A 57,671-nucleotide genomic window follows, 5' to 3' on the forward strand; every position below is an offset into this window, starting at 1 on the left:
GATTCTCAAGTTAATGATTATGAGTTGCGCGTTTTGCTGCTGCTTTTTTTTTTAGTAATTTATTTTTATTCTCTGAAAACTACGTGTCACGGCGCTTTAAGCCCGATTAGTCCATTTTGGAAATTTATTATGAGACAAAATCAAACAAGAATGAGAAGTTTTAGCTAATCAACATGTTTATAAAACAACGTTCTTTGGTATAAGGAATCTAGCCAAATTCTGAAACTAAATACAAATTAGACCAAACAACGTAATTATGAGAAGAAGATTACTTCATTTTAACGGAAGTGTGTTTGGGCGTGAGCCAAAAGTTTTCCATCCTTCTTGGATAAGCAAATGCGCTTTCATGCTATTATGCTTCTGTCTGCTATCGCTCGGTGCGATGGCACAAAACAAGGTAACTGGTAAAGTTACCGATTCAAAAGGTGAAACCTTAGTTGGTGTTACCATTGCCGTTAAGGGCACAAAAACAGGAACCAGTACGGATGCAAACGGAAATTACAGCATTGAGGCTCCCTCAAATGCTACGCTCTTATTTGCTTACGTGGGCTATGTTGCCCAAAACATCCCTTTAAACGGGCGAACTACAATTAATGTTCAACTGAAAGACGATCAGCAAGCTTTGGATGAGGTAGTAGTTACCGGTTATGGAACTCAGAAAAAGGAATCCATTACAGGGGCTATTTCTGGCGTTACTTCTAAGGATATAGATAGGGTACATGCCGGGGCGAATGTAAGCACTGCACTTGCAGGCAAAATTCCTGGTGTAACCTTCCGTCAATCAGACGGTAGACCAGGTTCTAGTGCTAGCATCCAAATACGTAATATGGGTGATCCATTGTACGTAATAGATGGGATACAGCAAGATGCCGGACAGTTTAACAATTTAAACCCCAACGACATTGAAAGTATCAACGTATTAAAAGATGCCTCTGCAGCTATTTACGGAGTACGTGCAGCTAACGGCGTTGTGGTGGTAACCACTAAAAAGGGTACAGGCGAAACCAGAATTAACATAGATGGCTATCTAGGTTTCCAAAGCTTTACCCGTTTTCCACATGTTACCAGTAATTCTTACGATTATGCAAGATATTTAGCCGAAGCACAAGTGAATCAGGGCAACACGCCATCGTATTCTCCAGATGATTTAACCAAATTTCAGGCAGGTACAGATCCTGCATATCGCAGCTTCGATTGGAGATCTTATGTTTTGAGTAACGATGGCGCACCACAAAATTTTGTGAATGTTAACTTTACAGGAGGATCAGAAAAAGTTAAATACTACATTTCTGCCGCAAACGTTTATCAAAATTCCCAGTTGGGTAAAGAGTTTTTCTTTAATAGGTCTAACATACAATCTAACGTTCAGGCGCAAGTTGCCAACGGTTTAAAGGTTAGTTTAGATTTAAATGGCCGTGTAGAGAGTGTAGAAAATCCTGGCGTACCGGGTGGCGATGATTATTTCTTAGCGAGATTTGCCGTATTGCGTAACTTGCCGACAGAAAGGCCTTACGCAAATGACAACCCTTTGTATTTAAATAAGATTAGCAATACAGAATCTAATTACGCATTTTTAAACGATAAACTTGCCGGAAAATTTAGGAGTGATTGGCGCGTATTACAGACCAATTTCAATGCAGAGTATGATGTTCCATGGGTAAAGGGCCTAACAGCAAAAGGAACTTATTCCTATTATGTTGCAGATAGACTGTTGAACAACCAAGAATATACGTATAAGGCATACACCTATCGCCCAGCAACCGATACTTATGATGTTACTGGAGGAAGTACCAACCCTTGGAGAGAACGCGAACAACGTAAGGAATTTGCAACTACTTCTCAATTTCAGCTTACCTACAAAAATACCTTTGGGTTACATAGCATTAATGCAACCGCTGTTGCAGAACGTTTAACCAATAGGCATTTAAGAAACTGGGTGCATGCAAATCCTATTTCAAATAGCCTGCCTTTAATTTACTATCCAATTATAGATCAGTATCAAGACAGTGATACCAAAGAGGCTCGCGTTGGCTACGTTGGAAAGATCGATTATAGCTATGCAGGCAAATATTATGTTTCTGGCTATTTCCGTAGAGATGCCAACTACCTTTTCCGTCCAGATAGTAGGGTAGGATTTTTCCCAGGGTTTTCTGCAGGTTGGAGAATTACCGAAGAAAAGTTTATGAAAAACCTTTTGGGGGAAAACTCTGTGTTGAACGATTTGAAGTTTAGAGGTTCTTACGGATTATTGGGAGATGATAGAAATACGGTTGAGCCTTATGCTTACCTTCCAGGATACAACTATAATCAAGGCACTGCTATTATCGATGGCAATTCTGTAATTGTTTCTAGAGATAAGGGATTACCAATTACCAGAATTTCTTGGACCAAGAGTTTGATAACCGATTTTGGCGTTGATTTTTCTATGTTCAATACCAAATTAACTGGTTCGGCAGATTATTTTTATAGAAAGCGAACAGGATTGATTGGTCCTAAAAACGACATTACGTTGCCGGTTGAACTGGGATACAATTTGCCAAATGAGAATATCAACAGCGACTCTAACGAAGGTGTTGAAGGCTCGTTAAGCTACCAAACCAAAATTGGAGAGGTTGGCCTAAATATTGGTGGAAACGTTTCATATTCTCGAGCCAAATTTATCAGCTCTTACAACCCCTTGTTCTTTAACTCACTAGATCAATATCGAAATTCTTCTGAAAATAGGTACCGGGATATAACCTGGGGCATGGTGGCTACCGGTCAGTTCGAATCTCAAGACCAGATCAATAATTACCCGGTAAACATTGATGGAAAGGGAAATAGAACATTGTTGCCCGGAGATATTATCTATAAAGATCAAAATGGTGATGGAATAATAAACGGCTTAGATGAAAGACCAATTGGTTATGGGTATGGAACACAGCCTAACATTAACTTTGGTTTCAATTTTGCCGTTAACTATAAATCATTCGATTTTCATGCTGATTTCTCTGGCGCCTCTGGCTATACATGGTTTCAGAATTACGAGACCAGATGGCCGTTCCAAAATAATGGAAATTTTAACACCATCTTCGCAGACAGGTGGCATAGGGCAGACCCTTACGACATAAGCAGCGCCTGGATTCCAGGGAAATATCCTGCATTAAGGGTTAATCCTGGCTTCGGTTTAAGCGATTATTCAGTTGGCGGTCAACAAAATTCTACTTTTTGGCTACATAACGTGAGCTATCTACGTGCCAGAACAATAGAATTGGGCTATTCGCTGCCAGACAAATGGGTAAAATATGTTAAGATGAAAAAAGCGAGGTTTTACATCAACGCATACAATCTGTTCTCATTTGACAACCTAAAGCAATATTCAATTGATCCTGAGGTTTCGGATGATAATGGTTTGCAATTTCCTCAAAATAGGATCATTAACGTAGGCACAAACATCACGTTTTAAGGCGTTTCAATTTTAATTTATTCAAATGAAAAAGATATTTATAATTACAGCAGGAGTCTTTCTTTTGACGATTGGTTCCTGTAAGAAAGACAGCGAATTCTTGGACATTCCGCCAATTTCGATTTTGACAACCGAGACAACTTTCTCAGATCCCGCATTGGTGCTTTCTGTGCTAGGCGACCTGTATAACAGAGAGGTGGATTTCTCCTCATTAGATAATGGCTGGCGGTCTTTTGCCGATTTTAGCGAATCTTTCCCGTCAGAAAATGGCAGTTATTTCCTCGTTCAAAGAACTGGGTGGGGTTATGGCGAATGGGGGCTTTGGGATTATGGCTATATGCGAGATCTTAACCTGTTTATCAAACGGGCAACCGAGGCAACGAAACTTACAGAAGCAGACAAAAAGGAGTTTCTGGCCGAAGGACGTTTTTTAAGAGCGAGCCATTATTTCGAGATGGTAAAAAGGATGGGCGGCGTCCCGCTAATTACCGATCCAACAGAGTATGATTTTAGTGGTGATATTACCAAGTTCCAAACCCCTCGGGCCAAAGAATCTGAAGTATACGATTTTATCATCAGCGAGTGCGAGGCAATTAAGAATGATCTTCCTAAAAACTCAAATGAGAAAACTCGTGCAACAGCTGCCGCTGCTTTGGCCATGGAATCTCGCGCTGCCTTATATGCAGGGTCAATTGCAAAATATGGCGCAACAACTCCTCAGGTTTCTTTATCTGGCGGCGAAGTTGGAATTCCTGCAAGCATGGCAAATGGCTATTACCAAAAATCACTTGCGGCTTCGCAATCCATTATTAATGGCGAAGTTGGCAACTATAAGCTATATCAAATATATCCTAATTTAGCAGACAACTTTGCAAATATATTTTTAGATAAGTCAAGTGTAAATCAAGAGTCTATTTTTATAGAAGACTTTAAGGTTGGTGGAAAGACCCATGGTTTTACTACCAATGATCAACCTTATTCAATCTCTGATGAGGGCGCCGATGCAGGTAGATTGAATCCATCTTTGAATTTGGCAGAATCATTTGAGAAGTTGGACAATACGTTTGCGCCTTTTGCAACGGTAGATGGCAGCGGAAACCCTATTTACTATGCCAATCAGCCCGATATTTTTGCTGGTAGAGACGCCCGTATGGAAGGAACAATATTAGTTCCTGGCCGGCAATTTAAAGGTACAACTGTAGATATTTGGGGAGGCTACTTATTGGCAAACGGCTCTATTTTTACTGCGGGCGATGCTTCACAGTTAAAAGAGCTACCTGGAACTACTGTAAAGGTTCAGGTTGTGGGACAAGATGGCCCCATTAATGGTTTAGAGCTTAGAACACAAAGTGGTTTCTATATCCGCAAGTACTTAGACCCAACAGTAGGGTCGGGTAGAAGAGGGAGAGGTAGTGAAACAGCTTTTATCCGTTACCGTTTTGGCGAGGTGTTGCTAAACGCAGCAGAAGCCTCGTTTGAATTGGGAGACAAAGCAACAGCAGCCACCTATATGAACCGCGTAAGAGCAAGGGCTGGTTTAATTATTCCACTAACCGCCGGAGATATTACTTTTGATAGGGTAGTTCATGAACGTAGAGCAGAGCTTTCTTTTGAAGGCCATACTTTGTTTGATATGAAAAGATGGAGAATTGCCCATATAGTTTGGGACGGACAGCCAGAAAGTAAAACAGATTTGCTTACAAATATTGGTAAGGCAAAAGATAGGAACACGCAACCTTGGGGATTATGGCCGTATAAATACTATAATCCTGGCAACCCAAATAACGGCAAATGGGTGTACAGGGAAGTGTTGCCAAATGCGGTTACCGGAAGTAATAGGTTTCAGTTTGGTAATTATTATTCGCAAATTGGTGATAACATAATTAGTGCAAATCCAAAAATTGTGAGACAGCCGAACCAATAATTTTTAATTTTTAAAATAGAAATCATGAGAATAAAAATTCAGCACGTCTTATTATGTTGTTTCATTCTTGCAATAGCGGCATGTAAAAAAGATAATTACAGTGCGCCAAGTGTAAAGTTAACAGGTCAGCTAACGTACAAAGGAAGTCCAATTGGCTTGGAATATAATCAAGTTCCTTTTAATCTGTTTCAGGCCGGTTTTGGGAAAAAAGGATCCGTTGATGCAACGTTTGCGCAAGATGGTTCTTATTCGAGCCTACTTTTTGCAGGCGACTATCAGTTTATTATTCCTAACAATCAAGGGCCATTCCGTTGGAACGAGAATGCCTCGGGAAACAGAGATACGGTTAACGTACAACTGCAGGGCGACAAAGTAATGGACATTGAAGTTACCCCTTTTTATATGGTTAGAGATGCACAAATTACTGCAGCAAGCGGTATGGCGAAGGCAACTTTTAAAATAGAAAAAGTGATAACTGATGCAAATGCAAAAAACATAGGCAGCGTAACGCTTTACATTAACAGAACCCAGTTTGTATCTGGCGCAGACAATATTAAATCGGCCAGTATAAATGGCGCAGACATTGTCGATTTAAATAATGTGAGTTTAAGCGTAGCCATTCCTGAAATTGTGCCTGCACAGAATTATGTATTTGCCAGGGTGGGAATCAAAATTGACGGGGTAGAGGATATGATTTTCTCACCGCTTCAAAAAATAACCTATTAAACAAAAAAAGGCGCTAATGCCTCATTTTAAATTTTAAGGCCATCAAATTTTCGATGGCCTTATTTTTAGTATTTTAAACACATGATGAAAAAAACAACCCACTACGCAGTGGCAGTCGTCGCGCTGAGTTTTGCTGCATTTACAGCAAAAGCGCAAGAGAACAAAGATTGGCAGATTAACAAAACCCATATCTTAACCGAATGGGCAAGTAAAGTAAACCCAGCTTCGCCATTGCCAGAATATCCGCGTCCGCTATTAGAGCGTGGCAATTGGAAAAATTTAAACGGTCTTTGGGAATACGCAATTACCGCAAAAGATGCCCCTCAACCGCATAAATTTGATGGTAAGATATTGGTTCCGTTTGCGGTAGAATCTGCCCTATCGGGCGTAGCAAAAACTGTTGGCAAAGACAGTACGCTGTGGTATAAGAATACAGTAACGATTTCATCCGCCATGCGAAAAAACAATGTATTGCTGCATTTTGGAGCTGTAGATTGGAGAACTGAAGTATTTGTAAATGGTAAGAAAGCAGGAATGCATGAGGGCGGGTTTGATCCTTTTACCTTTAACATTACCCCTTTCTTAAAAGGTGGAAGTAAGCAAGAAGTTGTAGTTAAGGTTTGGGATCCAACCACAGATGGGCCACAACCAGTGGGCAAGCAACGCGTAACCCCAGAAGGTATTTGGTACACACCTGTTACCGGAATTTGGCAAACGGTTTGGTTAGAGGCCGTACCAAAAAGCTATATCGAAAGCACAAAACAAACGCCAGATATCGGCTCGAAAACGTTAAACTTTAGTGCCGATGTGGTAAATGCAAAACCTGGCGACAAGATTAAAGTAACCGCTTGGGATGGCGACAACAAAGTTGCTGAGCAGGAAGTTAACCCTGGCGAAATGGCTTCTATTGCTATTCCCAACCAAAAATTATGGTCGCCAGACAGCCCGTTTTTATACGGACTTAAGTTTTCTCTAATCAGCAACGGCAAGGTAGAAGATGAAGCAAAAAGTTACTTCGCCATGCGGAAAAGTGCTTTGGGCAAAGATGCAAACGGCATAGAGCGCATGCAGCTCAACAATAAATTTGTTTTCCAATATGGCCCGTTAGATCAAGGTTGGTGGCCAGATGGATTATATACTCCGCCAACATACGATGCCATGAATTTCGACATTATAAAGCTTAAAGAAATGGGCTTCAACATGATTAGAAAGCACATTAAAGTAGAACCCGCAAGGTATTATTACGAATGTGATAAATTAGGTATGTTGTTATGGCAAGATATGCCTAGTGGCGATTACGGTGATCACTGGGCAAATAGGCCAGGTGTTTATGAAGGCCCAACAGATAAAAATAGAACAGCAGAATCTGAGGGATATTATAGAAAAGAGTGGAAAGCGATCATGACCGCACTGCACAATTATCCTAGTATTGTGGTTTGGACACCGTTTAACGAAGCTTGGGGTCAGTTTAAAACCATTGAGATTACAGAATGGACCAAAAAAATGGATCCATCTCGTTTGGTAAACAGTGCAAGTGGTGGCAACTTTTTCGATACTGGAGACATTGTAGATTTGCACAACTACCCGCAACCCGCTATGCCAAGAGCAGAGATTTTTGGAAAAACAAAAGCAGTTGTTTTAGGAGAGTTTGGCGGTTTAGGACTTCCAGTACCAGACCATACTTGGAAAAAAGATAAAAACTGGGGCTATCAAACTTTTAAAACTCCAGAAGAGATGTTCAAAAAGTACGCCTCGTTTATGGATGATATGAAAGGCTTGATAGAAAAAGGACTTTCTGCAGCTGTTTACACCCAAACTACCGATGTAGAAAATGAAACAAATGGCTTTATGACTTACGATAGAAAAGTAATAAAAATGCCAATCGCCGATTTAAATAGAGTTAATTCTGCTTTATATAAAGTAGAAGTAAAATAATTTTATAAGTAATTTTTGGTTGATTAAGCTTCCGGATTAATTTCTGGAGGCTTTTTTTGTGGAAAAGTAAAAAAGAGGAAATCAGCTATTTCGCAATAAAAGAACAGAGCCTAGTAAATGTCTGAATCAGGATTAGCCAGGTTACTTGATTAGAGGATTTCTTTATATGGCGTAATTTAATCCATTAATCTTTAAATCTTAGCAATCTTAATTCAGCCAGTTTACCGCGTTCAATTTCGAGATTAAAGAGCAAGGAACAAAGAGCAAAGATTTGCATAAATGTTTGCAATTGATGAGCCAATTTACTGGGTTTAAAGATTTCTTTCTATTCCCATTATCATACGCTTCCTGAAGTATGCTAATTTCTTTTTGAACGAAAAATAGCTGACTTCAATTGCACCTCATTTCCCATAACTTTTATTTCTTCTCGTACTAAACTTATCGACACAGAAATTTGCCAAAAGCCTGCCTTGCTCCACACCATTAGTTATAGCGGGCATGTAATGAATTCCTCCATAAAACCGGCTGATTGCCGCTTCGCTAGAAGCATCGAAAAAACTCTTAAAATGTCTAACCGGCAACCCAAATTCTACTTCGGTAGAGTCGGCAAAAGCAAAATGATCGCCGTACATTTTGGTTAATGCAACCGCTGCCGCGGTAGAAGCTACGCTATGTCCACTGGTATATTCTGGAAAAGGTGGGGTTTGCAATAAGGGCATCCATTTCTCATCAATATATTGGTTGATGTAAGTTTCGGGCCTAATGGTATTACTCCTATATTTTTCATCCCAACAACTTATAAAAGAATCGTACAGCACAACCGAAATATATGCATAAGTTTCTGCAGTTTGAACGTAATCTACTTTTGTCTTTTTTGTAGTTAAGCCAGCAATATTCATCCAGTGCCCTCCCGGAGATATTTTTTTAGAAGCGTACATAATATGTCCCTGCGTAGTAACCTTAAACGGGTTGCAATCCCAAAACTTGGCAACATCGGTTCGCTTTTTAACTGAGCTATCTAGCGCATTTTTAACAGTCATGGCACATTTGTAGAATTCGCTACCAGGTTCTTTAGAAAATGTTGGGGGTGGTACTGGCTTAAACTGCGAGGCAGAATCTATCAGCATTAGGCGCATTTTATCCCAGTTTGGTTCTATCGCTTTCATGTAAGCAGGTGGCGTTGGTTGCCAAGCGCCTTCGGCAACGCTCACATTATATTGAGACATTGATCGGGTTTCTATGTATTTGTCTTTTTTCGCCCAGGCCAATATGGCGTCTGCAATTTCTTGTCCAAATGCAATTGAGTTTGCATACACTTCATCTGGTATGCCATTTTCCTTAAATTCTTGAGTAATGTTTTCATCAAATTTGCTAACAGTTGCTTCAGAGGTAATCAGTTTTTGTCCTACCATCAGCACGGCATGCACGGCCGCCAGGTTAAAACAATATTTTTTATTTTTATCTGGTTTTGGAAGTTCTTTCAGTCCATTTAATTGATTGGCCAAACTTAAAAACTTGTCTTTTTTATCTCCGTTAATGGCGGCTTCGTATGCGGCAACGCTAATGTAGGCATAAGTTCTACTTGCTACAGGTGGCGAGTAAATGTCGTGCACCATAACATCGGTAATTTCTTTTATCGACCTCCGGATGTATTCAGGATTTTCGGATGCTTTTTTCCAGCTTTTATCGTTGAGGTTGCAAGAGCCGAAAAACACGGGCAATAAAGCAATTAAAAATAATAGTACTTTAGAAAAAGAAGGTTGGTTTTTATATTTGGTAATCATGTTTTCAAATTTAAGTTTAATCTTTTTAAAATGAAAGATTTAGCGGCTTTAAAACGGCAAAAAAAAACTATTAAATAAAACAGATTTTTTTGCAGATATGTTTGATGTTTAGGCTACAATGGTTTATATTTAGTGCTTTAGCTTTAACCAAATAAATCCTAACTACTCAATGTCTATTAGCACCAAATGCAAGTTTTTATGTCTAAGCGTTTGCAGTTTTATCTTTCTTTATTCCTGTAAAAACGAACATAAAAATACACTTTTCAACTTGCTGCCTTCCTCAAAAACAGGTATCGATTTTAATAATAAAATTACCGAAAGCGACAGTATAAATATTCTTACCAAACCGTACTTGTACAACGGCGCAGGTGTTGGAGTTGGCGATTTTAATAACGACGGCAAACAAGATCTTTTTTTTGCTGGCAATATGGTAGAAAGTAAATTGTACCTTAACAAAGGCGACTTAAAGTTTGATGACATTACTAAAAATGCAGGAATAAATACTGCTGGCAAATGGTGTGCTGGCGTAGCTGTAGTAGATATAAATAACGACGGTTGGCAAGATATTTATGTATGCGCTTCTTTTAACACCGACGCAAATAAGCGTAAAAACATGCTTTTTGTCAATCAGGGGTTAAACAAAGATGGCGTGCCGACTTTTAAAGAAGAGGCGCAGAAATATGGAATAGCCGATTCTGGTTACAGCACACAAGGTGTCTTTTTTGATTATGACAACGATGGCCTTTTAGATTTATACGTGCTTACCAACGTTTTAGATGATGGAACTCGAGTAGAATATAGGCCAAAAGTAGAGGACGGTTCTGCGGCAAATACAGATCGACTTTACCACAACAATGGCGATGGAACGTTTACCAACGTGAGCAAAAAAGCAGGAATCGTGTTCGAAGGTTTTGGTAATTCGGTTTCGGTAGCAGACATTAATAACGATGGTTATCCTGATATTTATGTTGGTAACGATTTTATTTCGAACGATCTTTTATACATCAACAACAAAAACGGCACATTTACCAACCATGCCAAAGATTATTTTAAACATACAGGTTGGTCTGTTATGGGGTCTGATATTGTAGATGTAAACAACGACGGCGAGCCAGATTTAATTTCTTTGGAAATGTTACCCGAAGGAAATTCGAGAAAGAAAACCATGTTGATGGGCGACAACTACATCACCTACATCAACAACAATAAATTTAGTTACGATCCACAATATATTAGAAACGTTTTTCAGCTTAATCAGGGCGAAACTCCGCTCGGGCATCCGCAGTTTGGCGATGTAGCTTATCAGGCTGGTATCTACGAAACAGATTGGAGTTGGGCGCCCTTAGTTGCCGATTTTGATAACGATGGTTACCGTGATATGGTTTTTACAAACGGGTATCCGAGAGATGTTACAGACCTAGACCATGCTTTATATAGCAATGGGCAAAATACTGTAAAAGAGGTTACTACACTTGCTGCTGCAGATTCTTTTCCGGTGGTAAAGATTGCGAGTTATGCTTTTAAAAATATTAAAGGAGATCGTTTTGATGACTCATCAAAAAAATGGGGAATTACACAACCTGGCTTTTCTACAGGTGGCGTTTATGTAGATTTAGATAATGACGGCGATTTAGATATGGTTGTAAATAATATTGACGATGAAGCTTTTGTTTATGAGAATACGTTAAAAAGCAAAGACAAAAAAGACGATGCACAACATTATCTTAACGTAAAATTTAACGGTAATAAAAATAACATCAATGGCATAGGCGCTGCCGTAAGAATTTATTATAATGGCAAGCAGCAATATTATGATCAACAGCCAACCCGAGGCTATATGTCTACGCATGAAGATATTGGGCATTTTGGTTTAGGTAGTGTAAAGGCTTTAGATTCTTTGCGCATCCGTTGGTCCGATGGGAAAACCCAGGTATTAACTAATGTTAAGTTGGATCAAACGCTAGTTTTAAAATATACCGAAGCGGCTGGCTTTATACCTGCCGGTATTCCTTTTAACGGGGTTAGAGCATTTTCAGAAGTTTCTAAGTCGTTGGGGATAAATTTTAAGCACCAAGAAAAGGATGCAATCGACTATAACATTCAGCGCACTTTGCCTCATAAGTTAAGTCAGTATGGGCCGTGTTTGGCTGTTGGCGATATAGATAACAATGGTTATGATGATTTTTTTATTGGCGGTGCAGCTGGCAATCAGGGGGTGTTTTACATGCAAACCAGCAACGGGACTTTTACCTTAGATGAGTCTAGGTTTATCGACGAGAATTATAAAGAGGAAGAAGATATGGGCGCTATTTTGTTCGATGCAAATGGCGATGGATATTTGGATTTATACGTGGCCAGTGGAAGTTATGAATTTCCAAAAGAGCATAGTTCTGCGCAAGATCGTCTCTACATCAATAACGGCAAAGGAAAATTTAAAAAGGATTTATCGGCCTTGCCAAACCAATACGACAATTCCTCTACCGTGCGTGCAGCAGATTTTGATGGCGATGGCGATTTAGATTTGTTTGTTGGCGGGCGATCGGTTTCTGGCGCTTATCCGTCTGCACCAAACAGTCATTTATTGGTTAACAATGGTGGCAAATTTGTAGATGAGACAGAAAAACTTTGTCCGGGGCTAGAGAAATCGGGCATGATTACCGACGCAATTTTCTCTGATTTTGATGGCGATGGAAAGGTAGATCTTATTACTGTTGGGGAATGGATGCCGATGAATTTCTACAAAAATAATGGGCATGGTTTTACAAAGGTAGAAAATACGGGTGTACAAACGCATGTTGGTTGGTGGAATAGCATAGTAGCAGGAGATTTTAACCAGGATGGAAAGATGGATTATGCAGCCGGTAATTTAGGTCAAAACTCCAATTATAAAGCTTCATTTAAAGAACCAATGACCATTATTGGGAAAGATATAGATGGAAATGGGTCTTTCGACGCCATGATTTTCTGTTACTCAAAAGCAGACGATGGCAGTAAAAAACAGTTTCCAATGAACACGAGAGATGATATGATTAGTCAAGTGTTGAGCATTAGAAAGAAATTTCCGACTTATAAAGCTTTCGGCGCTGCTACAATGAACGATATTTGGAGCGACGCAGACAAAAAAGGAGCGATAATTTTTAACGCGACGGATATGAATAGCAGCATAATGATTAATAAGGGTGGCGGTAATTTTGAGGTTAAAGCATTGCCGATGGCTGCCCAAGAAGCGCCAGTATATGGTATGTGCGCAACTGATGTAGATCACGATGGAAATTTAGATCTGGTAATGGTTGGGAACGATTACGGTATGGAACCTTTTACCGGCAGACACGATGCCATGTTTGGCCTTTATTTAAGAGGCGATGGTAAAGGAAATTTTGCCAAAACAAGCATTAATAAAAGTGGCTTTTATGTAGCCGGAGATGGAAAAGCCTTAGCTCAATTGCATTCTGCAAAGGGTTATAACCTGCTTATTGCGAGCCAAAATCAAGACAGTTTAAAGGTTTTTAAGCCAAATAAAAACAAAAGCGAAACGCGATGGATAAAGCTACAACCAGAAGATTTCTTGGTAGAAAGTACCATTAACGGCAAAGTAACTAAGAAAGAGCTTTACTATGGTTCTACTTTTTTAAGCCAATCTACTAGAATGTTTCCTGTTGATGAAAAAGCCAGCGCAATTAATATTTACAGTTTTAATGGCAAGAAAAGGAAAATAAAGTAAGGTTTCTGGTTACGATATGTGATTTGCAAAAATTTAGGTGTTTTTGGAAACTAGCGCTCGGCGCTAAAATATTTTAAAAGATGTTGCAAAGGGGTTCCTTACGTCGAAATGTGTTGGGCGCGTAGGTTATAGGCAACGAGCTACCTAGTGTTTCGCACGCGCTCTAGCCAACCAAGTGGGGATCGGCCTATGTCATTAACTTAACGGTTTCGTCTTTTGAACGTAGTGAAAAATCTCACAACCAGGCGCAGATTTTTGTTATTAACTACATGTGAGATGTCTCCTATCGTCACGAGCCGCCAAGATTCTTAAGTTAAAGACATTGCCCAAACCCCTCCTAAGAGAAGAATGGGAGCTTAATTTACGGTGAATTGTGTCCTCTGATTTCTGACATCCGACTTCTGATTTCCCTCTGAGCGTTTTCCCCTCCAAACTGCTGCTAGGCCGATCCCACCAAGTTGGAAATAGCAGTTGCTGAATACAATGTAGCTAAGCGATTTGCCCAAAACCAAATACCTAACGCCTAACGCCTTTCGTGTAATATCCTTTCTACAATTTTTTCTAATTTTTAAATTTCGCAAACAAGGGTCGGCTTATCAATCATTACTAGGCACTAAGCAATCTCTAAAACTTAAGCAAGTCAAATATTTTGAGACGAAATGACGTCAATTTGAGATGTTTTTTGGTAGGAAAGTTGCGGCAAACCTGTATTTTCGGAGATTGTGATTTAGCACATGGTACTTTCTTACCAAGAAAAGCGCTCCTCTATAGAAGTGGCGCAGCTTGTATTTAAAGATGGTACTTTGGTTGCAAAACGAAACGAAGATTTTGATTTTTGGTTGGGAGATAAATAAATTTAGGACAGTCTTTAACCACAATAATTTTATAAGCATGAGGAACTGCAGGTTAATCTTCTTAATAACTCTATTTTTTATTACAGCAATTTTTCAGTTGCGCGCTCAAACCTTCACCAATCCGCTGCTGCATTCGGGGCCAGATCCGTACAGCCTATATAAAGATGGCTATTATTATTACACCAGTACGCTGGGCAATAAATTGGGCCTCTGGAAAACAAAGAATATTGCAGATTTAAAAAGTGCAACTTATAAAACAGTATATCAGCCGCCCGCTGGTATGTTGTATTCTAAAGAACTTTGGGCGCCAGAAATTCAATATTTAAACAATAAATGGTACATGTATTTTGCCGCAGATGATGGTTTAAACGACCACCATAGAATGTACGTGGTAGAAAATTCATCTGCTGATCCTTTAAGCGGTACCTGGGTTTTTAAAGGCAAACTCGCTGCTCAGTCAGACAAGTGGGCGATAGACGGCGACGTTTTTAAATTACATGAACAGCTTTATATGATTTGGTCTGGATGGGAGGGAGATGTAAATGGACAACAAAATATCTATATCGTAAAAATGAAAAATCCATGGATAATTGAGGGGGAGAGGACAAAGATTTCGAGTCCAGAATTTGCCTGGGAAAAATACGGCGACTTGAAAGAACCAAAGCTTAAGCACGTAAATGTAAATGAAGGTCCCCAATTTTTGGCTCATGGCGATAAGGTATTTGTAATTTATTCTGCGAGTGGCTGTTGGACAGATCACTATGCGCTTGGTATGTTGAGCGCAAAGGCAAACTCAGATTTGTTGAATCCAAAAAGTTGGACCAAGCACCGCAAACCTGTTTTTAAAGAATCGCCAGAGAATGGAGTTTATGCGCCAGGACACAACTCATTTTTTAAATCTCCCAATGGCAAAGAAGACTGGATATTATACCATGCAAATAGCGAAGCAGGACAAGGGTGCGGCATAACGCGTTCGCCACGGGCCCAAAAATTTACTTGGGATAAAAAAGGATTTCCTGTTTTTGGTAAACCAGTAAAAACAAGCCAAGTTTTGGCCATTCCTGCTCAATGAAACTCGACAACACTAAAAACAAAAAAAATATGAAAATGTCTAAATTATCTTTACTATTTGCGTTTTGCGCAATGATGTTCTTCGGCTGTAAGCAAAAAGCACCCGAAAATTCGAACGACACAGCCAGAGCTATTTGGCCGGTTGAAAAAGCCAACGACTGGTATAAAAAATGGGGCTGGCTTAGGGGAAGCGATTTTATTCCCAGTACTGCCATAAATCAATTAGAAATGTGGCAAGCAGATACCTTCGATCCTAAAACTATAGATACAGAGCTTGGTTATGCAGAAGGTATTGGCCTAAACTCTATGCGGGTTTATTTACACCATGTGGCTTGGCAAGAGGACAGGGCTGGATTTAAGAAACGTGTTGGGGACTATTTGGATATTGCAGATAAGCATCACATTTCTACCATTTTTGTGCTGTTTGATGACTGTTGGAACCCAACATACAAAGCTGGGAAACAGCCAGATCCAAAGCCTGGCGTTCATAATTCTGGCTGGTTAAGAGATCCAGGCGATTTGATTTATACAGATTCTACGTTGGTAGACACGTTAGAAGTGTATGCAAAAGACATTTTAACTACCTTTAAAAACGATAAGCGTATTGTACTTTGGGATTTGTACAACGAACCCGGCAACTCTGGAAACGGCAATAAAAGCTTGCCATTATTGCAAAAGGCTTTTGAGTGGGGCCGCACGGTAAACCCTTCTCAGCCATTATCTGCAGGTGTATGGAACTGGAAATTAAAAGAACTTTCTGATTATCAACTTAAAAACTCTGATGTGACCACTTACCATAATTATGGCGATGTAAAAGATCATACATTTTGGATTGATACCTTAAGAACCCTTTCTAAACGCCCTTTAATCTGCACCGAGTATATGGCTAGAAAGAACAACAGTTTGTTTAGCAACATTATGCCGCTGTTAAAGAAAGAAAATATTGGCGCCTACAATTGGGGACTTGTTTCTGGAAAAACCAATACCATTTATGCTTGGGATACTCCGATTCCAAGTGGCGATGAACCAAAACTTTGGTTTCATGATATTTTTAGAAAAGACGGTACACCATACAAAAAAACCGAAGTAGATTCTATAAAAATGCTTACCGGAAAATAAGTGATAAGAATAAATATTACAATCCTTTTGCTGTTGGTCTTTGGCTTTTCAAATGTCAAAGGTCAACAGCGTTTGGCAATTGATGCAAATTTTGCCGACCCTACTGTTATTTTATACCAGGGGGTTTATTATGCTTATGCAACTCAGGCCAGCGTAAATGGAGTTATGCATAACATACAGTTGGCAACCTCTACCGATTTAAAAACATGGAAAATGGTTGGAGACGTGCTCCCCGTTAAGCCTTTGTGGGCAAAAAATACCCAAGATTTTTGGGCGCCACATGTACTGTATGATGACGAAGCCCATAAATTTGTGCTATTTTTCTCTGCCAAATCTGATGATAAAAAGTTTGATAAATGTATTGGCGTTGCTTTTTCTGATACTCCAGAAGGTCCTTTTCTAAGCAGCGAAAGTCCTATTGTTTCTGGTCCGGGTTTCGAAAACATAGATCCTTTTGCCATCCACGATAAAAAGACCCACAAAAATTATTTGTTTTGGGGTTCTGGTTTCCAACCGATAAAGGTTAGAGAAATGAGCCGAGATTGGAAAACTTTTGCCAAGAAATCTGTCGAAAAGGCATTAGTTTATCCCGGGAGGGAAAAAAAATACAGCAATTTAATAGAGGGCGCTTGGGTAGATTTTTGCGATGGCTTTTATTACCTCTATTATTCTGGCGACAATTGTTGCGGAGTAAATGCAAATTACGCGGTGATGGTTGCCCGATCAAAACACCTAATTGGCTCATATAGCACTATGGCAAAGGTGAAAAACATTCCGTCTAGCGTAGTGTTGGCGAAAAACGAAAATTGGTTAGCCCCAGGTCATAACTCTATTTTTAAAGACAAAATTGGGCAGCGTTGGATTGCCTACCATGCCATACATCCTAAGCAATTAACATCGCCCGACCAAAAACGAGTAATGCTAATTAGCCGATTGGTGTACAAAAATGGATGGCCAGTAGTTGAGATTGCCAAATAATCTAATTGAGCAAAGGCCATTTTCGATGGTCACATCCGTTAGTTAAAACTACGCAATTTTGCAAGAATTCGGTTTCTAAAAACTATAGCTTTTCTTGTCAGACAACAATGTTCTGTAATATAGGTTTTTAGCTTTAAGCTTTGTGCATTTTGCTTTCAGCCTTTATATAACAATGGCACAAAGCGCATTATTTTTTTTCGGCATGTTGCCGTTCATCTTTTAGTTTTTGGGCGTATTCTGTTGGAGAACAGCCAAATTGTTTGTTAAAATTCCTGCTAAATCTAGATTGTGAGCTGTAACCCACTAAATCGGCAATTTCGTAAATCTTGTAGCTTCCACTGGCTAATAACTCAGCAGCGCGTTTTAGCCTCGTTACGTTTATAAGCTCGCTCGGCGTAAGATCCGATATAGATTTAATTTTTCTATACAAGGTAGGTCTGCTCATGTTCATTTCATCGGCCAACAGTTCTACATCCAAATTTTCGTTAGTCAGGTTGGCCAATAGAATGACCTGCAATTGGTCTAAAAATGACTCTTCGTGCTTGTTAAAGGCAATTGTACTTATGTTTGCCAAAGGTGACCTCGAAAAGTGATCTCTAACTTTCTTTCGGTTTTCCAACAGACTTTCTACCTGCGCAACTAAAAAATCTGGCGAAAATGGTTTTTCTATATAGCTGTCTGCGCCAAGTTCTAAGCCTTCAATTTTGGCGGTTAAGGTACTTTTAGCGGTGAGCAGTATTACCGGAATATGGCTATAATGAACATTGCTTTTTATTATCTCACAAAGCTTGTATCCATCCATCTCGGGCATCATAATATCAGAGATAATTAGATTTACAGAGTTTCTGTCGATTAGTTTTAGAGCTTCCAAACCATTGTTGGCGCGCAGTATCTGGAATTTCTCCTTTAATTCGCCTTCAATAAAATCCAAAATCTCATCGTGGTCGTCTACCAACAAAATAATGGGTTGTGCCTGGCTTTCATCGGTAAGTTTGTTTGGGTAGTTTGCCTCTGCAACATTTTCCTCCGTTAAATCTAGCTCTTGCAAATGGTGGATTGGCAGCATGAGTTCAAACGTATTCATGGAATTTTCTGGCGTTCCCAAAAGCAGCGTGCCTTCATGCAGTTCTGTTAAAAACCGAGCCAGGGGCAAACCAATGCCAGTTCCAGACGATTTTCCCTTATCATCAATTCGAAAAAACGGATCAAAAATTTTCTCTTTTAAATTTTTCGGTATCAAATGCCCATCATTAGAAATAACAAGTTTAAAAGAATCGCCGTTGTGGTCAGGCTGATTTAAAACCACAATAATTTTAGATTCCGCATATTTGATGGCATTGCTAAAAAGGTTGCTTACTATCTTTTCAAAGGCCTCTAAATCTACATAAGCGGCTACTGGATGATCTGGCACAACCAAATTGAACGACAAATTTTTCTGTGCAGCGGCAAGTTTAAAACGGGCAAATATTTCGGCAAGTACGTTAGGTATGTTTACACGCACGAAGGTAAGCTTGTAACTGTTTGTCTCTACTTTTCTTAAATCTAGTAGTTGGTTGGTTAAGTTTAGCAAACGTTCTGTGTTTTTATCCATAATATGAAGACTCTCCACAAGATCTGGCACCGCTGCTGCTTGTTTAATAATCTTTTCCATCGGCCCTTTTATCAAAGTTAAAGGTGTTTTAATTTCATGGGCCACATGGGTAAAAAACGATATTTTCGCTTCGTAAATTTCGCGCTCTTTCTGGTTTTCTAAATGGTCTGCCTTGCGCAAATGCCTTTCTTTTTCTCTGTTGAAGAAAAATCTAGTGATAAAATAAAAAGCGCTTCCAATAAAAATAAAATAGAAGAGATAAGCCCACCAAGTAGCCCACCAAGGTGGTAATATCGAAATGTGTAATCGACGTATTTGCGGGTTTGTATGATGACTTTGGTTTGCAACTTTAACCTCGAAGACATAATCTCCTGGCGTCAGCTCGGTAAAATAGACCGTTCTATTGGTTTGTAGGTAGGTCCATTCTTTATTTATGCCCAGCATTCTATATGCATATTCTGTCATTTCTGGCGCTGCATAGCTTAGCGCAGAAAAATTTATGTTAAAAGAAGATTGCTTATGGTTTAACGTAACGTGGTCGGTTGATAAAATAGAGTTTTTTAAAGGACCCGCATTAGAAATTTTAACTTCTTTGTTGTCTATCTGAAAGCCGGTTAGAAAAAGTGGGGTATTAAAATTCGTTTTATTGAAATCGTCCGGATTAAAACTAATCATTCCTTTTATGCCACCGAAATATAGATTTCCTAAACTATCGGCATAGCCAGAGTTGTAGTTAAACTGATCGCTAAGTAGACCATTGGCAACGGTGTAGATTTTAAATTGCCCGGTTTTATGCTGCTTTACCACGAGACCTTTCGAGGTGGTAATCCATATATTATGAAATCTGTCTTCTAGTATTTTGAAAATTAAATCGCTAGGTAGCCCGTTATTGGTATCAAAAGAACTAAATTTTTTGGTTTCAGGATCTAATACAGAAAGGCCACCGCCATACGTTGCAAGCCAAATTTTATGGTCGGCGCTTTCAAAAGCGCTCGTTACCGCATTAGATACAATGCTATTGGCTTTCGGTTTATGCAGGTAGCGAGTGGACGTACGCGTGGCCGGGTTGTATTTAAAAACGCCGTTATCTAAGGTACTTGCCCAAATATTGCCCAGGTGGTCCTCCATTAAGTTATGGATAAATGGCGCTTGTTTGTCTAAATGAAGCTCTTTAAAGTTATCCTCTGTCTCATTGTACATAAATAGGCCGTTGCTTGTTCCAATTAGCGTGTTTCCCTTTCTAGTTTTTATAATGCTAAGTACAAAGTTGCTTTGTAAATGGTTTGGCGATAATCCCGCAGAGTAATGTTTGATAACTTTTTTGCTAGCAATATCCATCACATCCAATCCATGTTCAAAGGTACCGATCCACAATTTGTTTTTATCGGCAAAAAGTGCATGTATGTTGCTATAGGCTATACTTCCTGCGCTGCCATCGGGCGTAAAGTTCTTAAATTGCTTCGTTTCTGTATCGTAAAAATTTAAGCCGCCATCTTCTGTACCAATCCACAGGTTGTTGTTTTTGTCTTTACAGATTTCTCTAACAATGTTGCCTTTTAAAGAATTATTGCTTGTGGTGGGAAAGTATTTTCTAAAGTTAGAGAAGGTTTTGGAGTAATAATTTAAGCCACCAAAATAGGTAGCTGCCCAAATCCCACCTTCTCTGTCTCGATACACATCGTAAACCGCATTGTCTGAAAGAGAATAAGGATTATCTATTCTCTTCTTCAATTGTTGATGCTGGCCCGTGCGTTTGTTGTAGATGTAGATTCCAGACTCCGTTGCTATCCAACATTCATCGGGATTGATTTCGACGAATTTCCGAACAAAAATATTTGTTTGGTCTGGGTTGGTGATCGAAACATCTCGATACGTTAACGTGTTGCAATCAAAAATTTTTACACCTTGGTTGGTGGTACCGACAAAAATTGTATTGTTACTTCCTTTCTCTATGGTTTGGATATAATGAGAAACAGCAGGCTTAGAATGAGAAAACAGATTGTACGAGGGGCCAAACTTTTCTTGTCGTGGCAAATATTTCTGCAAGGTGCCATCGTTAAAAGAAACCCATATTTGGCCTAAAGCTGTTATGGTTATTCCCGTTGCATAGCTATTGTTGAAATTTTTATACTGGCGAAATGTCTGCGTATGCACATTGTACGAACACAATTCGTTGTTTGCGATCAACCAAATGTTGTCCTGCGTATCAGTTTTGATTAATGGAACATCTTTCTCAGCAGTGTATTTAAACCTTGTAAATATTTCTTTGTCAGGGTGATATATAAATAGTCCCTTTGTGGTGCCTACCCACATTTGAGCGTGGTTATCTTCTAAAATGGTATGAATAAAATCGCTACCGATGCTAGTTTTATCACCTTCTTTATGTCTATAAACTTTAAAAGAATAGCCATCAAATCTATTTAGACCGTCTCTTGTGGCGAACCACATAAAGCCTTTCGAATCTTGTAATACACTAAAAACGGTATTGTAAGAGAGTCCGTTCTCTGCCGTGTAATGCTTAAAATAATACGGTTGCGCAAAACCCAAAATAGGGCATAGCAAGAAAAGGAAAAGAAATATAGTTTGGTTAGTCTTCAATTTTTATCGGGGTCTATAGGTATTAAATATAACTTAATTTAGCACAAGAACAGCTCAAGCATAATGATAAATATAACTAATATGCCATTTTCATCTTGCTTAAATCGGCAGCATGTGCTTTTTTTCTACCGAGTTCAAATTCATAAATTTCTCTTCCAATGTTTTTCATAAAAGGATAGCACACCGTTTCGTATTCGTACACGCCATCGTTATAAGTGTTATTGTTGTTACTTTGCAACACAGCGGTTAAAAAGAATTCAACTTTGTTTTTAAAGTCGACAAAATAGGTATTGTCTATAATAAAGCCATAACTGTCGCCATATTTGCTAAAAATTCTGATGTTGGGCGTAAGATGAGCATTTTTCTCCCTACCGAAATAGATCATTTTTGCATAGGTAGGCCAAAATTCCTTTGTATTGTACGTTGGATGTGTGCTTTCTGTCGGGAACATACTCATATAGGTGTAAATAAACTTATAATCTTCTGGCCTAAGGTTGTAACGATCTTTCTTGGGGAAAGCTTCTGGAAAAATGAGTTTTCGCATCAACTTTTGCTGATTCGCAACAGAAAAAGCATTCTTATCCTTAAAACTGAAAGGCTTGTTTACTATTTTTTCATTACTGTCTATATATGCTTTGCCAACAATTAGCCGGTTTAATTTTAACGGATAATGTTTATCATCATATTCCGCAGGATTTAGATAGACCAGTTTAGCATCGTTATAAAATCTAACTTGGTTGGTATGTTTGGATGATTCTCCTGCATCGCCTATGGCCAATCGATTTAAAATTCGGCTATCTGTTAAACCATATTGCTTCAGTTTTCTATTTATTTCGGCCCTGCCGATAAATTCGTATAAACGGTTAAACGCATCGTTATCGCTGGTAAGCAATATTTTTTTAATGTATTGCGCAATGCTCGGTTTACTGTTTGCTGCGCTCGTATCACCAATTATTTTTGTTTGTCCTCGGTAACTGCTATCGGTGATCATTATGCTATGCATGGTTAAACCTGTTTTTTTTAGCGCATTAACTTTTTCTAGCGCAAAAATAACCGCTGCCAATTTAACTGTACTTGCAGGGTAAAAGTAATGATGCGGGTCTAGGTGATAGCCAAAGCTTTTAAAATGAGGCTTGTTCTGCACATCTCGATTTATCTGTGTGTACAGAATCTGCACCTGTTTATGGTCGGGAGTTTTTAAAATGGTGTCGAAAAGTGCTGGCTTCGATTTCATCAGCTTTGCTAAAAAAGTGGTATCTATTTTTTGGGCCATAGCAGAAAAAGAGGTAAAGAATGAAAGCAGAAGAAATGCTTTTTTCATTTGGTTTATTTTTGTGGATGCTTGGCTAAATTAGCAAAATTTGAGCATGTTCTAAACTAGCGTTTATTTGTTTCGCACACCTCGTATTTTTTACCTACCTTTGCGTCGTTTTTGGTGTCTGGGCTCAACCTCAGACTTAAAAGGGAATGCAGTGTAAATCTGCAACTGTCCCGCAACTGTAAGCTCCAAAAAGGTTTTTCAATCTTTTGCCACTGTTTGCCTTTCGGCGGATGGGAAGGCGGAAAAACTAGGAGCAAGTCAGGAGACCTGCCATTGCATAATAATTTCATAGCTTTCGTGGATTGAAGCTAGGAGTGGAGCAATTGCGGTTTTCGTGTTTTCATTTCTTTTATTAATCTGTTGGCTGTGGGCAAAACTCACCACCAGAATGACTTTAAAAAAGGGTGTTTCTTTAAACATCATATATTTTTTAATTTATGCCTTCCTAACGGGATTAAGCATCGTTCTGCCTAAAAATGCGGTTGCCCAAACAGATTCTGTAAAAGCAAAACAGCTAAAAGATGTCGAGATAAATCAATATAAAAAATCGAACGTAAATCAGTCGCCCGTTCCGGTGCAAATTTTGGAGGGAGCAGAATTACAGCGTCTAAATAGCCTTTCTGTGGCAGATGCAGTTCGTTTTTTCTCTGGTGTGCAATTGAAAGATTACGGCGGCATTGGAGGTTTAAAAACCATCAACGTACGGAGCATGGGCAGCAATCACACCGCTGTTTTTTATGATGGCATTCAGTTGGGCAATGCACAAAACGGACAAGTAGATCTAGGTAAATATTCCTTAGATAATATGGAAGAAATATCAGTTTATGTTGGGCAGAAGCCAGATTTATTAATTCCTGCGCGAGGCTATGCAGCAGCAAGTGCCTTATATTTAAAAACGGCAACACCTAAATTTGTAGATGGGAAATCTTACCAGGCAAATGTATCGATGAAAGCTGGTTCGTTTGGTCTGCTGAATCCAAGCATCAATTATAAGCAGAAAATTAACAATAAACTCTCCCTGAGTTTTGATGGCGCCTATGTGGAGGCAAACGGCAAATATAAATTTAGATATAAAGATTACGAGTACGATACCACGGTGGTTCGAAACAACGGCGATGTGAAATCGTTACGTTTGGAGGCAACGCTTTTTGGCACGTTGGCCGATAGCAGCCAGTGGAATGTAAAAGTGTACAATTACAATTCTGCAAGAGGACTGCCAGGAGCTATTGTTTCTAATAAATACACATTTACCCAACGCCAATGGGATGACAATACGTTTGTACAAGGCTCTTACCATAACAACTTAGCTCAAAAATATAACCTGTTACTCAATGCAAAATATGCCTACAGCTTTCTGCGCTATATAGATCCAGAAATAAAACTGAATAAAGGCATTTTAGACAATAGATTTACAGAGCAAGAATGTTACCTCTCTGCCACCAATCTCTATAAGTTTTCGAAGTTATGGCAAGTTTCTTTAGCCACCGATTATAGTCTGCAAAAACTCGATGCCAATCTGTACAATTTTGCCTATCCAACCCGCCAAACAGGATTAATCGCGCTAGCAAGTGGCATAAACTTAAAGAAACTACAAGTTCAAGGAAATGTGCTGGCTACTTTGGTGCACGAAAATGTAGAGCAGGGTATTGCCGCGGGTAATAAGCAAGAATTTACGCCGACAATTATGGCGTCTTGGCAACCATTTGACAGTCCAGACTTTCGTCTTCGGTCTTTCTATAAATCTATTTTTAGACTGCCAACTTTTAACGACCTTTATTACACTTTCGTTGGAAATTCAAATCTTCGGCCCGAATACATACACCAATATGACATTGGGTTTACCTTTAACAAAGCTCCGCTTAAAAAGCGTTTGGCGTATTTTTCCATACATACAGATGCGTATTATAACCGAGTTAAAGACAAGATTGTCGCCATTCCGGGCAATAATTTGGGGCGTTGGACCATTTTTAATATAGGTGATGTGAGTATAAAAGGGGTGGAGACAAACATCCAAACCGTTTGGAGTTTAGCAAAAGATTTATCACTCAAAGCCAGCGCCAATTATACCTTCGAGAAAGCAATTGATATAAGCGCTACGGCATTTAATTATGGAGATCAGGTTCCATACATTCCAGTAAACAGCGGCACGGCTAGACTCGCCATCGATTATAAAAATTTTAGCTTTAATTATGGCTACATCTACACTGGCGAACGGTATAGCCAAAGCGCAAATATTCCTGTAAATTACGTTAAGCCTTGGTACACCCACGATTTAACGGTCGGCACAAATTTTAAACTGAATACTACGAGGCTGGCTTTAACCGCCGAGGTAAATAATGTGTTTAACCAATATTACGATGTTGTGCTCAATTACCCAATGCCAGGAAGAAACTATCGCTTTACACTAAAATCAAACTTTTAAACACCTAAAAAACATGGAAAATAAATTACAAATTTCAATTAGACTTATCGCCGCAGTATTTTTGCTGGCTTCTGTATCTGCCTGTAGGAAAGATCCGCCTAAGAAAGACGACGTTACAAACGGCTACGAAAACCCTTCTAGTGGCATGAAAGGCCTTTATCTGCTTAACGAAGGGAACATGGGGTCTAACAAAGCATCGTTAGATTTTTACGATTTTGCATCTGGTTTATATACACGCAATATATTTAGTGCTGTAAACCCCGCGGTAACTTTAGGATTGGGCGATAGCGGCAACGATGTAAAAATTTACGGATCTAAAATGTATGTTGTGGTAAATGGTAGTAACAAATTAGAGATATTAAATGCCAAAACTGCTAAAGAGGTTGGTAAATTAGATATTCATAACCCAAGATATGTAACTTTTTACAAAAACTTTGCCTACATCACTTCTTACGACGGCTTTGTGGCAGTTGTAGATACCGCAAATACAAGTGTTATCAAAACTAAAATTACAGTGGGTAATCAACCAGAGGAAATGGCCGTAGTGGGATCTAAACTCTATGTTGCAAACTCAGGCGGGCTAAATCCCCCAAATTATGATCGTACCGTTTCTGTAATTGATTTGAGCTCGAACATCGAAATTAAAAAAATAGATGTCGCTATAAACTTGCATCATTTAAAGGCAGATCAGTACGGCGATCTGTACGTAACCTCTAGAGGTGATTACGCTAACATTCCTTCCTCTATTTTTTTAATTGATACCAAAACAGATGCGGTAAAAAAGGATTTTCATTTGCCGGTTGAGAACTTTTGTATTGAGGGCGACAATGCTTACGTTTTCTCTTACAGCTACACAACGAAGAAAGCAACTTACGTAAAGCTAAATGTTAAAGAGGAGACTGTGGTAAGCGATAATTTCATTACCGATGGAAGTGAATCGTCAATTAAGGTTCCTTACGGAATAAGTGTGGACTCGTCAAATGGCGATATCTACGTGTCGGACTCACCAAGTTACGTTGACCCTGGGGAACTTTATTGTTTTGATAAAACAGGTAAAAGCAAATTTAAAACTCCGCTTACCACAGGCGATATTCCCGGCCATTTTGCTTTTTTGTCTAAATAATCCATTAAAAACACACACCTAAAAAATAGAAAAAATGAACAGATTAATTACCCTATTGTTACTGGGCGGTATATTTATTACCAGTTGTAAAAAAGACCATGGGTTTCTGCCTCCAAACGTTAGTTTAACAAATCAAGCAGACTCAGTTACCGCAAAAATAAACGTAGCCCAAACTTTCAACATCGATGTTAAAACCGATAAGGATTTGACGCAAGAATGGGTGCTTGACGGGAAAAAAGTTGGTAATGGAAATAGTTATGATTTTACTGCCGCTAATGCCGGTAGTTATTTGCTTACCTACAAAGCCACAAATGCAGGCGGTGTATTTACGCATAGTTACAAAATTATAGTGGAGGTGCCTGTAATTGCAATTAAAGCTGCAAGCAGCAAATTTATCAGCAAAGTTTTTGACTATCAACCTGCTCCAGGACAGGGCATTAACGAGACTGTAGGCAGCCCAGAACAAGCGCAAAAGCTTATTGGTGGCACAAATAGCTTTGTCACCTTAGGTGCTTTTGGTGGTTTTATCATTTTCGGGTTCGACCATTCTGTGGTTAACAATACAGGTTACGATTTAGGTATTTATGGCAATCCATTCGGCCCGCCATACGATTTCTCTGAACCAGGCGTGGTAATGGTAAGTCAAGATGCGAATGGAAACGGTTTGGCCGATGATGAATGGTATGAATTGGCAGGAAGCGAATATGCAAAAGCAACCACCATTAAAAATTACGAAATTACCTACACCAACCCGAAAGCATTTGCAGATGTGCCCTGGACAGATAACCAAGGTAAGAGTGGAGTTGTTAAAATAAATAACTTCCATAAGCACAATTTCTATCCAGAATTTGCCGACAATCAAGAAAAGCTAACCTTCAAAGGCACGCTTTTGCCCTCCACCGTGTCTTCAAGTGGTTTTACCACAAGTAAACCATTTGATTTTGGTTATACAGACAGCTATTCTTTGGGAGACGATTTCAAAACCAACGGATTTAATTCATTCGACATTTCTCGGGCTGTTAATAAAGAAGGCAAGAAAGTGGTGTTAAAAACGATAGATTTTGTAAAGGTGTATACCGGACAAAATGCTAATGCAGGCTTTTTAGGAGAAATTTCTACCGAAGTAAAAGGAGCTGTAGATTTGGGAATTAAGTAATTCTATTAAGAGTTTATATCCCAAGATAAAATTATAACTTTGCAATACATTAAAAATAACAAAGAAAATGTCAGATTTTAAGTTTAATCCACGCGATTTAGTATTGCTAGTGATGATATTAGCGATTACCGCTTTTAGATTGTTGGTTACCTTTAATACGGATGAACTGCAGTTTGCCAATTTTTCTTCTATTGGTGCGGTAGCACTTTTTGGCGGTGCGTATTTTAAAAACGATGTAAAAGCATTTGCTTTTCCTTTGTTAAGCTTGTTCTTAAGCGATTTTATTTTATCTACGACCATTTTTAGTTCATACAGCACTGGGTTTTTATACGGAGGATGGTATTGGACTTACATTGCGTTTGCGCTGATGGTTTTGGTTGGAAAAGTGATGCTTAAAAAGACCAACGTGGTTAGTTTTCTTGGTTCTGCGCTGATGATAACACTTATACACTGGGTTGTAACAGATTTGGGTGTTTGGTACGGCAGTCCTGTCTATACCCAAAATTTTGCAGGCTTTTGGCAAGTTTTAGTGCTTGCTATTCCGTTCGAGCTTAGGTTTTTAGGAGGAACTGTTGTTTACGGCGCAATAATCTTTGGTGCTTTCGAGGCGTTAAAGTCGAAATATACGGTGCTAAAATTACAACCACAGCGCGCCTAATTAGTAAAGAAAATATTTTTATATCCTCCTTTAGCATAGCTTTAGGAGGATTTTTTTTATTTTAGCGTATGGAAAAATTGGTGGTTTTTACAGGCGCCGGAATAAGTGCAGAAAGTGGATTGAAAACTTTTAGAGATGCCGATGGACTTTGGGAGGGTTACAATATCGAAGATGTTGCCACGCCAGAAGCTTGGAGAAAAAACCCGGAACTGGTACAAAATTTTTATAATGAACGTCGTGAACAAGTTCTAAAAGCAGAACCAAACGAAGCTCATAAAATCATAGCCTCGCTCGAAGAATTTTTTGAAGTTAGCGTTATTACCCAAAACATAGATGACCTGCATGAGCGTGCTGGTTCTAAAAATGTAGTGCATTTACATGGGCTGATTACCAAAAGTCAATCCGATAAAAATTCAAGTTTAACCTATTCAATTATGGGAAGCAACATAGAAATGGGCACCTTATGCGAGCTCGGTTCGCAGCTGCGGCCACATGTGGTTTGGTTTGGGGAAGAGGTGCCCATGATAGAAGAGGCTTCTTTTCTTTGTAGCAAAGCTGATGTTTTTGTACTCGTTGGGAGTTCATTGGCGGTTTATCCTGCTGCGGGTTTGCTACAGTTTGTGCCATCGAAAACCATAAAATACATCGTCGATCCAAAAATACCTAGCGTTAGCGCTTATCAACATGTGGTAAAAATTGAAGAAAAAGCTGTTATTGGCATGAAGGAGGTAAAAGAGCTTTTGCTAAATGAGCGATAGAAAACTATGCGTGTTCAACTGGAGTGGGGGCAAAGACAGTACTTTGGCGCTCCATCATGTTTTGCAAGATGATACTTTGGAGGTAAAGTATCTGCTCACCACTATTTCCGAAGCATACAACAGGGTGTCTATGCACGGTTTGCGTGTTTCGTTACTCAGGCGACAAGCAGAAAGCATCGGCATTAAGCTTTATGAGGTTTATCTGCCCGAAAATGCAAGTATGGAAAGTTATAATACTTTGATGGAGCATCACTTAAAAAAGTTAAAAAATGAAGGAATAACGCATTCTATTTTTGGAGATATTTTTTTAGAAGATTTAAAAAGATATCGGGAAGAAAAAAGCGCAGCAAGCGGGATGGAAGCTATTTTTCCGATTTGGGGGCGAAATACAACCGAGGTCATCAACGAGTTTTTAGCCCTTAATTATCAAACGATAATTATTTGTGCCCAGCAAAATTTAGAACCCTACTGCGGTAAAATTATCGATGTAGATTTAATTGAGTCTTTGCCCTTAGAAGTAGACGTATGTGGCGAAAAATGGTGAATTCCACACCTTTGCTTTCGCGGGGCCAATCTTTAAAAAGAAGATTAGTTTTAGTGTTGGAGAAAAGGTAAATAGAACTTACACTATTGCTAAAACAGTACAGAATGGAGAAAATAAAACCCAAACTACCACCGAGGAAATTGGTTATTGGTTTAGTGATTTAATAGAAGCGTAACAAGAATATAGTTTTTTGGCATCATTTTTTCATAAGGTTATCTAAACACAGATTAGGTTATTAAAAAACACAGTTATGAAAAAGTTATTTGCAATAGTAGCATTAAGTTCGGTCATGTTTGCTTGTAACAATAAGGCAAAGCAAGAACAAGCGGTTCAAAAACAGGAACAGGTGAAAGCGATAAAAGACAGCATTCGCTTGGATAGTTTCGCTAGAGTTGACGCAGTAAAAAAAGAGAAAGCCAAAAAAGATGCCGAAGTCGCCGCAGCTTATAAGGCCGGGAAACGTTCGGCCACGGGAAGTTACGCTAACGGTAGCAGCAGCAGTTCTTCTAGTTATGGTGGTACTCAGCCAACCGCTAAGAAAAAAGGTTGGAGCGATGCAGCTAAAGGTGCAGTTATTGGTGGAGCTGCCGGAGCAGTTGGTGGTGCCATTATCGATAAGAAAAAAGGTAGAGGTGCAGTAATTGGTGGTGTAGTTGGCGCTGGTACTGGTTATTTGATAGGTAGAGGTAAAGACAAAAAATCTGGACGTGCTAACTAGTAACTTTGTTAAAAATACGTTAAAAGCGGCAGAAGATTTCTGACCGCTTTTTTTATGCTCCTTTATGCTAAAGAATTTGTTGAATAACGGCTAACAACCCGTCAAAGAAATCCGCAAATAAAAAAAAGGCCTTTCGGCCTTTCTTCGTAATCAAAAACAAAACTTATTTTTTTAAAATACTTCTGCGCTGTTTGCCAATGTCTTCTCAGCCAAAGTATTCTGCAAGCTTCTTTCTAAGTGCACCTCATTGCTGGTGTACGCCACAAAGGTTTCGCTATCCAACAATAAATCTCTATGTTTAATTAGGCTACTTAATTTAATAATACCAATAACATATTTAAAATTTTTGGCTGCATAACGTTCGCTTATTTCTTCGAACTCTAACTTTTCAACTAAACCATCATCTTCATATCTAAGGTAAACCTCTAACAAACTTTGGTCTGAATGTTGAACCGCATGCCCTGAATTAAATTTTTTGTATTCGTAACGATAATCGTAGCGGAGTGCAACAATATCAGACAACACAGCTGCTCCTGTTGGGTGGCCACCTGCACCTTTGCCAAAAAAGAATTGCTTATCGGCAAAAGCGGCCTGTACGGTAACCGCATTATATTCGTTCTCTACATTATATAGAAAATCTTCTCTGTTTACCAATTTTGGCAACACATAGGTTACAATTTTATCTACACCAACTTTAACCGCAGTCGGTACCAGCTTAATCCTTAGATTTTTCTCCCTTGCATAATTTACATCGCTTTGAGCAAGGTTTTGGATGCCGACATTTAGAATATTTTCTGGTGCTACGAAAAGCCCGTAAGCATGCGCGGTTGCAATGGCCAGTTTATATTTTGGGTCGTAGCCGCCAACGTCTAAGATTGGGTCTGTTTCGGCAAAACCTAACTCTTGAGCTTTTTTGAGTGCATCTTCATAAGATTGATTTTCATTAAAAACCTTGGTTAAAATGTAATTGGATGAGCCATTAAAAATCCCGCTTATCGAACTAAAAAGCTCATTGTCGTAATATTCTTCCAAGTTTCTGATGATTGGAATACTTCCACAAACAGCTCCCTCGTACAATAATGATGTACCGTGTTTTTGTTGCAACTCTACTAATTCTTTCAAGTGCGTGGCAATCATTTTTTTGTTTGCCGATACCACATTTTTTCCACTTTTTAAAGCAGTTGTTACAATGGTATATGCAGCGTCAGCATCATTTATTAGCTCTATAACCGTGTTTATTTCGCTGTTTTCTAAAATTTCGGTGTGGTTGGTGGTAAACAGTTCCTTTTGTAACGTTCGTTGCTTGCTTGGGTCTTTAATGGCAATTTTAACAATCTCCAAATTAAGCTGTTGACTTTGGATAATGTCTAACAACCCTTGGCCTACAACCCCAAAGCCAAATAATCCTATTTTTAATTTTTTACTCATTCTTTTTGTTAGTATTTACTAGTTAGATGTTAGTATTGAGATGGGAGACATTAGATATGCTATTTGTTGCCAGTTATGGGTTGTGATGCCAAAACTAGACTTCTAACCCTTAACCTTTAACCCTTAACCCTTAACCTTCCTTCGCTCAACCCGTATGCTGCAACCTAATCACTTTCTTGTTTTTGCTCTCTTTTAAAAAATTGCCAATCACATTTGTTAAGGTGTCTGTTTCAATCAAGAAGCCATCATGTCCATAATCAGATTTTACAATCGCCAAAGAAGCATCTGGAATATGATTTGCCAAAAACTGCTGTTCTGACAATGGGAACAATAAATCGTTTTCTACAGCCACTACCAAGGTATTTGCTTTAACAGACTCTAATGCTTCCACGATACTCGGCCGGTTTCTGCCCACATTATGGCTGTCCATGGCTTTACTTAAATAATAGTAGCTATACGCATTGTACCTTTTGGTCAGCTTTTCTCCCTGATAGTTTTGATAGGAAGAAGCACGGAAATTGTCTACTTTATCGTCATCACTTTCTAGCTGCGTATTGCAGTAGGCACTAAAAGTTCTATAGCTAAGCAAAGCGATGCTTCTTGCCGCTTTTAAACCTTTCAATCCGCCCTCGGGCTGATTTGCATAGAACGTACGGTCGGCGGAAATAGCCAGCCGTTGGCTTTCGTTAAATGCAATTCCCCACGGAGAATGCACAGCATTTGTGGCAAGTAAAATTAGGTTTTCGATCATATTTGGCTGTGAAATACTCCACTCTAAGGCTTGCTGGCCACCTAAAGAACCACCGATCAGTACTTTTATTTTCTTAATTCCGAGATAATTGGCAAGAACCTCGTGTGCCGCAACCATATCTCTAATGGTAAAGCTAGGAAAGGAAAGATAATAGGGTTGGCCAGTTACCGAGTTTTTACTCAACGGATTTGTGCTACCGTAATGTGATCCCAGTACATTTGCACAAATAATAAAGTGCTCGTTAGGATTAAAAAGGTTGTTTTTTCCAAATAATCCCGGCCACCAATCCATCACATCTGCATTGGCGGTTAGCGCATGGCAAACCCAAACTACATTGTTTTTCTCTGCATTAAGTTTGCCAAATGTTTGGTAAGCGACTTGAAGATTGTCTATTTTCTTTCCATTTTCTAATTCGAAATTAGATTTGTGCTGATAATAGGAAACTTCATTATTTTTATGCTCGGACATATACTCGAGTTTAATTTTTGTAAACAACCTTACTTAATTGAAGCAAAAGCTTGTTCAAAATCTGCCTTAATATCGTCTATGTGCTCAATACCTACCGAAACGCGTAACGCATTCGGCTTAACCCCGGCAGCCAACTGTGCCTCATCGCTAAGTTGCTGATGCGTAGTCGCCGATGGTTGGATAATAAGCGTTTTCGTGTCGCCCACATTTGCCAAATGCGAAGTGAGTTTAAGGTTGTCTATAAACTTGCTTGCATTTTCTTTAGTGCCGTTCAACTCGAAAGAGAGTACTGCTCCAAAACCGTTCTTAAGATATTTTTTTGCCAGCTTATTGTATTTGCTACTTGCCAAGCCTGGGTATTCTACTTCCTTAACTTGAGGATGGTTTTCTAACCATGTAGCCAATTCCAAAGTATTGTCTACGTGGCGCTGCACCCGTAAAGATAAAGTTTCTACACCTTGCAGCAGTTGCCAAGAGTTAAACGGAGAAGGTGCGGGACCAAAATCTCTCAGACCCTCTACGCGTGCGCGGATGATGAACTGGATATTCCCAAACTGGCTACCTACGCCAAAAACATCACTAAAAACCAAGCCGTGATAGCCTTCTGATGGCTCAGAAAACTGTTTGAATTTTCCATTTCCCCAGTTGTAGTTTCCGCCATCTATAATAACACCACCAATAGACGTTCCGTGGCCACCAATCCATTTTGTGGCCGATTCTACTACTATGTTAGCACCATGTTCTAATGGCTTAAACAAATATCCGGCAGCGCCGAAAGTATTATCTACAATAAAGGGAAGATCATGTTTTTTTGCAATGGCAGCAATTTTTTCAAAATCTACAATGCTGAACGAAGGGTTGCCAATGGTTTCTACATAAATGGCCTTGGTGGTCTCGTTTATTTTTGCCTCAAAATCCTCTGGTTTATCTGGATCTGCAAAATCTACGTGTATACCTAGGCGTTTAAAAGCAACCTTAAATTGGTTGTAAGAACCTCCATATAAATGAGAAGAGGATACAAAACTATCGCCACTTTCTAAAATGTTATTTAATGCTATAAATTGCGCAGCAAGGCCAGACGCAGTTGCCAAGCCCGCCACGCCGCCTTCCAGCGCTGCTATTCTTTTCTCAAAAACATCGGTAGTTGGATTCATCAAGCGGGTATAAATGTTTCCAAATTCTTTTAGCGCAAATAAATTAGCGCCATGTTCGGCATTTTTAAAAACAAATGAGGTTGTTTGATACAATGGAACGGCTCTAGAACCTGTTACAGGGTCTGCTTCTTGTCCGGCGTGTACTTGTAATGTTTCAAATTTATATGACATGTGTATATGTTTAAATGTGAGTGATTTTAGTTTTTGAATGATTAAATTGTTTGTGCGTACCTGTTCAAAGGCCTTCCAAAATTGGTTAATAAACCAAAAAAGAAGATTTTTTTGTTTAGCAAGTGCAACAGCACATCGAGGTCATCCGATTGGAAAAACCAACGTAAAAAACTGACCTGTTTAAGCCAGATGACCTGTGCTTAATTTGTAAATCGCTTTGCGAAAGAAAATTTCTACTGTTCATTAGTTGTTATTTATATTTCCAAATAACTTTTTGTTACTTGGTCAGGAATTGGCACCTTCTCTTTTGGAGGGTTGCCAGCGAGTCCCAGAGCCTGTCTCTCGTCGCTTCTTTATAAATCAACCATTTAAAGTTGATTTTTATTTGATGGCTACCAAATAATATTTCAAAAGTGGGTAAAAAATTTTAAACAACAAAATTTAATTTCGATTTTTCTGTTCTTGCGCCTCAATAGCTTGCTGTTGATTGGTTTAGATGCCCGGGTTTTGGATTTTCAAGTTTACAAGCAAATGATTACCTTTATGGCTACCTAGATTTCTACCTATGAAAAATTTTAAATTTGTTTATCTTTCTGTATTTTTTATGGTGTGTGCAACGCTGCAAGTGCAGGCACAATTTGGAGGATTAAAAGACAAACTTTTAAAGGTTGGCGCGGCCAAAGCCGCAAAAATGATGGGTGTAGATAAGCTTTTAAAGCAGCCAGCAGCAATTACCACCAATTTTGATGATGTAGATAGAAGCGGAGAAAAAATGCCCGATTTTTTCAAAAACATTAAGGCGCAACCGCTATACTTACTGCCAAAAGCACCAGATGGAGGATTTTACCTTTGCGAAGGTTTCTATGAAATGACCAATAAAAGTTATTGCTTACATGCAGGAACTTATGGTCCCTCAAAAGGAGACGGCTACATGTTTGCGCCTTTATTAGGTCCAAAGAACGAAATAATTACCCTAATTTTAAAAAGTGCCGAGAACCATCCAGAGATAGATCAACATGATATTCAGCTATTGCTTTGGGCGATTATTGCGAGAACAAAATTTATCGATTATTCGGGAAGTATAAAAGTTACGGCGCTAAAATTGTTGACTACCAAACAACTTACTATGTTGGAAGGTGGCGTTATGGGTATTTTGCCAGGTAACATAATGGAAAAAGCAAAAGATCAACTTCCCCGCGGATTACAGGCGGTTTTTGAGGCCGAGAATAACATTAGGCAGTTGGTTGCTTCTGGCAACTATACTTATGCCGATATGGAAAAGTACGCAATTCTTGCGGGTATGGCTCCAGTTCGCAGCGATGTGCCAAGCGGCATTTGGACCAAACATCCAGATGGCTACTATGTTAGGTATGTTCCGTCTGGTTATCCAACTACCAAAACACAAATTTATGTTCCAAAAGAACTTTTGGTAGATGGCAAGAAACTTATTTACGATGCCACAAACGACATTGCTTGCCCCGGAAATACAGGTGCACAACGCTTGGTACAAACTAATGAACCGCTTAATCCCGACATAATTTAAAGTTAACTACCATTTGTTATCCGGTAAAAGAGGTAGGAGGCGGAAGGTAGAAGGTTTGAGATATGAGGCGAGGAGTCATACAACTTAACGACTAACCAACTAGACAATTTACCGACTAAACGCCTAAACAGTCAACGCTTGCTCTAAATCTGCTATTAAATCATCTATATGCTCTAACCCGACAGAAACACGAATAAGGTTTTTTGGAGTTTTGCTGTCGGGTCCTTCAATAGAGTAGCGATGCTCAATTAAACTTTCTACCCCGCCAAGACTAGTTGCTTGCGCAAATAGCTTTACTTTATTGATCATTTTATTGGCCGCTTTTTCGCCACCTTTAACCAAAAAAGAAAGCATGCCGCCAAAATCTTTCATCTGTTTTGCAGCAATGTTATGTTGTGGGTGCGTTTCAAGTCCTGGATAAAAAACAGCCTCTACGTTTGGATGGTTGTTTAAGTAACCTGCAATTTTTTTACCATTTTCACAATGACCTTTCATGCGATAGACCAAAGTCTTTAAACTTCTGCAAAGCAAGTAACAATCAAAGGGCGATGGTACCGCACCACCCGTTTGTTGCACGTTTCTTATGTCGCTCCAAAATTCATCTATCTTTGCGGTAACCAAAATGCCTCCAAGAACATCGCTATGGCCACCTAAATATTTTGTGCTAGAATGCATTACAATATCAGCACCCAACAAAATTGGGTTTTGCAGAACTGGCGAGGCAAAGGTACTGTCGCAAACCGTAGTCAATCCTGCCTTTTTTGCAATTGCGGCAATGCCAGCAATGTCTGTTACTTTTAACAGAGGATTTGACGGAGTTTCTATCCAAATGACTTTGGTGTTCGGTTTTATAGATTCTTGTACAAGATTTAAATCGGTTTGATCTACAAAATCAAATTCTAAAATCCCTTTAAAAATAGTGAGTAGTTGCTTTTTAAAACCCCAATACATATCATCTGGCGCTATAATGTGGCTGTTAGGTTTTAACGCCTGAAAAAGCGCCATGCCAGCGGTGTTTCCAGAAGAAAAAGCCGCAGCTTCGGCGCCAAACTCCAATTTTGCTAACGTATTTTCTAAAGCAGACCTATTTGGATTGCTAACCCTGCTGTACATGTGTCCGCCAGGGTAATTTCCATTTTCATTGCGGTAAAAAGTGGTAGAAAGGCTTATGGGTGGCGTAACATCGCCTGTAGCTGCATTTACTAAGTTAGAGGCGTGTATGGCTAAAGTTTCTGGTTTCATATTGGTAAAAATTTACTTTATTTAGGTGGCAATTTAATAAATTGAAAGTTATTTTAGCCCTTGCAGGGTTTTTGGCAAGATTTATGTATTTGGATTGACAAATTATAAACTCAAAAGAAATGAAAAAATTATTTTTAGCCATAGCAGTGGCTTGTACGGTTATGCTAATTTTGCCAAGTTGCAACGTTGCAAAAAGAGCAACTGCAGGTATAAGTGGAAGTAGAGGTACGGCGGTGCGGAACTGGGTGGTAAGCAATATAGCCTTAGAAGGATTGCCAGATCAGGCTGTACAAGGTTTGTTTGGCGAAAAGAATTATAAGTGTTTTGAAGGAAGTGCTTGGAATTTAACCAATAGCGGAAATGGCACGTATACACTGCCTGCTTCTAGTGAATGTGGTGCAGTAACTCAGAGTATTTTTTGGTCTGCAGCTCCAAAAGATGAGACTTTCCAATTTAAGAAGATATACGAAGGCGATAAGGCTAAAAATGTTACAGAAGGTTATCGTTTGATATTAACATCGCTATCTAGCGAACAAATGATTTTAAAATCGCCGATTGAGTTTGGTGGAAAAACAGCCAACATTATTTTAACTTTTACACCTGCTGCAAGGTAATTGATATAGGTCTTGTTAAGAGTTCTACTCATAACTTTAATTTTTAAAAGAAGCATCCAATATGGGTGCTTCTTTTGTTTTAAGAGATTAAGCTAACCCGTTTGCGTTATCAATTTCTTAAAATTACCACCCCGCCAAAGGAGGGAATGCGAATTAACGCTTGCAATAAATCGAAACATTCTTTCTGTATTTGTTTTAACATAGTATCAAGTATTTAGTATCAAGACATCCCGTATATCCGCTTTAGTCTTTTAGCTTTCTATTGATAATCAATTAGTATTTGCATGTCGATATGGCGCTACAGATTAACCTAACTGTGTTTTTTTGTATGATATAAATATTGTTGCAAACAAATGGTAGTTTTAGTTTGTCGTATTGTCGATTATCACACTCAATTAATCAAAAAAAAAGAACAATGAAATACAATATTTTAGGAAACACTGGATTAAAAGTTTCAGAATTATGTTTGGGCACCATGACCTTTGGCGGGGGTGAGGGAATGTGGAAGGCCATTGGCCAGTTAACACAGAAAGAAGTTAATGAATTGATAAAAATTTCTGTGGATGGTGGGATTAACTTTATTGATACTGCCAACGTTTACAGCGACGGAGTTAGCGAAAAAATGACAGGAAAAGCCATTAAAGATTTAGGTCTTACTCGTGATGAACTTATTATTGCAACCAAAGTGCGCGGAAAAATGGGAGAGGGGCCAAACCAAAGTGGTTTAACGCGTAAACATATTTTGCACCAAGCAGAAGAAAGTTTAAAAAGACTGAATGTAGATTACATTGATTTATACCAAATTCACGGTTTTGATGCATTGACGCCTTGGGAAGAAACCTTGTCTGCCTTAGATATTTTAGTAAAACACGGCAAGGTGCGCTACATTGGTTGTAGCAATTTGGCGGCTTGGCAACTTATGAAGGCGTTAAGTGTTTCTGAAAGAGAAAAATTTGAAAAATTTGTTTCCCTCCAAGCCTATTACACGATAGCAGGTAGAGAATTAGAACGAGAACTAATTCCACTATTGCAGGATCAAAAACTTGGACTAATGGTTTGGAGTCCTTTGGCGGGAGGATTATTGAGCGGAAAATACGATAGAGACGGAAAATCTGACGGCGGTAGACGTGCAAATTTCGATTTTCCGCCTGTTAACAAAGGTAGAGCTTTTGATGTTTTAGATGTGCTAAAACCAATGGCAGAAGATAAAAATGCATCTGTAGCAGAACTTTCTTTGGCTTGGTTGCTTCATCAAAAAGCAGTGAGCAGTGTAATTATCGGTGCTAAAAAAACAAAGCAGTTAAAGGATAATTTGAAATCGGTAGAAGTGAAATTTACTGATGAAGAATTAAAAAAACTAGATGAAGTAAGTAGGTTGCCAGCCGAATACCCAGGTTGGATGTTAGAAAGACAAGGCGGCGACAGAAGAGCTTAATCTTCTGTGTTACTTTCTGTTAAACGTTTACTTTTATGAGTTTTTGTTTGTTTTTGCATTAGGGATTGAAGTGAAAATCCTTTTTGCCATAAGCCCCTTTAGGATTGGGGTAAAAGATTGTAACGGAAAGCCCGGGCCCTTTTTCGGGCAATGCCCAACCTAACCGTTTCGTCATTTTAAACGCAGTGAAAAATCTCATAACTAGGTGCGGATTCTATAATTACCTACATGTGAGATGTTTCCTAACGTCATGACGCCAACAAAGATTCTTAAGTTAATCACATTGGCCCTTTTCGGGGAATGCCAAACTTAATTTTAAAAAGGCTAAAGGTTTCTAAATGTTTTTTTGCTTATCGCAGCAAACGAGTAAATTGCTTTCTCTGGCGATGCAGAAAGCCTAAAAATTCCATTTATCTATGTCCATATTTTTTGTTTCTTACAACAAAATGATTTTATTAAGCTTGGCAGAACGTATTTTTGTCTAAATTAAAATGAATGAGTACAGCTAAAGAGGTAGAAGAGCTATTGGCGGGAATGAACATTTCTGCAGAATTGTCTTTAATAGCACATAAAGTTTTAAACAATACGCGCATCAGTTTTGAGGACGGTGTATATCTTTTCGAACATGCAGAACTTGGGTTCTTAGGTATTCTTGCCAATTACATCCGCGAAAAAAAGCATGGCGATTTAACTTATTTTAATCGGAATTTCCATTTAGAACCTACAAATCTTTGCGTTTATGATTGTAAGTTTTGCTCTTATTCTCGCCTAATTAAGCAAAAAGAGGAGGGTTGGGAATTAACGATGGAGGAAATGTTGGACATTGTTAAAAAATACGACGATGAGCCTGTTACCGAAGTTCATATTGTTGGAGGAGTTTTGCCACAGTATGATGTTGCCTTTTATTCGGCGCTTTTTTCGGCCATAAAAAAACACCGTCCAAATCTGCATGTAAAAGCCCTAACTCCGGTAGAGTATCATTACATATTTAAAAAGGCAAAAATAGATTATGCCACAGGTATGAAATTGATGAAGGAAGCTGGTTTGGAATCGATGCCAGGTGGTGGAGCAGAAATTTTTCATCCAGAGGTTAGGCAGCAAATTGCCAAAGATAAATGTACTGGCGATCAGTGGTTGGATATTCATCGCGAATGGCATAAATTAGGCATGCGGAGCAACGCAACCATGCTTTATGGCCATATAGAAGAATTTTGGCATCGCGTAGATCATTTGGAAAAACTTAGGGCTTTACAAGACGAAACAGGTGGTTTTCAAACTTTTATTCCCTTAAAATTCAGAAATCAGAACAACCAAATGTCTAATGTTGCAGAGTCGTCTGTGATTGAAGATTTGAGGAATTTTGCCATTTCGCGCATTTATTTAGATAATTTCGACCATATAAAAGCCTATTGGGCAATGATAAGCCGAGAGACCGCGCAACTTTCTTTAAATTTTGGGGTAGACGATATAGACGGCACGTTGGATGATACCACCAAAATTTATTCGATGGCAGGTGCAGAAGAACAAACCCCTGCCATGAGCACCCAACAGTTGGTAGAATTGATTAGGAATGTTGGTCGCAAGCCAATTGAACGCGATACTTTGTATCACGTAGTAACCGACTATAGCGATGTGGTTTTTGAGGATGCAAAAAAGCAAAATGGTTACAAATTGCCGGTGGCGAGTAATATTTAGGGTTTGAGGTTGTGGCTTAAAGGTGATAGGTAATTAGGTGATGGGCGATAGGTTTTAGGTTTTTATTGATGAAAGAAATTTATATTATTCGCCACGGCGAAACGAACTTTAATAAAGAAGGTATTGTGCAAGGCAAAGGCATAGATGCCGATTTGAACGATACTGGCGAGAGACAAGCCGAGGCATTTTGGGAGTATTATAAAGATGTTCCTTTCGATAAAGTTTATACTTCTACCTTAAAACGAACTTGGCAAACGGTTAATAAGTTTATAAAAGCCGGCATAGATTGGGAAAAACTTTCGGGTTTAGATGAGCTGGACTGGGGGATTTGGGAAGGAAGAAAGAAAAACGAAGAATTGATTGGCGCTTTTAGATCGATGCTGCAAAGTTGGGAAAGTGGCGATTATACAAATCATTTTGAACATGGTGAAAGTGTACAAGACGTTTTCGATAGATTAGAAAAGCCGAAACATTTACTTGAGAAACGTACGAAGGAAAAGAAGGTGTTAGTCTGCATGCACGGTAGGTCTATGCGGGTTTTTCTTTGTTTGCTGACAGGCGCCCCGCTGTCTAAAATGTCTGATTTCCCCCATCAAAACACGGTGCTTTACAGGCTTAGTTATGAAGATGGAAAATTTAACATCATCGATTTTAGCGATACGAGGCATTTAGAAATACTGAAATAGTTTAAAGCGATTTTAAGAACAGAAAGTTACGAAATTTTGGAAAAGATTAAGATATCAGCGGTAGCTTATACCAATACAAAGCCATTTATTTATGGGTTAGAACACAGCCAAATCATCAATAAAATAGATTTAAGCCTAGATATTCCAGCAGATTGTGCAAAAAAACTAATAGATGGCACGGTAGATATAGGTTTGATACCTGTAGCGGCAATTCCTCTGGTGCCAAACGCTAATTTAGCGGCCGATTACTGCATTGGTAGCGATGGCGCGGTTAATTCAGTTTTTGTGTTTAGTCATAAACCTATTTATAGCATAGAAAACTTAAGGTTGGATCCTCAATCTAAAACATCTAACAACCTAGCAAAGATATTGTTAAGGTTTTATTGGAATAGAGATGTAGAGTTTTTAAGCGATGAGTCGATAGATGCTGATGCCATTGTTTTGATTGGCGATAGAACATTCGATGCAAAAAAAGATTATGAATTCGCGTACGATCTTGGTGAAGAATGGAAAAATTTTACCGGATTGCCTTTTATGTATGCGGCCTGGGTGGCCAATAAACAGATAGATGAGGCCTTTAAGGTAGAATTTAATAAGGCACTGCAATTTGGTTTAGATAACAGGGCGGCACTTTTGACAGAGCTTCCAGAAAACTTGTCTTTTAATCTTCGTGATTATTTAATGAACAAACTGCAATTTGAGGTTACCGAAGATCGTATGAAAGCGTTAAAATTGTTCCTCGGTTACATAGAAAAATTAGAAGCTACCTTGGTGTAGAATTCTTGTTTATGCCATTGCGCCATAGACTGGGTTCCAATCATGGGTTTATTTTGAAAGAAAAAGCTGAGACGAAAAAATAGCCTAGGATTTATATCCTAGGCTTAGATAAGTTCGATTCTGAATAATGGCTAATGTTCTTTTAATTTGCCTATCATGGTGGTTAATGCATTTTTCAATTTGCCAACAGCACCGTTTAATGCCTGATCATAACTGTTTCCAAAATCTGTAGCGGCCATTGGCTGTTTACCCTCTACCCGGCATTCTATTAAGCATTTTTTATCTTCTTGTCCTTCTTTGCTGCCATTTTCGTCTGATAAGTGTACCTCTAATCGAGTAATGTGTTCTGAGAATCTCTTAAGTTCATTTTCTAATTTTTCGCTCATTTGAGCTTCATAATCTGAATGGATGGTCAGATTTTTATCGGCATTTAATTGAATAGTCATACAGGTTAAATTTAGGTGAATGAATATACCTGTACAACAGGCAAAACTTTGCGTTGTTTTGTTTTTTATGTAAGATCTCTCATCTTGCTCTAAATCAAGGTGATTTATGATTTTAGGTTTACGAGTTACGATTGCCAAGCTCAACCTCGTCGTTTCCCCCGTTTTTCGTTTGGTCGTTTAGTCGTTTCGCTCAATCTCAGCCTTAGCCTCAACCTCATCGTTCCCTCCGTTTGTTGTTTAGTCGTTTCTCTCAACCTCAACCTCAACCTCAACCTTTTTTCTATTTTCCCACTAATCCTCTTATCTTTATGGCTTTTGGAACCTATAAAATTTTGGCAAAAGTAAAAGATAAAGAAACGCCCCTAATGAAACAGTACAACGCCATTAAGGTGAAGTATCCTGGGGCATTGTTGTTGTTTAGGGTGGGCGATTTTTACGAAACCTTTGGAGAAGATGCAGTTAAGACTTCTCAAATTTTGGGTATCGTGCTTACAAAGCGTGGCACTGGTCCAAATGGAGGCGCCCTAGAATTGGCTGGTTTCCCCCATCATTCTTTAGACAATTACTTGGCTAAATTAGTTAGGGCGGGTCAACGGGTGGCGATATGCGATCAATTGGAGGATCCAAAAACTACCAAGACTATTGTAAAGCGGGGCGTTACCGAACTTGTTACACCCGGCGTAGCGTATGGTGATAATGTGCTTAATCAGAAATCTAACAATTATCTCGCCGCAGTTTATTTTGATAAGGCACACATTGGAGTTTCTTTTTTAGACATCTCTACCGGTGAATTTTTATTATCACAAGGCAATGCGGACTATGTAGATAAATTGTTGCAAAGCTTTAAACCTACCGAGGTTATTTTTCAAAAATCTAAGAGACAGCAATTTACAGAGCAGTTTGGAGATCGTTTTTATACCTTCGGACTCGATGAATGGCCTTTTACCAATGATTTTGCGATAGAAACACTCACCAAACATTTCGAGGTCGTCTCGCTTAAAGGTTTTGGCGTAGAGCGGATGCAAAGCGGTGTTGTGGCAGCTGGCGTTGTGTTACATTATCTTGGCGAAACAGAGCATAGAAATTTACAACACATTACTTCCATTAGCCGAATAGAGCAAGATAGCTTTATGTGGATGGACAGGTTTACGATTAGGAATTTAGAGCTGATCGGTTCGAACAACGATAATGCCGTTACACTCTTTGACGTGTTAGATCATACCGCTACACCTATGGGCGCTCGCTTGCTGCAAAAGTGGATTGTAATGCCCTTAAAGGAATTAAAGCCCATTGAGGAGCGTTTAGGTATGGTAGATTTTTTTGTGCAGAACGAAGAATTAAAGCAAGAATTTTTAACACATGTTAAGCCTATCGGCGATTTAGAAAGACTGATTTCTAAGGTTGGCCTTCAACGTGTTGGTCCACGAGAAATGAGCGCATTGCAGCGCGCTCTAAAAAATATCGAATTACTAAAAAAGCTTTCTGCCTCTACCGGTAATTCTTTTTTAATAAAAGTTGGCGATCAGTTAAACCCTTGTTCTGCCATTAGAGAACGGATAGAAAGAGAGTTGCAAGAAGATCCGCCAGCCCTGTTATATAAAGGAAATGTAATAGCCGATGGCGTGGATGAAGAATTAGATCGACTGAGAAAAATAGCCTTTGGCGGAAAGGATTTTTTGGTTCAAATACAAAAACGAGAAGCCGAGAATACTGGTATTCCTTCGCTAAAAATTGCTTTTAACAATGTATTTGGGTACTATTTAGAGGTTACGCATACGCATAAAGATAAGGTGCCGACAGAGTGGATTAGAAAACAAACCTTGGTTAACGCAGAGCGATACATTACGCCAGAGTTGAAAGAATATGAAGATCAAATTCTTGGCGCAGAAGAAAAGATATTGGCAATAGAAACCCGCTTGTACAATGAGTTGATGTACGAAACCGCAAGTTACATAAAGCCCATTCAGTTAAACGCCCAGTTAGTTGCCCAATTAGATTGTTTACTTTGCTTCGCAGCCTTGGCAAAAGTAAACCACTATAGCAAGCCAAATATGTCTAAAACGAAAGTGTTGGAGATAAAAGGCGGTAGGCATCCTGTTATAGAAAAGCAATTGCCTATCGGCGAAGAATACATTACCAATGATGTTTATTTAGATACAGATTCGCAGCAGATCATTATGATTACCGGGCCAAATATGGCAGGTAAATCGGCTATTTTAAGGCAGACGGCGTTGATTGTGTTGATGGCTCAAATGGGTTGTTTTGTTCCGGCCAAGGAAGCAAATATTGGTTTGGTAGATAAAATTTTTACGCGTGTTGGTGCTTCAGATAATATTTCTTCTGGCGAAAGTACGTTTATGGTAGAAATGAATGAAACAGCCAGTATCTTAAACAACATTAGTGATGACAGTTTAATTTTGCTTGATGAGATAGGGCGGGGCACTAGTACTTATGATGGAATCTCTATTGCGTGGGCCATTGCAGAGTTTTTGCATCAACACCCAACTGCGCGGCCTAAAACCTTGTTTGCCACACATTACCATGAGTTGAATGAATTGGCTAACACCATGCCACGCATTAAAAATTTTAATGTGCTGGTAAAGGAGCTTACCAATAAGGTAATATTTTTACGTAAATTGGTTCCAGGCGGTAGCGAGCACAGTTTTGGAATTCATGTGGCAAAACTTGCCGGCATGCCCCAAAAGCTCATCGCGAGAGCAAATGAAATATTAAAAAAACTAGAGATAGATAGAACCGAAGGTCAAAGTATTAAAGACAGTATAAAGAAAGTTCAGAATCAGGCCTATCAATTGCAGATGTTTGCCATAGACGATCCGGTGTTGGTTAAGATTAGAGATAACCTGAATAATTTAGATGTAAATGCGTTAACGCCTGTAGAAGCATTGTTAAAGTTAGACGAGATACAAAGACTGATAAAAAATTGATTTTCAGTTTTTTTTATAGATTTAGTTGAATTGATAAAAAGAAGTATGGCCAAATTACATAAACACAGTGTTTATCTTTTTTACCTTATTGGAGTAGTTTTGTTTTTTTCCTCTTGCGGTACCAGAAAATATACCGTAAAACCCGCAGAAAGAGCTTCGGGGGCTGCCGATGCCATGGCCAATTTACACAGTAAAAATTTGTATAAGTTTATTACAGATTGGGCCGGTGTAAGGTATAAATTTGGCGGATCGGATAAAAATGGGATAGATTGTTCTGGCTTTGCGTTATTGTTAGAAAAGCAGATTTATGGGGTAGATTTGCCGAGAGTTTCTAAAGATCAAGCCTCGGTTGCGAAAAGAAAAAATCCAGACAGGTTGGAAGAAGGCGACCTCATTTTTTTCGCTTTCGGCGGAGGCAGGGTTGATCATGTTGGCGTTTACCTAAACAATGGTTACTTTGTGCACGCAAGCACTAGTAGAGGTGTAATTGTAGATGATTTGAATTTGCCTGTTTACCAAAATGCAATGGTGAAGACCGGATCGGCGAGGTAGGCTTAGGGTATAGGATATACGGTTGGAGGATGAAAACTAAAAATCCAAGGTAAAAGACCAAAGGCTGTATGCAACAGCGACAAGATATAAGCCGCAACTCTTAACAACTTACCGACTCAACAGCTAACCGTCTAACAAATAACCATTAACAACTAATCATTAACACTAACCATCCGTTCCTTCCTTTACTTCAACCGCTTTTTTTCTGCGAAATCTCGGGAAAGTCATTGGGCTTTTTGTTGGCCTTTCGTCTCCCAGTAAAACGCCCCATTGTTTAAACATTTCAGTTCTATCGAAAATGATTTTTAACACTGCAATAATCGGCAATGCCAGAAACATTCCCGCCACCCCTGCAACGCTCCCGCCGATAAATACACCCAGAATTGCAAATAAGGCGTTGATTTTAACTTTCGAACCGACAATTCTCGGCATCAAAATGTTGTTGTCCAAGAATTGTACAAAGGCAATAACCGCCAAAACTTCTACTACAGGAAACATTTGTTGAGAAGAAGCGAGCGTAAGCAATACTCCAATTAAATTGCCTATCAAAGCGCCCACATAAGGGATAAGATTTAGAAAAGCAAAGATTACTCCAATTAACAAAGCATGCTTTATTCCGAGGAGCAATAAAATTCCACCCAATAATACCGTCATATAACTGATCTGGATTAATAAGCCACCTAAATAGCTTTTAATCATTGATTCCGTTTGATAAATGGCATCTTTAACCTTTGGATGATGTTCTGACTGGAACCACATAAAGGCAAACCGAAGCAAAATATCTTTATAGAACAGCATTAGGTAGATGTAGATGGGCAATAAGCCGATAAATACAAAAATGCCACTTAAGGTAAGGGCAAAACCACCGGCCAACTTTGTGCCCATGTTTAACAGATCCTTACTTTTATCGTCTATAAAATTCATCTGCTCACTTGTGCTGTAAGGCGTAATATGACTGATCCAAGTACTCAGCGCTTTTAAATGTTCTGCAACATTCTTTTTTATCTGCGGGAAATCATTAACCAAAGAGCCAATCTGATTAGAAAAAAACCAAACTACCAAGGCTACAAAAAACGCGACTACCAAAATAGGCAGGACGATGGCCAAAGTTTCTGGAAATTTTTTCCTTTTCAAAAACCTGTAAATGGGCAAAAGCATAATGGTAACAAAAAATGCCATCAAAACAGGCATAATAATGTCTCTGCCAATAACTACAACAGCCACAATGGCCATTAAACCTAATAATTCTATGGATCTTTTTACGGTTAGGGGAAGGTTGCTATTCATAAAGGCAATTTATCTGGTTTTTTGGACTTTAAGCACATCCAATAAATAAAAGTTTTAAGATAAGTATTTCTCTCGATAATCTGAGCTGCTAATCGTAAATATAGAAAGAGTCTTGCATACTCAACTTCATTGTAAATTCATAATTCTACACGTATTTCGCATAAAATTTATAAGACGAGTTGAAATCAGTAGATATTTTTATAAGTATTTGATTGATAATTTGTTAAATATTATTAGAGTTTAGTTTAAAAAACGTTAAAATAGAAACGCTATCCAAAAAATGAAATTAAACATTATATACCTGGGTTTGGGTGCTTTGATTTATGTAACGGGGTGTACATCAAAAAAAGAAGAAAAAGCAGAAGTAGAAATTTATACGGTTACCTCGCCTGTAAAAATGGATACCTCATTTACTAAAGAATATGTCGCACAGATAAAAGCTTTAAGAAATATAGAAATTAGGGCACAAGAGAAAGGGTATCTGCAAAATATCTATGTAAACGAGGGTCAGCAGGTAAAGGCAGGGCAGTTGTTGTTTAAGATTATGCCAAAAGAATTTGAGGCAGAAGTTTCTAAAGCTAAAGCAGAAGCAAAATCTGCAGAGATAGATGTTGAAAACACCAAGCTGCTTACCGATAAAAAAGTGGTTGCGCCGAACGAGCTTGCCATGGCAAAATCTAAATTAGATGAGGCCAACGCAGAAACTTCACTTGCAAAACTACATTTGTCATTCACCGAAATAAGAGCGCCATTCGCTGGCACAATAGATCGTATCCCGTTGAAAGTTGGTAGTTTGGTAGATGAAGGTGCTTTGCTTACCAACTTGTCTGACAATGGGCAAGTATTTGCTTATTTTAATGTGTCAGAACCAGAATATCTAAATTACGAAAGCACAATAAAGGCAAAGGCGCCGCAAGAAGTAAATTTAAAATTGGCCAACAACACCATGCTTAAAGCCAAGGGAAAAGTGGAGACCGTTGAAAGCGAATTTAACGGCGAAACCGGAAACATTGCCTTCAAAGCAATATTTGCAAATCCCGATCATTTATTACGTAACGGTGAAACAGGTAATATAGAAATGCTTGTGCCACTTAAAAACGTGTTGATTATTCCACAGAAATCAACTTATGCCATCCAAGATAAAATTTTTGTTTTTGTAGTAGATAATAGAAATATTGTGCATGCGCGCGCTATTACCATAGCAGAGGAATTGCCAGATTTATATGTAGTTGCGAGCGGTTTGAAGACCACTGACAAGATTTTGTTAGATGGCGTTCAAAATGTAAAGGATGGGGACAAGGTAAGTTACAAATTTCAAAAACCAGAGGAAGCGCTAAAGCAGTTAAGCGTAGCGGCCGAATAATTTTAATCTAATACGCTATATGTTCGGTAAATTTATCCAAAGGCCAGTTCTGGCCATCGTTGTTTCCCTTGTTATTGTGTTTCTCGGTGCGTTGGCAGTGTCATCTCTGCCCGTTACTCAGTTTCCTTCCATTTCGCCACCCAAAGTGAATGTCACAGCAGATTATCCAGCTGCTAATAATGAATTGCTTATAAAATCCATTGTCATTCCATTGGAGCAGGCATTAAACGGTGTTCCTGGAATGAAGTATATTGAATCTGATGCGGGAAACGATGGAGAAGCAAACATCCAAGTTGTTTTTAACCTCGGTACAGATCCTAATCAAGATGCAATAAACGTACAGAATAGAGTGTCTGCTGTAACGAATAAGCTCCCGCCAGAAGTTATCCGCGAAGGCGTAAAGATAAGTCGAGAAGAGTCTAATATGTTAATGTACATAAACTTGTACAGCACAGACCCCAAAATGAATGAGAACTTTCTCTATAATTTTGCTGACATCAATCTGCTAAATGAAATTAAAAGGGTAAATGGTGTTGGCTTTGCAGATATTTTAGGTAATAGAGATTACGCCATGCGCATTTGGTTAAAGCCAGACCGTATGCAGGCTTATAATATTTCTGTGGATGAGGTAATGAGTTCGCTGGAGCAACAAAGTATAGAAGCTTCGCCGGGTAAAACTGGTGAAAGCTCCGGTAGACGTTCGCAGGCATTTGAGTACATTTTAAAGTATCCCGGTAGGTACACCACCAAAGAACAATACGAAAATGTAGTAGTCCGTGCCAATCCAAATGGTGAAATGTTGAGGATTAAGGATATTGCCGATGTACAATTTAGCAGTTCTTTGTATGATTTATACTCTAATCTAAACGGAAAACCCTCTGCAGCGATTGTTTTAAAACAATCTTATGGAAGTAATGCGAGCGAGGTAATTAAGGAAGTAAAAGCCAAAATGGCTCAAATTCAAGCGAGTTCTTTTCCGAAAGGGATGCATTACGACATCAGTTATGATGTTTCCAAGTTTTTAGATGCATCTATCGAGAAAGTAATCCACACGTTGATTGAAGCTTTTATTTTGGTAGGATTGGTTGTCTTCCTTTTCCTTGGCGATTGGCGCTCTACCATTATTCCTGCGATAGCGGTGCCAGTATCGCTGGTTGGAACATTTGTATTCATGCAGCTGTTCGGTATCACCTTTAACCTTATAACGTTATTTGCGCTGGTGTTGGCCATTGGTATTGTGGTGGATGATGCTATTGTCGTCATCGAGGCGGTACATGCCAAGATGGAAAAAGACAGGCGACTCTCTGTACTGAGAGCCACACAACTCGCCATGAAAGAAATTAGCGGTGCCATCATCGCCATTACCTTCTTGATGGCCTCCGTGTTCATTCCGGTAACTTTTATGTCTGGCCCGGTCGGTATTTTTTATCGTCAGTTTTCCATCACTATCGCAACGGCAATTATTCTTTCTGGTATTGTCGCATTAACGCTTACGCCTGCGCTTTGTGCAATGATGTTGAAAAATAATCATGGTAAGCCTAAAAAGCAAAATGTAGTAGATAAATTCCTAAATTCATTTAATCGTGGTTTTTTCAAACTTTCTGGAAAATATGAAAGGGTATTGAGCAAAGCGATAAGTAGACGGATACTTACTTTTGGTCTGCTCATTGCTTTCTGTGGCGGTATTTGGGTGTTAAATAAAACTGTTCCATCCGGTTTTATTCCAAATGAAGACCAAGGAATGATTTATGCGATTGTATTAACGCCACCGGGTTCTACCATAGAACGCACCAATCAGGCGGCCCTTCAGCTTCAACGAATAGCTCAAAAAATAGATGGTGTAAAATCAGTATCTACACTATCTGGCTATGAAATTCTTACAGAGGGTACTGGTTCTAACTCAGGCAGCTGTTTAATAAATCTTAAAGATTGGAGCGAGCGGAAACACTCTGCACAAGAAATAATAGACGAACTAGAGCAGAAAGCAAAAGAAGTTCCCGGTGCTTCCATCGAGTTTTTTCAGCCACCAGCGGTTCCCGGTTACGGTGCGGCTGGGGGTTTCGAATTGCGGCTGGTAGATAAGTTAGGTACTGGAGATTATAAGAAAATGGAAACGGTAAGCAAAGACTTTGTAAAGGTGTTGAACCAACAAAAGCAGCTTTCTTCGGTATTTACTTTTTACAACGCAAGTTTTCCGCAATACCTACTGCATATTGATAATGATGTTGCGCAACAGAAAGGTATAAATATTGATAACGCCATGAATACGCTATCTACACTTGTAGGTAGTGATTACGAAACAAGTTTTATAAAATTCGATCGACAATATAAAGTAGTCGTTCAAGCCTTGCCGCAGTATAGGGCGCTGCCAGAAGACATTCTAAAACTTTCTGTAAAAAACAGTCGGGATCAAATGGTTCCATTTTCTGATTTTATGACGATGGAAAAGACTTATGGTCCTTCAGAAATTACCCGACATAATTTATACAATTCCTCAGAAATTACAGGAGAGGCAGCACCTGGTTATAGCTCTGGAGAAGCCATCGATGCCATCACGCAAGTTGCAAATAAATCGTTGCCAAGGGGATTCGGAATAGAGTGGGCAGGGATTTCTCAAGACGAAGTTTCTAGAGGAAATGAAGCCATCTACATCTTTTTAATATGTTTGGGATTTGTGTACTTAGTGCTTGCCGCGCAGTATGAAAGTTTTATTCTCCCCTTGTCTGTCATTCTTTCGTTACCAGCAGGTATTTTTGGCGCTTTTCTATTCTTAAAGTTAACAGGATTAGAGAATAACATTTACGCACAAGTATCTATGATAATGTTGATCGGTTTGCTCGGCAAAAACGCAGTATTGATTGTGGAATTTGCAACACAACGGCACAGCGAGGGGGCAACGGTGCTTAAAGCCGCAATGGAAGGTGCAAGCATTCGTTTTAGACCAATTTTAATGACCTCTTTTGCTTTTATCGCTGGATTAATTCCGCTAATTATTGCTACTGGCCCGGGACAAATTGGAAATAGAACCATTGGCTCCGCAGCTGCTGGTGGAATGATATTTGGAACTTTTTTTGGGGTAATTTTAGTGCCAGGCTTATACTTTGTTTTTGGTTCTATCGCAGCAAAGCATAAATTAAATAAGATAGAAGAAGAACATCCATTAACAGAAGAAATAGAAGATAATGTATAAAAATAACATCAAAATAATTTCTTTACTATTTTTTTGTGCGATTTATTCTGCCTGTAAAATTCCACAATTGGCACATCGCAATGAAAATAGGATTGTGCCTAAAAATTTCGGCAATACAGCAGATACGTCGAGCATAAAATTGATGCCTTGGCGGAGCTTTTTCACTGATCAGAAATTGGTAGATTTAATTGATACAGCACTTAAAAATAATCAGGATCTTAACGTTACGCTGCAAGACATAGAAATTGCTAAGAATGACATACGCGCTAGAAAAGGTGATTTATTGCCAACAGTTGGTTACATTGTGAGTGCAACGGTAGAAAAAGTAGGGAGATTTACCAGTCAAGGCGCCGGTGATGCTTCTGCAGATATTACGCCTGGCAATGGTGTTCCATCCCTTTTGCCTGATTATAATTTTGGTCTTCAAGCAAATTGGGAAGTAGATGTGTGGCATAAATTACGCAATGCAAAACAGGCAGCGGTAACCCGATATCTTTCGTCGGTTGCTGGAAAGAATTTTGTGGTGACGAACTTGGTTGCGGAATTAGCAAACAATTATTATGAGCTGTTAGCAGAAGACAATCAGCTTGAAATTGTTAAGCAAAATATCAGGCTGCAGAGTAATGCTTTAGAATTGATGAAAATACAGATGCAGGCTACGAGAGTAACGGCCTTGGCGGTAAAGCAATTTGAAGCACAAGTACTTGGTTCTAAAAGCTTGCAATTCGACATTCTACAAAACATTACCGAAACAGAAAATAAGATTAACTTTTTGCTTGGGCGTTTTCCTCAGCATATTGCTAGAGATAAAGATGCGTTTTCGGTCTTACTTCCAGCCGTAGTTCAGACTGGCATTCCGGCGCAATTATTAAGTAATCGTCCGGACATAATGCAGGCAGAATATGATCTTGCCGCATCCAAGTTAGATGTAAAAGTTGCTAGAACCGCGTTCTATCCTTCGTTAAATATCTCTGCCGGAATAGGATATCAGGCATTTAACCCGAAATATTTAATACGGACGCCAGAATCTCTGTTATATACCTTAGCAGGAGATTTAGCTGGTCCGCTGATAAATCGTAATGCAATAAAAGCAGATTACCTAACAGCAAATGCCAAACAGCTACAAGCGGTTTTTAATTACGAGCGTACCGTATTGAACGGTTACATCGAAGTAGCAAATCAAGTATCTAACATCAGCAACTTGCAAAAAAGTTACGACCTCAAGTCGCAGCAAGTAACCGCATTAACACAGTCCATAGAAATTTCTAACGACCTGTTTAAATCTTCGAGAGCAGATTATTTTGAAGTGTTAATGGCCCAAAGAGATGCCTTACAATCGAAATTAGACCTCATCGATACCAAAAAAGCACAGTTGAATGCAGTGGTAAGTATTTACCAAGCCTTGGGTGGAGGCTGGAATTGAGTTGTAAGTTACAGGTTTTAGGTTATAAGTTGTCTTAGATTTTTCTTTCCGCTTCAGCTTTGAGCTTTAGGCTTTATCCTTTCAGCTTTAACTTTAAGCTTTTTTTGGGCGGCTGTATCTGGCTGTTCAGGGGCATCGTTAAGTTTTTGAAGAAAGGAAAACTTTACCCTCACTGCGTTCGGCCCTTACCATCCAGGCCGCTAGCGAGCGCCTTGAGAGTATCAAGTATCAAGTATCAAGTATTCAGTATCAAGTATCAAGATTGACGGGCAACCGGCTTCAAGATTTAACAACTAGTCTATTCAGCGATTAAACAAGTTCACAAATAACTCTACCCTCTAACCATTAACCATCAAAACTCTGTTTCCGCTTTCCGACCTCTAACTTGCGACTTGATTTTTGTAGTTTTGCACCAAGTACAACACACATGAATAATCAAGATACCATCATAGCATTATCCACACCACAAGGTGCTGGCGCCATTGGCGTGATCCGCTTATCTGGACTAGATGCCGTTGCGCTTTGCAATGGCGTTTTTGCGGGAAAAGATCTTCGTAAACAAGAGTCTCATACCTTGCATTTTGGTTTGATAAAAGATGGAGAACAAATTGTAGATGAAGTAGTTGTGGGGTTGTTTATTGCGCCAAAATCCTATACCAAAGAAAATGTGGTAGAAATTTCTTGTCATGGTTCTAACTACATCATTCAACAAATCATCAACCTGCTTATTAGTAAGGGAGCAAGGGCAGCCCAGCCTGGAGAGTTTACTTTACGTGCTTTTATAAATGGGGCGCTTGATCTAAGTCAGGCAGAAGCAGTTGCAGACCTAATCGCCTCTAATTCTAAGGCGTCGCATGATGTGGCGATGCAGCAAATGCGTGGTGGTTTTGCAGAAGAACTGAAGGCTTTACGCCAACAATTAATTCATTTTGCCTCGATGATAGAGCTAGAGCTAGATTTTGCCGAAGAAGAAGTAGAGTTTGCCAATAGAGCTGATTTGAAGAGATTAGTCTTGCGTCTCATGTCTCACATCTCAAATCTAATTTCTTCCTTCGACCTTGGTAATGTGCTTAAAAACGGCGTTCCGGTAGTAATTGCTGGCAAGCCAAATGTAGGCAAATCTACTTTACTCAATGCGCTGCTAAACGAGGAGCGAGCCATTGTATCGGCCATTGCAGGTACCACCCGCGATACCATTGAAGACGAACTTACTATTGGTGGCGTGGTATTTAGATTTATAGATACGGCAGGAATTAGAGAGACCGCCGATGTAATCGAAACTTTGGGCGTAGAGCGCACCCTAGAAAAGATGAAAAATGCTCGGCTGATTATTTATATGGCCGACGCTTCACAAAGCTTGGCAGAGCTAGAAGAACAGATTGTAGGCTTAGAGAAACTAGAAATCCCTTACCTCATCCTCATTAACAAAGCAGACTTGCTTTCTCCGCAACAGCGGGATGAATTTGCCAAGCTAAACCCAAGTTTTCTAGTTGCTAAAGACAAGATTGGTATCGACGAACTAAAAGATATTTTGTTGGAAAAAGTGCAGCTAAAAAACTTGAATACCAATGAAACCATGGTAACCAACATTCGCCATGTGGCCGCCTTGCGCAAAACCCAAGAATCTTTAGAGCGGGTTTTGACCAATATAGATAACCCAGTGACGTCAGATTTTTTGGCAATGGATATTAAACAAGCCTTACATTACCTCGGCGAAATTACCGGAACCGTAACCACCGATGATTTGCTGGAAAATATATTTACGAAGTTTTGTATTGGAAAGTAAGTAGGCTTTTGTTTGATTATAAGTAGCTGTTATGGCGCTTTAATCGATAGTAGTAACTAAAGTAGGAATTTTTAATTTTTTGATATTTCTTTTAATAATCTATTTAGATATATTCTTGATTTCATCTTTTATACCTTAATGGGTATAATATGTATCAGGTACTAATTATTTATACCCGATAAGATATAATTTGAATATTTTTACTATATTTATATCCGAAAAGGTATAATGATGAGTACATTAATAAGCTTTGTGAAGAGAAAACGTAAAGAATTGGGCTTGACCCAGGAAGATTTAGCGTTAAATGCAGGTGTTGGTTTGCGTTTTATTCGTGACCTAGAACAAGGTAAAAAAACGCTTCGCTTGGATAAAGTGAACGATGTCTTGGCTTTGTTCGGAAAAGAAGTTGGAGTCATTGATAAATCTGCTGAATAATGGATCGTCAAGCAAAAATATTTTATGAAGATAAATTGGCAGGCTATTTATCAGAGACCGATAATGGATATTCATTTCATTATGATACAGTTTACTTACAAGCCGATCAAGCTAAGCCAATAAGTTTAACAATGCCTTTGGCCAAGGATGCTTTCCGCAGTAAAGTTCTATTTCCTTTTTTTGATGGATTAATACCTGAAGGTTGGCTACTTGATATTGGTGAAAAGTATTGGAAATTGAATCCGCGTGATCGTTTTGAATTGTTAATTAATTTGTGTCGAGATACGATAGGTGCAGTTTCTGTACATCCGATGGAGGCGGAACATAATGGCTAATTGTTTATTTTGTTATCAAGCAGTTGAAGCAGGAGAATATCATACAAACTGTTCAAAGAAGTTTTTTGGAACTAGTCACGTCCCGAAATTAGAATTAAGTCAGGAAAAACTTAATCAATTGGCTCTAATCACGGTTAATAAGAGATTAGCGGTAACAGGTGTGCAACCAAAACTATCATTAAGTCTGGAAGGATCGAAAACGGAAAGACGATTAACATTAGTAGGATTGTGGGGAGATTATATTTTGAAGCCTCAATCTACTGAATTTCCTTTAATGCCCGAAGTGGAAGATTTGACCATGCATCTTGCTGATTTATTTAAAATTACAACCGCTAAACATACATTAATACATACTTCTACCGGCGAATTGGCTTATATCACTAAGCGTTTTGATCGGTTAAAAGGAACTAAAATTCATGTAGAGGATCTATGTCAATTATCCGAATTAATGACGGAGCAGAAATATAAAAGCTCTTATGAACGCGTTGGTAAAATCATTAAGCAATTTACAACAAACTCTGGCTTAGATGTGATCAAATATTTTAGATTGGTCTTGTTTAGTCTTCTGACAGGGAACAACGATATGCACCTAAAAAACTTCTCCTTAATGCATACCCCAAAAGGTATTTTGTTTGCCCCAGCTTACGATTTACCGAATGTGAATCTTATCTTTCCAGAGGATCAGGAGGATTTAGCGTTGACTCTAGGGGGACGAAAACGTAAAATAAAGCGAGCTGATTTTCACCAGTTTGCTACTAGTTTAGGTATTGCCAATAAAGTGAGGGATAATTTATACGAAGATTTCCACAAACAGAAAGATCGAGTGGAAGAAATAATAGCGCGTAGCTTCCTAACGAAAGAATACAAGCTGAAATACGTTGAGATTTTCCAGCATAAAATGAAACAAATTGGATTCTAAGGATATGTTTATTGAATTACAAGTGTTTCTAAACAATGACAAAGATGCTGCCAATGCATTGATTTCTTAAGCCATTTAAAATAGACCTTACTAAACTTTTACGGATATTTTTTTGAGAATAACTATCGACAATAGCGACCAAATTAAACCGGTAAAGTGATCGTTCAACTTGGTTCATATAGGGTGCAAGAGTTTAAGCAATCGTGAAAGTACTATTAACATTAAGAAATTTTTATCCAATACGAAATTCGGTTCCGCTATTAAAGAGTTTTTTAATGTATTATCAAGATAAATAATCTCTTACGTTCTTGTAAAACCTCCTATAAAGAAAAAGGCAATTCTAATTGGAAAAACTTAAAGTCAAACACATATTTGACTGTTAACAAATATTAGGATTTCCTGAGAAAAAAAAGCCGATTTTTGTAAATGTTGTAGGTATATTATTTTTAAGACTAGCAATAAGTATTGGATCTGAAAAAGTAACCTAAACTTTTTTTATAGAATCGACATTGAATATGAAGATAAGTTTTAGTGGTCACGAAACATTTGTTTGCCGCCAATTTTGGTTAAAAAAAGGCTA

The 57,671-nt window shown here is 38.8% G+C and carries 41 protein-coding genes and 2 riboswitches (1 of these 43 cut by a window edge); of the genes, 32 read left to right on the forward strand and 9 right to left on the reverse strand.

The window, feature by feature from the left end; genetic code table 11:
* Positions 1-256: 256 nt before the first annotated feature.
* The 4 genes from ABIB40_RS10165 to ABIB40_RS10180 all read left to right on the forward strand — a co-directional run bounded on the left by ABIB40_RS10165 (position 257) and on the right by ABIB40_RS10180 (position 8,030).
* On the forward strand, positions 257-3,445 hold the full coding sequence (locus tag ABIB40_RS10165) for a SusC/RagA family TonB-linked outer membrane protein (RefSeq protein WP_354358628.1): 3,189 nt from the start codon (positions 257-259) through the stop codon (positions 3,443-3,445).
* A gap of 25 nt (positions 3,446-3,470) precedes the next feature.
* Complete coding sequence (locus ABIB40_RS10170; protein ID WP_354358630.1) at positions 3,471-5,369, forward strand: RagB/SusD family nutrient uptake outer membrane protein; 1,899 nt, start codon at positions 3,471-3,473, stop codon at positions 5,367-5,369.
* 24 nt (positions 5,370-5,393) lie between these two features.
* Positions 5,394-6,095 carry a DUF3823 domain-containing protein gene (locus ABIB40_RS10175; protein WP_354358632.1) on the forward strand — a complete coding sequence of 234 codons (702 nt, stop codon included), beginning with the start codon at positions 5,394-5,396 and terminating at the stop codon, positions 6,093-6,095.
* Between the two features lie 81 nt (positions 6,096-6,176).
* Positions 6,177-8,030, forward strand: a complete 1,854-nt coding sequence (locus ABIB40_RS10180; RefSeq protein ID WP_354358634.1) for a glycoside hydrolase family 2 protein — start codon at positions 6,177-6,179, stop codon at positions 8,028-8,030.
* A gap of 401 nt (positions 8,031-8,431) precedes the next feature.
* On the opposite strand, the gene ABIB40_RS10185 is transcribed toward ABIB40_RS10180, so the two are convergent.
* Complete coding sequence (locus ABIB40_RS10185) at positions 8,432-9,814, reverse strand: vanadium-dependent haloperoxidase (protein WP_354358636.1); 1,383 nt, start codon at positions 9,812-9,814, stop codon at positions 8,432-8,434.
* Positions 9,815-10,082: 268 nt separating this feature from the next.
* Here ABIB40_RS10185 and ABIB40_RS10190 point away from each other — a divergent pair, with 268 nt between their 5' ends.
* The 4 genes from ABIB40_RS10190 (at position 10,083) to ABIB40_RS10205 (ending at position 17,557) form a co-directional block, all read left to right on the forward strand.
* Positions 10,083-13,535: a VCBS repeat-containing protein gene (locus ABIB40_RS10190; RefSeq protein ID WP_354358638.1), complete on the forward strand. Its 3,453-nt coding sequence runs from the start codon at positions 10,083-10,085 to the stop codon at positions 13,533-13,535.
* An 891-nt stretch (positions 13,536-14,426) separates the two neighbouring features.
* Positions 14,427-15,461 (forward strand): glycoside hydrolase family 43 protein, encoded by a 1,035-nt coding sequence (locus ABIB40_RS10195; protein ID WP_354358640.1) that lies wholly within the window; start codon positions 14,427-14,429, stop codon positions 15,459-15,461.
* Positions 15,462-15,496: 35 nt separating this feature from the next.
* Positions 15,497-16,579 carry a glycoside hydrolase family 2 TIM barrel-domain containing protein gene (locus ABIB40_RS10200; protein ID WP_354358642.1) on the forward strand — a complete coding sequence of 361 codons (1,083 nt, stop codon included), beginning with the start codon at positions 15,497-15,499 and terminating at the stop codon, positions 16,577-16,579.
* Positions 16,580-17,557, forward strand: coding sequence for a glycoside hydrolase family 43 protein (locus tag ABIB40_RS10205; RefSeq protein WP_354358643.1), 978 nt, complete (start codon positions 16,580-16,582; stop codon positions 17,555-17,557).
* A 187-nt stretch (positions 17,558-17,744) separates the two neighbouring features.
* Here the strand turns inward: ABIB40_RS10205 and ABIB40_RS10210 are convergent, their stop codons facing one another.
* Together ABIB40_RS10210 and ABIB40_RS10215 are read right to left on the reverse strand one after the other, a co-directional pair.
* Positions 17,745-21,746 (reverse strand): hybrid sensor histidine kinase/response regulator transcription factor, encoded by a 4,002-nt coding sequence (locus ABIB40_RS10210; protein WP_354358644.1) that lies wholly within the window; start codon positions 21,744-21,746, stop codon positions 17,745-17,747.
* A 76-nt stretch (positions 21,747-21,822) separates the two neighbouring features.
* Entirely contained in the window at positions 21,823-23,067 is a 1,245-nt protein-coding gene (locus ABIB40_RS10215) for a serine hydrolase (RefSeq protein WP_354358646.1), read from the reverse strand.
* Between the two features lie 95 nt (positions 23,068-23,162).
* Positions 23,163-23,356: riboswitch (cobalamin riboswitch) on the forward strand.
* 99 nt (positions 23,357-23,455) lie between these two features.
* On the opposite strand from ABIB40_RS10215, the gene ABIB40_RS10220 reads away from it, so the two are divergent.
* The 8 genes from ABIB40_RS10220 (at position 23,456) to ABIB40_RS10255 (ending at position 30,446) form a co-directional block, all read left to right on the forward strand.
* Complete coding sequence (locus ABIB40_RS10220) at positions 23,456-25,489, forward strand: TonB-dependent receptor plug domain-containing protein (RefSeq protein WP_354358648.1); 2,034 nt, start codon at positions 23,456-23,458, stop codon at positions 25,487-25,489.
* 13 nt (positions 25,490-25,502) lie between these two features.
* The gene (locus ABIB40_RS10225; protein WP_354358650.1) at positions 25,503-26,612 is read left to right on the forward strand and encodes a YncE family protein; all 1,110 of its coding nucleotides are present in this window, start codon (positions 25,503-25,505) and stop codon (positions 26,610-26,612) included.
* A 34-nt stretch (positions 26,613-26,646) separates the two neighbouring features.
* Positions 26,647-27,768: a PKD-like domain-containing protein gene (locus tag ABIB40_RS10230; RefSeq protein WP_354358652.1), complete on the forward strand. Its 1,122-nt coding sequence runs from the start codon at positions 26,647-26,649 to the stop codon at positions 27,766-27,768.
* A 67-nt stretch (positions 27,769-27,835) separates the two neighbouring features.
* Positions 27,836-28,426, forward strand: coding sequence for a DUF6580 family putative transport protein (locus tag ABIB40_RS10235; RefSeq protein WP_354358654.1), 591 nt, complete (start codon positions 27,836-27,838; stop codon positions 28,424-28,426).
* Positions 28,427-28,494: 68 nt separating this feature from the next.
* On the forward strand, positions 28,495-29,184 hold the full coding sequence (locus tag ABIB40_RS10240) for an SIR2 family NAD-dependent protein deacylase (protein ID WP_354358656.1): 690 nt from the start codon (positions 28,495-28,497) through the stop codon (positions 29,182-29,184).
* On the forward strand, positions 29,174-29,728 hold the full coding sequence (locus ABIB40_RS10245) for a Dph6-related ATP pyrophosphatase (RefSeq protein WP_354358658.1): 555 nt from the start codon (positions 29,174-29,176) through the stop codon (positions 29,726-29,728). The genes ABIB40_RS10240 and ABIB40_RS10245 overlap by 11 nt, the downstream gene beginning before the upstream one ends.
* The gene (locus tag ABIB40_RS10250) at positions 29,712-29,903 is read left to right on the forward strand and encodes a hypothetical protein (protein ID WP_354358660.1); all 192 of its coding nucleotides are present in this window, start codon (positions 29,712-29,714) and stop codon (positions 29,901-29,903) included. Before ABIB40_RS10245 ends, ABIB40_RS10250 begins: the two co-directional genes overlap by 17 nt.
* A 75-nt stretch (positions 29,904-29,978) precedes the next feature.
* On the forward strand, positions 29,979-30,446 hold the full coding sequence (locus ABIB40_RS10255; RefSeq protein ID WP_354358662.1) for a YMGG-like glycine zipper-containing protein: 468 nt from the start codon (positions 29,979-29,981) through the stop codon (positions 30,444-30,446).
* 171 nt (positions 30,447-30,617) lie between these two features.
* Here the strand turns inward: ABIB40_RS10255 and ABIB40_RS10260 are convergent, their stop codons facing one another.
* The 3 genes from ABIB40_RS10260 to ABIB40_RS10270 all read right to left on the reverse strand — a co-directional run bounded on the left by ABIB40_RS10260 (position 30,618) and on the right by ABIB40_RS10270 (position 34,418).
* Entirely contained in the window at positions 30,618-31,874 is a 1,257-nt protein-coding gene (locus ABIB40_RS10260) for a homoserine dehydrogenase (protein ID WP_354358664.1), read from the reverse strand.
* 145 nt (positions 31,875-32,019) lie between these two features.
* The gene (locus tag ABIB40_RS10265) at positions 32,020-33,093 is read right to left on the reverse strand and encodes a homoserine O-acetyltransferase family protein (RefSeq protein ID WP_354358666.1); all 1,074 of its coding nucleotides are present in this window, start codon (positions 33,091-33,093) and stop codon (positions 32,020-32,022) included.
* A gap of 29 nt (positions 33,094-33,122) precedes the next feature.
* Positions 33,123-34,418: an O-acetylhomoserine aminocarboxypropyltransferase/cysteine synthase family protein gene (locus ABIB40_RS10270; RefSeq protein WP_354358668.1), complete on the reverse strand. Its 1,296-nt coding sequence runs from the start codon at positions 34,416-34,418 to the stop codon at positions 33,123-33,125.
* Positions 34,419-34,669: 251 nt separating this feature from the next.
* A riboswitch (SAM riboswitch) is annotated at positions 34,670-34,780 on the reverse strand.
* Positions 34,781-34,983: 203 nt separating this feature from the next.
* Between ABIB40_RS10270 and ABIB40_RS10275 the strand changes: the two genes are divergently transcribed.
* Positions 34,984-35,961 carry a hypothetical protein gene (locus ABIB40_RS10275; protein WP_354358670.1) on the forward strand — a complete coding sequence of 326 codons (978 nt, stop codon included), beginning with the start codon at positions 34,984-34,986 and terminating at the stop codon, positions 35,959-35,961.
* Between the two features lie 123 nt (positions 35,962-36,084).
* On the opposite strand, the gene ABIB40_RS10280 is transcribed toward ABIB40_RS10275, so the two are convergent.
* Positions 36,085-37,203, reverse strand: a complete 1,119-nt coding sequence (locus ABIB40_RS10280) for a trans-sulfuration enzyme family protein (protein ID WP_354358672.1) — start codon at positions 37,201-37,203, stop codon at positions 36,085-36,087.
* 119 nt (positions 37,204-37,322) lie between these two features.
* Between ABIB40_RS10280 and ABIB40_RS10285 the strand changes: the two genes are divergently transcribed.
* From ABIB40_RS10285 to ABIB40_RS10305, 5 genes are all read left to right on the forward strand, one after another.
* Entirely contained in the window at positions 37,323-37,817 is a 495-nt protein-coding gene (locus ABIB40_RS10285; protein WP_354358673.1) for a hypothetical protein, read from the forward strand.
* 415 nt (positions 37,818-38,232) lie between these two features.
* Complete coding sequence (locus tag ABIB40_RS10290; RefSeq protein ID WP_354358675.1) at positions 38,233-39,252, forward strand: aldo/keto reductase; 1,020 nt, start codon at positions 38,233-38,235, stop codon at positions 39,250-39,252.
* Positions 39,253-39,747: 495 nt separating this feature from the next.
* Positions 39,748-40,947 carry an aminofutalosine synthase MqnE gene (gene mqnE, locus ABIB40_RS10295; protein ID WP_354358677.1) on the forward strand — a complete coding sequence of 400 codons (1,200 nt, stop codon included), beginning with the start codon at positions 39,748-39,750 and terminating at the stop codon, positions 40,945-40,947.
* 68 nt (positions 40,948-41,015) lie between these two features.
* The gene (locus ABIB40_RS10300) at positions 41,016-41,633 is read left to right on the forward strand and encodes a histidine phosphatase family protein (protein ID WP_354358679.1); all 618 of its coding nucleotides are present in this window, start codon (positions 41,016-41,018) and stop codon (positions 41,631-41,633) included.
* Between the two features lie 36 nt (positions 41,634-41,669).
* A complete protein-coding gene (locus tag ABIB40_RS10305; protein ID WP_354358681.1) occupies positions 41,670-42,410 on the forward strand; it encodes a menaquinone biosynthetic enzyme MqnA/MqnD family protein in 741 nt (246 codons plus the stop codon).
* Positions 42,411-42,541: 131 nt separating this feature from the next.
* Here ABIB40_RS10305 and ABIB40_RS10310 read toward each other — a convergent pair whose 3' ends face one another.
* The gene (locus tag ABIB40_RS10310) at positions 42,542-42,856 is read right to left on the reverse strand and encodes an HPF/RaiA family ribosome-associated protein (protein ID WP_354358683.1); all 315 of its coding nucleotides are present in this window, start codon (positions 42,854-42,856) and stop codon (positions 42,542-42,544) included.
* Positions 42,857-43,164: 308 nt separating this feature from the next.
* Between ABIB40_RS10310 and mutS the strand changes: the two genes are divergently transcribed.
* Together mutS and ABIB40_RS10320 are read left to right on the forward strand one after the other, a co-directional pair.
* Positions 43,165-45,801, forward strand: a complete 2,637-nt coding sequence (gene mutS / locus ABIB40_RS10315) for a DNA mismatch repair protein MutS (RefSeq protein ID WP_354358685.1) — start codon at positions 43,165-43,167, stop codon at positions 45,799-45,801.
* Between the two features lie 45 nt (positions 45,802-45,846).
* Positions 45,847-46,353 carry a C40 family peptidase gene (locus ABIB40_RS10320; RefSeq protein ID WP_354358687.1) on the forward strand — a complete coding sequence of 169 codons (507 nt, stop codon included), beginning with the start codon at positions 45,847-45,849 and terminating at the stop codon, positions 46,351-46,353.
* Positions 46,354-46,518: 165 nt separating this feature from the next.
* Here ABIB40_RS10320 and ABIB40_RS10325 read toward each other — a convergent pair whose 3' ends face one another.
* On the reverse strand, positions 46,519-47,640 hold the full coding sequence (locus ABIB40_RS10325) for an AI-2E family transporter (RefSeq protein ID WP_354358689.1): 1,122 nt from the start codon (positions 47,638-47,640) through the stop codon (positions 46,519-46,521).
* Between the two features lie 280 nt (positions 47,641-47,920).
* Between ABIB40_RS10325 and ABIB40_RS10330 the strand changes: the two genes are divergently transcribed.
* The 8 genes from ABIB40_RS10330 to ABIB40_RS10365 all read left to right on the forward strand — a co-directional run.
* On the forward strand, positions 47,921-49,003 hold the full coding sequence (locus tag ABIB40_RS10330) for an efflux RND transporter periplasmic adaptor subunit (protein WP_354358691.1): 1,083 nt from the start codon (positions 47,921-47,923) through the stop codon (positions 49,001-49,003).
* Between the two features lie 19 nt (positions 49,004-49,022).
* Positions 49,023-52,193: an efflux RND transporter permease subunit gene (locus ABIB40_RS10335; RefSeq protein WP_354358693.1), complete on the forward strand. Its 3,171-nt coding sequence runs from the start codon at positions 49,023-49,025 to the stop codon at positions 52,191-52,193.
* On the forward strand, positions 52,186-53,616 hold the full coding sequence (locus ABIB40_RS10340; protein WP_354358695.1) for a TolC family protein: 1,431 nt from the start codon (positions 52,186-52,188) through the stop codon (positions 53,614-53,616). Before ABIB40_RS10335 ends, ABIB40_RS10340 begins: the two co-directional genes overlap by 8 nt.
* A gap of 427 nt (positions 53,617-54,043) precedes the next feature.
* Positions 54,044-55,402, forward strand: coding sequence for a tRNA uridine-5-carboxymethylaminomethyl(34) synthesis GTPase MnmE (mnmE, locus tag ABIB40_RS10345; protein ID WP_354358697.1), 1,359 nt, complete (start codon positions 54,044-54,046; stop codon positions 55,400-55,402).
* Positions 55,403-55,630: 228 nt separating this feature from the next.
* Entirely contained in the window at positions 55,631-55,837 is a 207-nt protein-coding gene (locus ABIB40_RS10350; RefSeq protein WP_502931058.1) for a helix-turn-helix transcriptional regulator, read from the forward strand.
* Complete coding sequence (locus ABIB40_RS10355) at positions 55,837-56,172, forward strand: HipA N-terminal domain-containing protein (protein WP_354358699.1); 336 nt, start codon at positions 55,837-55,839, stop codon at positions 56,170-56,172. Before ABIB40_RS10350 ends, ABIB40_RS10355 begins: the two co-directional genes overlap by 1 nt.
* A complete protein-coding gene (locus tag ABIB40_RS10360; RefSeq protein WP_354358701.1) occupies positions 56,165-57,091 on the forward strand; it encodes a HipA domain-containing protein in 927 nt (308 codons plus the stop codon). The genes ABIB40_RS10355 and ABIB40_RS10360 overlap by 8 nt, the downstream gene beginning before the upstream one ends.
* A gap of 515 nt (positions 57,092-57,606) precedes the next feature.
* A protein-coding gene (locus tag ABIB40_RS10365) for a DUF4007 family protein (RefSeq protein WP_354358703.1) crosses the window boundary here: on the forward strand, positions 57,607-57,671 show its beginning. The gene runs 808 nt beyond the window's last position; 65 of the gene's 873 nt are visible here — the first part of the coding sequence; its start codon is at positions 57,607-57,609; its stop codon lies off the right edge, out of view.

Source organism: Pedobacter sp. UYP30 (assembly GCF_040547165.1).
GTDB lineage: Bacteria > Bacteroidota > Bacteroidia > Sphingobacteriales > Sphingobacteriaceae > Pedobacter.

Excerpts from the sequence above, each read along its gene's own strand:
- ABIB40_RS10165 (WP_354358628.1), top strand. The coding sequence starts at position 257 with ATGAGAAGAAGATTACTTCATTTTAACGGAAGTGTGTTTGGGCGTGAG.
- ABIB40_RS10170 (WP_354358630.1), top strand. The coding sequence starts at position 3,471 with ATGAAAAAGATATTTATAATTACAGCAGGAGTCTTTCTTTTGACGATT.
- ABIB40_RS10175 (WP_354358632.1), top strand. The coding sequence starts at position 5,394 with ATGAGAATAAAAATTCAGCACGTCTTATTATGTTGTTTCATTCTTGCA.
- ABIB40_RS10180 (WP_354358634.1), top strand. The coding sequence starts at position 6,177 with ATGATGAAAAAAACAACCCACTACGCAGTGGCAGTCGTCGCGCTGAGT.
- ABIB40_RS10185 (WP_354358636.1), bottom strand. The coding sequence starts at position 9,814 with ATGATTACCAAATATAAAAACCAACCTTCTTTTTCTAAAGTACTATTA.
- ABIB40_RS10195 (WP_354358640.1), top strand. The coding sequence starts at position 14,427 with ATGAGGAACTGCAGGTTAATCTTCTTAATAACTCTATTTTTTATTACA.
- ABIB40_RS10200 (WP_354358642.1), top strand. The coding sequence starts at position 15,497 with ATGTCTAAATTATCTTTACTATTTGCGTTTTGCGCAATGATGTTCTTC.
- ABIB40_RS10215 (WP_354358646.1), bottom strand. The coding sequence starts at position 23,067 with ATGAAAAAAGCATTTCTTCTGCTTTCATTCTTTACCTCTTTTTCTGCT.
- ABIB40_RS10220 (WP_354358648.1), top strand. The coding sequence starts at position 23,456 with ATGACTTTAAAAAAGGGTGTTTCTTTAAACATCATATATTTTTTAATT.
- ABIB40_RS10225 (WP_354358650.1), top strand. The coding sequence starts at position 25,503 with ATGGAAAATAAATTACAAATTTCAATTAGACTTATCGCCGCAGTATTT.
- ABIB40_RS10230 (WP_354358652.1), top strand. The coding sequence starts at position 26,647 with ATGAACAGATTAATTACCCTATTGTTACTGGGCGGTATATTTATTACC.
- ABIB40_RS10235 (WP_354358654.1), top strand. The coding sequence starts at position 27,836 with ATGTCAGATTTTAAGTTTAATCCACGCGATTTAGTATTGCTAGTGATG.
- ABIB40_RS10240 (WP_354358656.1), top strand. The coding sequence starts at position 28,495 with ATGGAAAAATTGGTGGTTTTTACAGGCGCCGGAATAAGTGCAGAAAGT.
- ABIB40_RS10245 (WP_354358658.1), top strand. The coding sequence starts at position 29,174 with ATGAGCGATAGAAAACTATGCGTGTTCAACTGGAGTGGGGGCAAAGAC.
- ABIB40_RS10255 (WP_354358662.1), top strand. The coding sequence starts at position 29,979 with ATGAAAAAGTTATTTGCAATAGTAGCATTAAGTTCGGTCATGTTTGCT.
- ABIB40_RS10260 (WP_354358664.1), bottom strand. The coding sequence starts at position 31,874 with ATGAGTAAAAAATTAAAAATAGGATTATTTGGCTTTGGGGTTGTAGGC.
- ABIB40_RS10265 (WP_354358666.1), bottom strand. The coding sequence starts at position 33,093 with ATGTCCGAGCATAAAAATAATGAAGTTTCCTATTATCAGCACAAATCT.
- ABIB40_RS10270 (WP_354358668.1), bottom strand. The coding sequence starts at position 34,418 with ATGTCATATAAATTTGAAACATTACAAGTACACGCCGGACAAGAAGCA.
- ABIB40_RS10275 (WP_354358670.1), top strand. The coding sequence starts at position 34,984 with ATGAAAAATTTTAAATTTGTTTATCTTTCTGTATTTTTTATGGTGTGT.
- ABIB40_RS10280 (WP_354358672.1), bottom strand. The coding sequence starts at position 37,203 with ATGAAACCAGAAACTTTAGCCATACACGCCTCTAACTTAGTAAATGCA.
- ABIB40_RS10285 (WP_354358673.1), top strand. The coding sequence starts at position 37,323 with ATGAAAAAATTATTTTTAGCCATAGCAGTGGCTTGTACGGTTATGCTA.
- ABIB40_RS10290 (WP_354358675.1), top strand. The coding sequence starts at position 38,233 with ATGAAATACAATATTTTAGGAAACACTGGATTAAAAGTTTCAGAATTA.
- mqnE (WP_354358677.1), top strand. The coding sequence starts at position 39,748 with ATGAGTACAGCTAAAGAGGTAGAAGAGCTATTGGCGGGAATGAACATT.
- ABIB40_RS10300 (WP_354358679.1), top strand. The coding sequence starts at position 41,016 with ATGAAAGAAATTTATATTATTCGCCACGGCGAAACGAACTTTAATAAA.
- ABIB40_RS10310 (WP_354358683.1), bottom strand. The coding sequence starts at position 42,856 with ATGACTATTCAATTAAATGCCGATAAAAATCTGACCATCCATTCAGAT.
- mutS (WP_354358685.1), top strand. The coding sequence starts at position 43,165 with ATGGCTTTTGGAACCTATAAAATTTTGGCAAAAGTAAAAGATAAAGAA.
- ABIB40_RS10320 (WP_354358687.1), top strand. The coding sequence starts at position 45,847 with ATGGCCAAATTACATAAACACAGTGTTTATCTTTTTTACCTTATTGGA.
- ABIB40_RS10325 (WP_354358689.1), bottom strand. The coding sequence starts at position 47,640 with ATGAATAGCAACCTTCCCCTAACCGTAAAAAGATCCATAGAATTATTA.
- ABIB40_RS10330 (WP_354358691.1), top strand. The coding sequence starts at position 47,921 with ATGAAATTAAACATTATATACCTGGGTTTGGGTGCTTTGATTTATGTA.
- ABIB40_RS10335 (WP_354358693.1), top strand. The coding sequence starts at position 49,023 with ATGTTCGGTAAATTTATCCAAAGGCCAGTTCTGGCCATCGTTGTTTCC.
- ABIB40_RS10340 (WP_354358695.1), top strand. The coding sequence starts at position 52,186 with ATGTATAAAAATAACATCAAAATAATTTCTTTACTATTTTTTTGTGCG.
- mnmE (WP_354358697.1), top strand. The coding sequence starts at position 54,044 with ATGAATAATCAAGATACCATCATAGCATTATCCACACCACAAGGTGCT.
- ABIB40_RS10350 (WP_502931058.1), top strand. The coding sequence starts at position 55,631 with ATGATGAGTACATTAATAAGCTTTGTGAAGAGAAAACGTAAAGAATTG.
- ABIB40_RS10355 (WP_354358699.1), top strand. The coding sequence starts at position 55,837 with ATGGATCGTCAAGCAAAAATATTTTATGAAGATAAATTGGCAGGCTAT.
- ABIB40_RS10360 (WP_354358701.1), top strand. The coding sequence starts at position 56,165 with ATGGCTAATTGTTTATTTTGTTATCAAGCAGTTGAAGCAGGAGAATAT.